57 protein-coding genes, 1 tRNA gene and 1 other RNA gene (1 of these 59 running past the window's edge) are annotated in these 55,663 nt (G+C 59.4%); 42 read left to right on the forward strand and 17 right to left on the reverse strand.

Annotated features, from left to right (window positions below):
* Positions 1 to 287, forward strand: the 3' end of a protein-coding gene (nadA, locus tag GH975_RS05205) for a quinolinate synthase NadA (RefSeq protein WP_153713512.1). 763 nt of this gene lie to the left of the window's left edge; 287 of the gene's 1,050 nt are visible here — the last part of the coding sequence; its start codon lies beyond the left edge, outside the window; its stop codon occupies positions 285 to 287.
* Here nadA and GH975_RS05210 read toward each other — a convergent pair.
* The gene (locus tag GH975_RS05210; protein WP_170272549.1) at positions 255 to 1,463 is read right to left on the reverse strand and encodes a M48 family metalloprotease; all 1,209 of its coding nucleotides are present in this window, start codon (positions 1,461 to 1,463) and stop codon (positions 255 to 257) included. The genes nadA and GH975_RS05210 overlap by 33 nt on opposite strands.
* Before the next feature lie 39 nt (positions 1,464 to 1,502).
* Here GH975_RS05210 and GH975_RS05215 point away from each other — a divergent pair, with 39 nt between their 5' ends.
* On the forward strand, positions 1,503 to 1,730 hold the full coding sequence (locus GH975_RS05215; RefSeq protein ID WP_211365844.1) for a sulfurtransferase TusA family protein: 228 nt from the start codon (positions 1,503 to 1,505) through the stop codon (positions 1,728 to 1,730).
* On the forward strand, positions 1,727 to 2,803 hold the full coding sequence (locus GH975_RS05220) for an AI-2E family transporter (protein WP_153713514.1): 1,077 nt from the start codon (positions 1,727 to 1,729) through the stop codon (positions 2,801 to 2,803). The genes GH975_RS05215 and GH975_RS05220 overlap by 4 nt, the downstream gene beginning before the upstream one ends.
* On the opposite strand, the gene GH975_RS05225 is transcribed toward GH975_RS05220, so the two are convergent.
* Entirely contained in the window at positions 2,791 to 3,252 is a 462-nt protein-coding gene (locus GH975_RS05225; RefSeq protein ID WP_153713515.1) for a peroxiredoxin, read from the reverse strand. The two genes, GH975_RS05220 and GH975_RS05225, sit on opposite strands and share 13 nt — an antisense overlap.
* A gap of 128 nt (positions 3,253 to 3,380) precedes the next feature.
* On the opposite strand from GH975_RS05225, the gene dapA reads away from it, so the two are divergent.
* The 11 genes from dapA to GH975_RS05280 all read left to right on the forward strand — a co-directional run bounded on the left by dapA (position 3,381) and on the right by GH975_RS05280 (position 11,823).
* Positions 3,381 to 4,259 carry a 4-hydroxy-tetrahydrodipicolinate synthase gene (dapA, locus tag GH975_RS05230; RefSeq protein WP_153713516.1) on the forward strand — a complete coding sequence of 293 codons (879 nt, stop codon included), beginning with the start codon at positions 3,381 to 3,383 and terminating at the stop codon, positions 4,257 to 4,259.
* Positions 4,259 to 5,335 (forward strand): outer membrane protein assembly factor BamC, encoded by a 1,077-nt coding sequence (locus tag GH975_RS05235; RefSeq protein WP_153713517.1) that lies wholly within the window; start codon positions 4,259 to 4,261, stop codon positions 5,333 to 5,335. The genes dapA and GH975_RS05235 overlap by 1 nt, the downstream gene beginning before the upstream one ends.
* Entirely contained in the window at positions 5,335 to 6,099 is a 765-nt protein-coding gene (locus tag GH975_RS05240) for an MBL fold metallo-hydrolase (RefSeq protein ID WP_153713518.1), read from the forward strand. Before GH975_RS05235 ends, GH975_RS05240 begins: the two co-directional genes overlap by 1 nt.
* Positions 6,092 to 6,805 carry a phosphoribosylaminoimidazolesuccinocarboxamide synthase gene (purC, locus tag GH975_RS05245; RefSeq protein WP_153713519.1) on the forward strand — a complete coding sequence of 238 codons (714 nt, stop codon included), beginning with the start codon at positions 6,092 to 6,094 and terminating at the stop codon, positions 6,803 to 6,805. Before GH975_RS05240 ends, purC begins: the two co-directional genes overlap by 8 nt.
* 44 nt (positions 6,806 to 6,849) lie before the next feature.
* Positions 6,850 to 7,581 (forward strand): TSUP family transporter, encoded by a 732-nt coding sequence (locus GH975_RS05250; protein WP_170272550.1) that lies wholly within the window; start codon positions 6,850 to 6,852, stop codon positions 7,579 to 7,581.
* Positions 7,582 to 7,619: 38 nt separating this feature from the next.
* Positions 7,620 to 7,716, forward strand: an RNA gene (ffs, locus tag GH975_RS05255) — signal recognition particle sRNA small type.
* Positions 7,717 to 7,743: 27 nt separating this feature from the next.
* Positions 7,744 to 9,540 (forward strand): DNA polymerase III subunit gamma/tau, encoded by a 1,797-nt coding sequence (dnaX, locus tag GH975_RS05260; protein WP_246164765.1) that lies wholly within the window; start codon positions 7,744 to 7,746, stop codon positions 9,538 to 9,540.
* Positions 9,541 to 9,855: a YbaB/EbfC family nucleoid-associated protein gene (locus tag GH975_RS05265; RefSeq protein WP_153713521.1), complete on the forward strand. Its 315-nt coding sequence runs from the start codon at positions 9,541 to 9,543 to the stop codon at positions 9,853 to 9,855.
* Complete coding sequence (gene recR, locus GH975_RS05270; RefSeq protein ID WP_153713522.1) at positions 9,852 to 10,445, forward strand: recombination mediator RecR; 594 nt, start codon at positions 9,852 to 9,854, stop codon at positions 10,443 to 10,445. The genes GH975_RS05265 and recR overlap by 4 nt, the downstream gene beginning before the upstream one ends.
* A complete protein-coding gene (locus GH975_RS05275) occupies positions 10,442 to 11,500 on the forward strand; it encodes a ribonuclease D (protein WP_153713523.1) in 1,059 nt (352 codons plus the stop codon). Before recR ends, GH975_RS05275 begins: the two co-directional genes overlap by 4 nt.
* Positions 11,497 to 11,823, forward strand: coding sequence for a YcgL domain-containing protein (locus GH975_RS05280; protein WP_153713524.1), 327 nt, complete (start codon positions 11,497 to 11,499; stop codon positions 11,821 to 11,823). The genes GH975_RS05275 and GH975_RS05280 overlap by 4 nt, the downstream gene beginning before the upstream one ends.
* On the opposite strand, the gene GH975_RS05285 is transcribed toward GH975_RS05280, so the two are convergent.
* Positions 11,780 to 12,937, reverse strand: a complete 1,158-nt coding sequence (locus tag GH975_RS05285; protein WP_153713525.1) for an acyl-[ACP]--phospholipid O-acyltransferase — start codon at positions 12,935 to 12,937, stop codon at positions 11,780 to 11,782. The genes GH975_RS05280 and GH975_RS05285 overlap by 44 nt on opposite strands.
* Positions 12,938 to 12,984: 47 nt before the next feature.
* Between GH975_RS05285 and GH975_RS05290 the strand changes: the two genes are divergently transcribed.
* Complete coding sequence (locus tag GH975_RS05290; RefSeq protein ID WP_153713526.1) at positions 12,985 to 13,602, forward strand: response regulator transcription factor; 618 nt, start codon at positions 12,985 to 12,987, stop codon at positions 13,600 to 13,602.
* Here GH975_RS05290 and GH975_RS05295 read toward each other — a convergent pair.
* Positions 13,595 to 14,290, reverse strand: coding sequence for a Crp/Fnr family transcriptional regulator (locus GH975_RS05295; protein ID WP_153713527.1), 696 nt, complete (start codon positions 14,288 to 14,290; stop codon positions 13,595 to 13,597). The genes GH975_RS05290 and GH975_RS05295 overlap by 8 nt on opposite strands.
* A 172-nt stretch (positions 14,291 to 14,462) precedes the next feature.
* Between GH975_RS05295 and GH975_RS05300 the strand changes: the two genes are divergently transcribed.
* The 4 genes from GH975_RS05300 (at position 14,463) to GH975_RS05315 (ending at position 20,544) form a co-directional block, all read left to right on the forward strand.
* Positions 14,463 to 15,080, forward strand: a complete 618-nt coding sequence (locus tag GH975_RS05300; protein WP_153713528.1) for a hypothetical protein — start codon at positions 14,463 to 14,465, stop codon at positions 15,078 to 15,080.
* A gap of 153 nt (positions 15,081 to 15,233) precedes the next feature.
* Positions 15,234 to 16,586, forward strand: coding sequence for a glutathione-disulfide reductase (gene gorA / locus GH975_RS05305; RefSeq protein WP_153713529.1), 1,353 nt, complete (start codon positions 15,234 to 15,236; stop codon positions 16,584 to 16,586).
* Positions 16,587 to 18,614 (forward strand): FAD-dependent oxidoreductase, encoded by a 2,028-nt coding sequence (locus GH975_RS05310; protein WP_153713530.1) that lies wholly within the window; start codon positions 16,587 to 16,589, stop codon positions 18,612 to 18,614. It begins immediately after the preceding gene.
* Positions 18,615 to 18,672: 58 nt separating this feature from the next.
* Entirely contained in the window at positions 18,673 to 20,544 is a 1,872-nt protein-coding gene (locus GH975_RS05315) for a propionyl-CoA synthetase (RefSeq protein ID WP_153713531.1), read from the forward strand.
* Here the strand turns inward: GH975_RS05315 and mnmH are convergent.
* From mnmH to GH975_RS05330, 3 genes are all read right to left on the reverse strand, one after another.
* On the reverse strand, positions 20,537 to 21,571 hold the full coding sequence (mnmH, locus tag GH975_RS05320; RefSeq protein ID WP_153713532.1) for a tRNA 2-selenouridine(34) synthase MnmH: 1,035 nt from the start codon (positions 21,569 to 21,571) through the stop codon (positions 20,537 to 20,539). The two genes, GH975_RS05315 and mnmH, sit on opposite strands and share 8 nt — an antisense overlap.
* Before the next feature lie 9 nt (positions 21,572 to 21,580).
* On the reverse strand, positions 21,581 to 21,895 hold the full coding sequence (locus GH975_RS05325) for a hypothetical protein (protein ID WP_153713533.1): 315 nt from the start codon (positions 21,893 to 21,895) through the stop codon (positions 21,581 to 21,583).
* Between the two features lie 66 nt (positions 21,896 to 21,961).
* Entirely contained in the window at positions 21,962 to 22,426 is a 465-nt protein-coding gene (locus GH975_RS05330; RefSeq protein WP_153713534.1) for a GNAT family N-acetyltransferase, read from the reverse strand.
* Between the two features lie 138 nt (positions 22,427 to 22,564).
* Here GH975_RS05330 and GH975_RS05335 point away from each other — a divergent pair.
* Positions 22,565 to 22,640 (forward strand) — tRNA-Thr (locus tag GH975_RS05335).
* Positions 22,641 to 22,824: 184 nt separating this feature from the next.
* Positions 22,825 to 24,744: an EAL domain-containing protein gene (locus GH975_RS05340; protein ID WP_153713535.1), complete on the forward strand. Its 1,920-nt coding sequence runs from the start codon at positions 22,825 to 22,827 to the stop codon at positions 24,742 to 24,744.
* Here the strand turns inward: GH975_RS05340 and GH975_RS05345 are convergent.
* Positions 24,733 to 25,008: an EscU/YscU/HrcU family type III secretion system export apparatus switch protein gene (locus GH975_RS05345; protein WP_153713536.1), complete on the reverse strand. Its 276-nt coding sequence runs from the start codon at positions 25,006 to 25,008 to the stop codon at positions 24,733 to 24,735. The two genes, GH975_RS05340 and GH975_RS05345, sit on opposite strands and share 12 nt — an antisense overlap.
* The gene (locus GH975_RS05350; protein WP_153713537.1) at positions 25,005 to 25,967 is read right to left on the reverse strand and encodes a hypothetical protein; all 963 of its coding nucleotides are present in this window, start codon (positions 25,965 to 25,967) and stop codon (positions 25,005 to 25,007) included. Before GH975_RS05350 ends, GH975_RS05345 begins: the two co-directional genes overlap by 4 nt.
* A gap of 20 nt (positions 25,968 to 25,987) precedes the next feature.
* Between GH975_RS05350 and ccmA the strand changes: the two genes are divergently transcribed.
* The 12 genes from ccmA (at position 25,988) to GH975_RS05410 (ending at position 36,333) form a co-directional block, all read left to right on the forward strand.
* The gene (ccmA, locus tag GH975_RS05355; RefSeq protein ID WP_153713538.1) at positions 25,988 to 26,599 is read left to right on the forward strand and encodes a heme ABC exporter ATP-binding protein CcmA; all 612 of its coding nucleotides are present in this window, start codon (positions 25,988 to 25,990) and stop codon (positions 26,597 to 26,599) included.
* Positions 26,596 to 27,264 (forward strand): heme exporter protein CcmB, encoded by a 669-nt coding sequence (gene ccmB, locus GH975_RS05360; RefSeq protein WP_153713539.1) that lies wholly within the window; start codon positions 26,596 to 26,598, stop codon positions 27,262 to 27,264. The genes ccmA and ccmB overlap by 4 nt, the downstream gene beginning before the upstream one ends.
* Positions 27,265 to 28,017, forward strand: a complete 753-nt coding sequence (ccmC, locus tag GH975_RS05365) for a heme ABC transporter permease CcmC (RefSeq protein WP_153713540.1) — start codon at positions 27,265 to 27,267, stop codon at positions 28,015 to 28,017. It begins immediately after the preceding gene.
* The gene (ccmD, locus tag GH975_RS05370; RefSeq protein WP_153713541.1) at positions 28,007 to 28,180 is read left to right on the forward strand and encodes a heme exporter protein CcmD; all 174 of its coding nucleotides are present in this window, start codon (positions 28,007 to 28,009) and stop codon (positions 28,178 to 28,180) included. Before ccmC ends, ccmD begins: the two co-directional genes overlap by 11 nt.
* Positions 28,177 to 28,617, forward strand: a complete 441-nt coding sequence (gene ccmE / locus GH975_RS05375) for a cytochrome c maturation protein CcmE (protein WP_153713542.1) — start codon at positions 28,177 to 28,179, stop codon at positions 28,615 to 28,617. Before ccmD ends, ccmE begins: the two co-directional genes overlap by 4 nt.
* Entirely contained in the window at positions 28,617 to 30,578 is a 1,962-nt protein-coding gene (locus GH975_RS05380; RefSeq protein WP_153713543.1) for a heme lyase CcmF/NrfE family subunit, read from the forward strand. The genes ccmE and GH975_RS05380 overlap by 1 nt, the downstream gene beginning before the upstream one ends.
* Entirely contained in the window at positions 30,575 to 31,078 is a 504-nt protein-coding gene (locus GH975_RS05385) for a DsbE family thiol:disulfide interchange protein (protein ID WP_153713544.1), read from the forward strand. The genes GH975_RS05380 and GH975_RS05385 overlap by 4 nt, the downstream gene beginning before the upstream one ends.
* Positions 31,062 to 31,499, forward strand: coding sequence for a cytochrome c-type biogenesis protein (locus GH975_RS05390; RefSeq protein WP_211365846.1), 438 nt, complete (start codon positions 31,062 to 31,064; stop codon positions 31,497 to 31,499). Before GH975_RS05385 ends, GH975_RS05390 begins: the two co-directional genes overlap by 17 nt.
* Positions 31,496 to 32,680, forward strand: a complete 1,185-nt coding sequence (locus tag GH975_RS05395; RefSeq protein ID WP_153713545.1) for a tetratricopeptide repeat protein — start codon at positions 31,496 to 31,498, stop codon at positions 32,678 to 32,680. Before GH975_RS05390 ends, GH975_RS05395 begins: the two co-directional genes overlap by 4 nt.
* 133 nt (positions 32,681 to 32,813) lie before the next feature.
* The gene (locus GH975_RS05400; RefSeq protein ID WP_153713546.1) at positions 32,814 to 33,719 is read left to right on the forward strand and encodes a cell division protein ZipA; all 906 of its coding nucleotides are present in this window, start codon (positions 32,814 to 32,816) and stop codon (positions 33,717 to 33,719) included.
* Between the two features lie 2 nt (positions 33,720 to 33,721).
* Positions 33,722 to 35,740 (forward strand): NAD-dependent DNA ligase LigA, encoded by a 2,019-nt coding sequence (ligA, locus tag GH975_RS05405; RefSeq protein ID WP_153713547.1) that lies wholly within the window; start codon positions 33,722 to 33,724, stop codon positions 35,738 to 35,740.
* Complete coding sequence (locus tag GH975_RS05410; protein WP_246164766.1) at positions 35,737 to 36,333, forward strand: transglycosylase SLT domain-containing protein; 597 nt, start codon at positions 35,737 to 35,739, stop codon at positions 36,331 to 36,333. Before ligA ends, GH975_RS05410 begins: the two co-directional genes overlap by 4 nt.
* On the opposite strand, the gene mnmC is transcribed toward GH975_RS05410, so the two are convergent.
* From mnmC to GH975_RS05430, 4 genes are read right to left on the reverse strand one after another with little or no spacing between them, the layout of a single operon-like run.
* A complete protein-coding gene (mnmC, locus tag GH975_RS05415; protein WP_170272551.1) occupies positions 36,330 to 37,895 on the reverse strand; it encodes an FAD-dependent 5-carboxymethylaminomethyl-2-thiouridine(34) oxidoreductase MnmC in 1,566 nt (521 codons plus the stop codon). The genes GH975_RS05410 and mnmC overlap by 4 nt on opposite strands.
* Positions 37,892 to 38,563 carry a TIGR04211 family SH3 domain-containing protein gene (locus GH975_RS05420; protein WP_153713549.1) on the reverse strand — a complete coding sequence of 224 codons (672 nt, stop codon included), beginning with the start codon at positions 38,561 to 38,563 and terminating at the stop codon, positions 37,892 to 37,894. The genes mnmC and GH975_RS05420 overlap by 4 nt, the downstream gene beginning before the upstream one ends.
* The gene (locus GH975_RS05425) at positions 38,563 to 38,862 is read right to left on the reverse strand and encodes a YciI family protein (protein WP_153713550.1); all 300 of its coding nucleotides are present in this window, start codon (positions 38,860 to 38,862) and stop codon (positions 38,563 to 38,565) included. The genes GH975_RS05420 and GH975_RS05425 overlap by 1 nt, the downstream gene beginning before the upstream one ends.
* 2 nt (positions 38,863 to 38,864) lie before the next feature.
* Positions 38,865 to 39,413, reverse strand: coding sequence for a septation protein A (locus GH975_RS05430; protein WP_153713551.1), 549 nt, complete (start codon positions 39,411 to 39,413; stop codon positions 38,865 to 38,867).
* Between the two features lie 61 nt (positions 39,414 to 39,474).
* Between GH975_RS05430 and GH975_RS05435 the strand changes: the two genes are divergently transcribed.
* From GH975_RS05435 to rluB, 3 genes are all read left to right on the forward strand, one after another.
* The gene (locus GH975_RS05435) at positions 39,475 to 40,095 is read left to right on the forward strand and encodes an L-threonylcarbamoyladenylate synthase (RefSeq protein ID WP_153713552.1); all 621 of its coding nucleotides are present in this window, start codon (positions 39,475 to 39,477) and stop codon (positions 40,093 to 40,095) included.
* A 17-nt stretch (positions 40,096 to 40,112) separates the two neighbouring features.
* Complete coding sequence (locus GH975_RS05440) at positions 40,113 to 41,330, forward strand: tryptophan--tRNA ligase (RefSeq protein ID WP_211365847.1); 1,218 nt, start codon at positions 40,113 to 40,115, stop codon at positions 41,328 to 41,330.
* Positions 41,331 to 41,473: 143 nt separating this feature from the next.
* Entirely contained in the window at positions 41,474 to 42,298 is an 825-nt protein-coding gene (rluB, locus tag GH975_RS05445) for a 23S rRNA pseudouridine(2605) synthase RluB (protein WP_211365848.1), read from the forward strand.
* Here the strand turns inward: rluB and GH975_RS05450 are convergent.
* The 4 genes from GH975_RS05450 to GH975_RS05465 all read right to left on the reverse strand — a co-directional run bounded on the left by GH975_RS05450 (position 42,288) and on the right by GH975_RS05465 (position 46,059).
* The gene (locus GH975_RS05450) at positions 42,288 to 43,073 is read right to left on the reverse strand and encodes a GGDEF domain-containing protein (RefSeq protein WP_170272552.1); all 786 of its coding nucleotides are present in this window, start codon (positions 43,071 to 43,073) and stop codon (positions 42,288 to 42,290) included. The two genes, rluB and GH975_RS05450, sit on opposite strands and share 11 nt — an antisense overlap.
* Before the next feature lie 189 nt (positions 43,074 to 43,262).
* On the reverse strand, positions 43,263 to 44,024 hold the full coding sequence (locus GH975_RS05455; protein ID WP_246164767.1) for a YciK family oxidoreductase: 762 nt from the start codon (positions 44,022 to 44,024) through the stop codon (positions 43,263 to 43,265).
* Positions 44,021 to 44,734 carry a bifunctional 2-polyprenyl-6-hydroxyphenol methylase/3-demethylubiquinol 3-O-methyltransferase UbiG gene (gene ubiG / locus GH975_RS05460; RefSeq protein WP_153713555.1) on the reverse strand — a complete coding sequence of 238 codons (714 nt, stop codon included), beginning with the start codon at positions 44,732 to 44,734 and terminating at the stop codon, positions 44,021 to 44,023. Before ubiG ends, GH975_RS05455 begins: the two co-directional genes overlap by 4 nt.
* A complete protein-coding gene (locus tag GH975_RS05465; protein WP_153713556.1) occupies positions 44,731 to 46,059 on the reverse strand; it encodes a TRZ/ATZ family hydrolase in 1,329 nt (442 codons plus the stop codon). Before GH975_RS05465 ends, ubiG begins: the two co-directional genes overlap by 4 nt.
* Positions 46,060 to 46,176: 117 nt before the next feature.
* On the opposite strand from GH975_RS05465, the gene gyrA reads away from it, so the two are divergent.
* The 6 genes from gyrA (at position 46,177) to rpsA (ending at position 55,613) form a co-directional block, all read left to right on the forward strand.
* Positions 46,177 to 48,813 carry a DNA gyrase subunit A gene (gyrA, locus tag GH975_RS05470; RefSeq protein ID WP_153713557.1) on the forward strand — a complete coding sequence of 879 codons (2,637 nt, stop codon included), beginning with the start codon at positions 46,177 to 46,179 and terminating at the stop codon, positions 48,811 to 48,813.
* Positions 48,800 to 49,849, forward strand: a complete 1,050-nt coding sequence (serC, locus tag GH975_RS05475) for a 3-phosphoserine/phosphohydroxythreonine transaminase (protein ID WP_153713558.1) — start codon at positions 48,800 to 48,802, stop codon at positions 49,847 to 49,849. The genes gyrA and serC overlap by 14 nt, the downstream gene beginning before the upstream one ends.
* The gene (gene pheA, locus GH975_RS05480; protein WP_153713559.1) at positions 49,846 to 50,940 is read left to right on the forward strand and encodes a prephenate dehydratase; all 1,095 of its coding nucleotides are present in this window, start codon (positions 49,846 to 49,848) and stop codon (positions 50,938 to 50,940) included. Before serC ends, pheA begins: the two co-directional genes overlap by 4 nt.
* A complete protein-coding gene (locus GH975_RS05485; protein WP_211365850.1) occupies positions 50,937 to 53,132 on the forward strand; it encodes a bifunctional prephenate dehydrogenase/3-phosphoshikimate 1-carboxyvinyltransferase in 2,196 nt (731 codons plus the stop codon). Before pheA ends, GH975_RS05485 begins: the two co-directional genes overlap by 4 nt.
* Positions 53,129 to 53,812, forward strand: coding sequence for a (d)CMP kinase (gene cmk / locus GH975_RS05490; RefSeq protein ID WP_153713560.1), 684 nt, complete (start codon positions 53,129 to 53,131; stop codon positions 53,810 to 53,812). The genes GH975_RS05485 and cmk overlap by 4 nt, the downstream gene beginning before the upstream one ends.
* 115 nt (positions 53,813 to 53,927) lie before the next feature.
* Positions 53,928 to 55,613, forward strand: a complete 1,686-nt coding sequence (rpsA, locus tag GH975_RS05495) for a 30S ribosomal protein S1 (protein ID WP_153713561.1) — start codon at positions 53,928 to 53,930, stop codon at positions 55,611 to 55,613.
* Positions 55,614 to 55,663 lie beyond the last annotated feature (50 nt).

Genomic DNA, 55,663 nt, shown 5'->3' on the forward strand with positions numbered 1-55,663 from the left:
CGCGCCGTTTGCCGCATAGCCATTTAATTGTCGCCACGGACAAGGGTATTTTTTACAAGATGCGCCAGGCGGTGCCGGACAAAGTGCTATTAGAAGCGCCAACTCGCGGCGTCGGTGGCGACTGTGTTAGTTGCGCTCATTGCCCGTGGATGGCCATGAACAGCCTAGAGCGTCTGGTGAACTGTTTGCACAGTGACGGCGTCGGCCACAGCATCGAGGTGGATGAGGCCACGCGTATTGGCGCCTTGCGTTCATTAACGCGAATGGTTGAATTCCAGCGCGCGTAACTGGGCCTTAGCGCGGGCGGCGATGGCGCCACCTTGGCTGGCGGCGCTGTTAAAAAAACGCTGGGCCTCGTCCGAGTCGCCTTGGCGAATGGCGGCCATGCCCGCATAAAAGTTGAATTCCGGTGTCCAGCCACGCAAACGCGCCATATCACGGGCCCAGACATAAGGTTGGGCCAGGGCGCGATGGTGCTGGCTCAGGGCTTCTAATCGGGCCAACGCGTCGGCGGTCCGGTCGAGCCGATCCAGTGCCTGTGCTTCCCATACCCCGATTGCCAGATCATTCGGAAAACTAAAGCGCGCATCCGAGGCGATGGCGACGACGCCGTCCCAGTCCTGTGCGGTCAGTGCAGCCTCGATCGCTTGTTGGTAGCCGACCCGATCGCCACCGCTTTGGGTGGCTGATGGCGTGCCAATGCGGCTGAGCCAGTAGCTGAATTCGGCATCGCCGCCCTCGGCACCGGTTTTGCCGGTGCGCGCCTGGGTGTCGGCGATGCGCTCGACGCTGACCGGGTGGGTGCTCAGGTACGGCAGCGGTTGTGAGCTAAGGCGTTGTTGATCCTGCATGCGCTTGAACATGCCGACCATAGCGGCGGGGTCGTGGCCGGCCTTGGCCAGTAGTTCCAGTCCCAGCTGGTCGGCTTCGCGCTCGTGGGCCCGGGAAAATGACAACACTTGGTCGATGGTCGCCGCTTGGGTCGCGCTCAGGGTGGCGGTTCCCAGCGTCGGGTCGCCGCCCAAACCGGCGGCCAAAGCGACCAAGGTTCCGGCTAGGTAGGCGGCTTGCAGACGTTTGCTGTCCTCTTGGCGGCGGCCAAAGTGGCGCTGGGTCAGGTGGGCAATTTCATGCGCCAGCACCGACGCCACTTGGTCGCTCTGGCGAGCGGCACTGAATAGCCCAGTGTGGACACCAATGACGCCGCCTGGGGCGGCAAAGGCGTTCAGTTCCGGGTTGTCGATTAGGATGAGGTACAGCGGTTCGTCGCGCCATTCACTGGCTTGGATCAGTGGTAACGTCAGGCGGCTGAGGGCGCCGAGCAACACCGGGTCCGTTTCAATGTCGGCGCTTTGGTAGAGTTGGCGAGCGAAGTCACGACCAATGTCGCGCTCTTCTCGAGTGCTGGCACCGGAGGTGGCGACATTCAGGCTTAACAATAGGGCAAGGATGCGTAGAATCATGGCGATAGCATAGCGCGTCATCCAAGGAAAATAAGTGCCGTGTCAGACACTACACTGATCGATTGTCGCGGACTGGCCTGCCCAATGCCGCTGTTAAAGGCTAAGCTCGGTTACTCGACCTTGGCGCCGGGTGGGTCGCTGACGTTGTTGGCGGACGATCCGGGTGCCGATCGCGACATCCCGACCTGGGCGGCGCGGGTGGGTGCTGCCTGCCGTGTCGACCATGGCGATCAACTTTTGACCTTCACTATTGGGAAACCATTTTGATAAACGTAATTCGCGGCTGGATGGATCGTTACTTTTCAGACGAGGAAGCGATTCTGTTCTCGGTGCTGCTGATCGCTTGTTTTGGCATCATTATTTGGTTGGGCCGGCCATTGGCGCCGGTCCTGACCGCGCTGGTGCTTGCGTTCATGATGCAGGGCGGCGTCAATCGATTGCAGTCGGTTGGCATCGGCCACACCGCGGCGGTGTTGGTGGTATTTTTGGCCGCCGTTTCGGGGTTTATCGGCTTTGTGGTTGGCGTCGTGCCGGCCATTTTGGCCCAGGTGGAAAGCTTCATTACGGAGTTGCCGCGTCTGGTCGCCGGCGTTCAAAGCCAATTGTTGGTATTGACCGAACGCTATCCGGACTACTTTAGCGCCGAGCAGATCAATTTGCTGGTGAACCAGGTCGGCCAACAGGTGTCGAGCATTGGCCAATGGCTGCTGTCATTTTCACTGGAAAGCCTACCGAACTTGCTGGGCGTGCTGATTTACTTGGTGTTGGTGCCGATTTTGGTATTTTTCTTTATGAAAGACGGGGATTTGCTGCTGGCTGCGATTGGACGCGCGTTGCCGGATCGTCGCCCAATCATGGCCCAGGTGTGGGCGGAAATGCAGCACCAGGTGTCCAACTACGTACGTGGCAAAGCACTCGAAATAGCGATTGTCGGTGCGGTCACCTTTTTGGCCTTTGTCATGCTGGACCTGCGCTACGCTGCGTTGCTGGCATTGTTGGTCGGGCTGAGTGTGATCGTGCCGTACATTGGCGCAGCGGTGGTGACGGTGCCGGTGGCCGCGGTTGCCTTTATCCAGTTTGGGTGGGGCAGCGACTTTTTCTGGGTGTTGGGTGTGTACGCCCTGATCCAAGCCCTGGACGGTAACGTCTTGGTACCCTTGTTGTTTTCTGAGGTGGTCAATTTGCACCCGGTGGCGATCATCATCGCGGTGCTATTGTTTGGTGGGATTTGGGGCTTTTGGGGGGTCTTCTTCGCCATTCCATTGGCCACTTTGGCCAAGGCTGTGGTGTCAGCCTGGCCAGTGGTCCAGCGCAAAGCCGAGTTAGTTCACAGCGACTGAGCGGCCTGCAGCACGGCTTCAGGGTGGCCGTCGACTTTGACCTTCGGCCATGACTCAACCAGCACGCCGTTGGCGTTGAACAAAAATGTTGAGCGGGTCACGCCCATGTAGGTCTTGCCGTACATGGATTTTTCTTGCCAGACGCCGAATTGCTCACACACATCGCTTTCGTCGTCGGCAATCAGCTCAACGGTCAGGCTGTGCTTGTCCCGAAACTTGCCCTGCTTGGCGACTGGGTCCTTGGACGCGCCCAGTACACGCACGCCAAGGGCATCGAACTGGGGTTTCAGCGCACTGAACGCGATGCTTTCCTTGGTGCATCCGGGGGTGTCCGCTCGGGGGTAGAAAAACACCGCAAAAGGGCGTCCCAGCAGTTGGTCTGTAGTGAGGCTGTCGCCGTTATCCAGGGTGGTTGAAAACTGAGGGCAGGGCTGGCCGACTTCGAGCATCATGCGTCCTTTGAACTTAACTATGAGTGTGTTTAAACAGTGCGGCCGTGTGGCAGTTAAACAAGGTATGTATTGAGCAAAAAACCCGTGGCAGGTAGCATCGCGGCCACGGAAAAAAGGAGTTAGTAATGCTTCAAGGCAGTATGGTGGCGCTGGTCACCCCCTTCGATGCAGCCGGTCAGGTCGACTACGACGCGCTTGATCGTTTGATTGAATTTCACATCGAGGCCGGGACACACGCAATCGTGGCCGTCGGTACCACCGGTGAGTCCGCCACGCTGAGCCACGCCGAGCACAACGCCGTCACCGCTCACACCGTCAAACGCGTCAACAAGCGCGTGCCGGTGATTGCCGGAACGGGTTCAAATTCGACTGCCGAGGCGATCGAAACGACCATTGCGGCAGAGCAAGCCGGGGCCGATATCAGCCTGTCGGTGGTGCCGTACTACAACAAACCCTGCCAACGCGGCATTTACGCCCACTTCAAAGCCATTGCTGAAAATACTGGGCTGCCGATGTTGCTGTACAACGTGCCGGGACGAACCGTGGCCGATCTTGACGGTGACACCGCGCTGGCCTTGGGGCGTGACTTTGACCGCATTATCGGCATCAAGGACGCCACCGGCGACCTCGCCCGTGGCCGCTATCTCTTGGATAACTGCCCGGACGATTTTTTGGTCATCTCGGGTGACGACAACACGGCCGTCGAACTGACGTTGATGGGCGGGCAGGGCAACATCAGCGTGACCGCCAACGTCGCCCCCAGTTTGATGAGTCAGGCCATGGAATGCGCGTTGGCCGGCGATGCGGTCGGTGCACGAGCGGCCAACGAGAAGATGCTGGGGCTGAACACGGGCCTGTTCATCGAATCGTCACCGTCGCCGGCCAAGTATTGCCTTGCGCAATTGGGCATGATCGGCAACCACGTGCGCTTACCGTTGGTTGAGACGGATCCTAAACATTACCCCATGCTGCAGGCCGCAATGCGCCAGGCGGAGCTAATTTAATGCGAATTTCGCTGTCTTTGATTGCCCTGGCGTTGGCCGGTTGTGTCGGCCCGATGAAGAACACCTTTGAGGACCGTGCGGCGGACTATCAAAAAGCCTACGTGTTGGCCCCGATCGAACTGCCCAGTGAATACGATTTGGCGGCGCCACAAGAAGCTTTTCCGATTCCCGGCGTTGACGCGCCGGTCAAAGGCGCCGGCAACACCGGGTTCGTGATCCCCGAGGCCCCGGTGGTCGATCCCAGCCTTCAGACCAGCGCCATTCAGCGCGTCGAGAGTGATACAACCGCCTATTTGCGGGTCGATGCGCTGCCCGAAGAAGTCTGGCCCGAATTGACCGCTTTTTTTGAAACCAATGGCGTCGGGATCGTACCGAATCGGAACCAAGCCCGCATTCAGTCCGGCTGGTTGAGCGGGGTCGCCAGTGGCCGTTCCGACAGCGACTTGATTCGATACTTGCCCGGTGCCGCGGACGGGTGGCGTCGCGTGATCGTCGATGTGGCGCCGGGCTTAGCCGTTGATTCGACCGAAATTCGCGCCCAGATGGTGGTCGCAAGCGCGGCCACGCGTCCGGCACCGTCGGCCACGGGTGATACCTTTGACAGCGCCACCATGGCGCTGTGGTTGGACGAATTTGGGGTCTGGTTGGCAGACGCCAAACAGTCGGGTCGCCGGGTCTCGGCGGTCGGATTAGGGCGTGGCGCACAGCCCCGAGTCGAGCGTTTGGAACGAGACGACGGCAGCTTGGCGATCGCGGTCCGGATTGCGCCGGAGCGCACCTGGGACAGCTTGCTAAACGCCCTTAGCGACAGTGGTTTCGTGCTTGAATTTGAGGACCAAGGCGGCGCCCGTATTCAAGGCCGCTACCTTTCCGATAGTGACCGTCGCCGCTTGGACGAGCTGAACCTGCTGACCCGGGCCTTTGTCTCGGTGACCGAGGATTTGGAGGCGCTGTATCAAGTCAATCTGAGCTTTGAAGGTGAGCGTGCATTGATCGACGTCCAAGACCTTGGCCAGGGCGGCACGCTGTCCGGCGCCGAAGAACTGTTATTGAAGATCGCCGAGCAATTGATTTAATGCAGGCGATCTCGCTCGGATCCGGTAGCAAGGGTAACTGCACGCTGATCCGAACGGAGTCGACTGCGCTGCTGTTGGATGCTGGATTCAGCATCAAAGAAACGGCCAGTCGGTTGGATGCGATTGGGGTCAGCAAAGACCGCATTGACGCGGTCGTGATCACCCACGAACACGGCGACCATGCCCAGGCCGCGCGGCGCATGGGCCAGGCGTGGCAAGTCCCGGTGCATGCCTCTGAGGGCACTGCGCATGGCGCCAAGATCGAACCCTTTGTGCGTCTGCGTGACGGCCACCAGTTTGTGGTTGGGGACATCAAGATAACCCCGGTGTTGGTGCCGCATGATGCTCGCGAACCGACCCAGTTTGTGTTCGAGTGGAACCAAAAGCGTCTGGGCGTGTGTACCGACCTTGGCAGTATTAGCCGCCACGTGGTCAATGCCTTTCAAGAGTTGGACGCGGTGTTACTGGAAGCTAACTACGACCCACAGATGCTTCAAAACGGGCCGTACCCGCCGAAATTGCGGGCCCGAGTCGGCGGTGATTTTGGGCATCTAAGCAACCAGCAGTCAGCTCAGTTGCTGGAACAGATCGCCGGTCCGCGCTTGAAGCGGGTGGTGGCCTGTCATCTGAGCGAAAAAAACAACCATTGCGATTTGGTCCACCAAGCCCTGAACCCGGTGGTGCCAAGCCACACCCATTTTGAAATAGCCAGCCAAACTGACGGCTGCACCTGGATAGATCTGACGGAGTTAGCACATGGATAAGCTCAAGGCCCTTTACGAAGGTAAAGCCAAAACGGCGTGGGAAACTGCGGATCCGAATTACGTGGTAATGGAGTTTCGCAACGACACCAGCGCGTTTGATGGTGGCAAGACTGCGTCTCTGGCGCGCAAGGGATTGGTCAACAGCGCGGTTGATGAGCATGTGATGACGGCTTTGAGTGCGGCCGGTATCGAGACGCATTTCGAACGCCGGATTGATGCCAACAATGTGTTGGTTAAGCGTTTGCAAATGTTGCCGGTCGAATGTGTGGTGCGTAACCGCGCATCCGGCTCGATCGTGCGCCGCTTAGGGGTCGAGGACGGCGCGACCTTGGCGCCGCCGGTGTTTGAGCTGTTTCTGAAGAACGATGAGCTGCATGATCCGATGATTAACGCCAGTCACTGTGTGACGTTCGGCTGGGCCAGCGCTGAGCAGTTGGCCGAAATGGAGGCCCTGACCCTTCAAGTTAACGCGGTTTTGGCGCCAATGTTTTTGGCCGCCGGAATGATTTTGGTCGATTACAAACTGGAATTTGGTTTGTTTGAAGGGCGCATGGTGCTGGGTGATGAATTTAGTCCTGACGGCTGCCGTTTGTGGGACGCGACTACCTTGCGCAAGTTGGACAAGGACGTGTTCCGCCAAGACCTGGGTGACCTGGTCGAAAGCTACCAGGAAGTGGCCACCCGTTTGGGCGTCGTACTGCCCTGATTGAACTTGCGTTTGAACTGACGCCCAGCTTTGCGCTGGGCTTGGTGTTGCTGGCGTTGGCCGCCGGTACTTTGGATACCCTCGCCGGCGGCGGTGGATTGATCGTCATTCCCGGTCAGATTTTTTTTGGCGTACCCGCTGTCGCATCGATTGCCAACAATAAGTGCTCGGCGTTTGCCGGCACGCTGATGGCCAGTTGGCGACTGTGGCGGCGTGGGTTGCTGGTCTGGCACGAGGTGCGTTACCCGGTGCTGGCAGCCTTTGTCGGTAGCCTGGTCGGGGCATCCATTCTCAAAGGCCTGGACCCGGCCTTTATTGAACGGGTGATCCCGTATGCGTTACTTGCCATTGCCAGCTATTTTGCGCTGGCGTCGCGGTTGGATCTGCCGCGCTTCGCCTGTCCGCCAGCGCTGGTGATTTTGAGCATGGGCCTGGCCGGCGCCTACGACGGTTTTTTGGGGCCGGGCACGGGCTCGATCATGCTGGCGCTGCTGATGGTGGTGACTCAGGCCTCGATGACCCAGGCCACGGTCATGGTCAAGGCGTGCAACGGCGCCAGTAATGTAGCGGCACTGATCGTTTTTGCGCCCAGTGCGCTGGTGCTCTGGCCGGTTGTGGTGTGTTTGCTGGTTGGGCAGTTGGCTGGCGGTTGGATTGGGGCCCTGCTGGTCGAGCGTCACGCCGAGCGCGTGGCGCGCCCGCTGGTGATCGTGGTGTCCCTGGTGATGGCCCTTAGATTGTTGTGGATGAACCTTGCGTCTGGCGCTGGTATCTAGCACAATTCGCACCCCCAGAAAGGGTCAATGGTGACCCCCGTCGGTCCCCTCGCGGTGATCGCTTGTAAACTCCGCCAGGCCCGGAAGGGAGCAACGGTAGCAAGTTGATTGTGCGCCGGGGTGTGGCTGACGGGGGGAGCCTCCATTAAAGGCGAGGGTATTTTGTCTCAAGTACTGGCCCGGAAATACCGTCCACGTAATTTTCAACAGCTCGTCGGACAAGACCACGTCTCTCAAGCGCTGACCAACGCGCTCACCAATGACCGATTGCACCATGCTTATTTGTTTGTTGGCACCCGCGGTGTCGGCAAGACCAGTATCGCCCGAATTTTAGCCCGCTGTTTAAACTGTGAAACCGGCGTCACCGCCACACCCTGTTTGACCTGTGGCACTTGTCAGTCGATTGAGGCCGGGCGTTTCATCGATCTGATCGAGGTCGACGCGGCCAGTCGAACCAAAGTCGAAGACACCCGCGAGTTGCTGGAAAACGTGCAGTACGCACCCAGCGAAGGCCGCTTTAAGGTCTATCTGATCGACGAAGTCCACATGCTCTCGGCCAGCTCGTTTAATGCGCTGCTGAAAACTCTCGAAGAGCCTCCGGCTCACGTAAAGTTTTTGCTCGCGACCACGGATCCGCAAAAAGTCCCGATGACGGTGTTAAGCCGCTGCTTGCAGTTCCGGCTGCGCGATCTGCCGGCGGACGATATTGCCGCGCATTTGGCTAACGTGTTGACCCAAGAAGCGATCGAGCACGACGGCGAGGCGCTGAACGCGATCGGACGCGCAGCGCGTGGCAGTATCCGTGATGCCATGACCCTGACCGACCAAGCCATCGCGTTTAGCAACGGCAGTGTCACCGCAGCGCCGGTGCGCGATATGTTGGGGATTCATGGTCAAGACTCGATCCCGGACTTGATTCGTTTGGTTAGTGTGGGCGATGCCGCCGGCGTAATCAGTTGGATTGCCGAGACCGCACAGGTAGCACCCCAGTGGGGCGGGCTGATTGAAGCCTTGCAGCGAGCGTTGCACGCCGAGGCGGTCGCCCTGACCTTGGGCAAGCCGTCAGTGTTGGCACCGGAAGAAGCCCAACTGTATTACCAGATAGCGACGCAAGCCTACCAAGACTTGGCGTTTGCGCCGGAAGAGCGAATCGGGTTTGAAATGATGGCCATGCGGTTGTTGGCGTTTCGCCCGGCGCGGCAAACCGAGTATCCGGTGGCCTCGGCAACGCCTGTGGCAGCGCCCGAGCCGGTGGCAACGCCCGAGCCGGTGGCAGCGCCCGAGCCGGTGGCAACGCCCGAGCCTGTGGCAGCGCCCGAGCCTGTGGCAGCGCCCGAGCCTGTGGCAGCGCCCGAGCCTGTGGCAGCGCCCGAGCCTGTGGCAGCGCCCGAGCCTGTGGCAGCGCCTGAGCCTGTGGCAGCGCCCGAGCCTGTGGCAGCGCCCGAGCCTGTGGCAGCGCCTGAGCCGGTGGCCGCGCCTGAGTCTGCGGTGGATTTGCCCTGGGGTGATTCCGCGCCCACGGCCGCTCTCACGGCCGCGCCGGTGGCGGTTAATGCCAGCGCTGAGCTGTCGCCGGAGCAATGGACCGACTTGCTAGCCGAGCTCGGTATCGCCGGGTTTGGTGAGTCGATGTTGCGTGCCAGCGAATGGTTGGGCATTTCGGGTAATCAGGCGCGGCTGCGGATTCCCGAGGACGCTCGAGAGTTATTCAGCGAGCCCTTTCAAAAGCGTGCCGCGACCTTACTGACGGCACGTTTGGGTCAGCAAATTTCCGGTTTGGACATTGAGTGGACCGAACCTGTGTTGGCCACGCCGGCACAAGTATTAGAGCAGCGGGCTGCGGCGCGCTTGGCCCAAGCCAAGGTGGATTTCGCTCGCGAGCCCACCGTAAAGTGGTTGTCCGAGACCTTCGATGCACAGATCGACGAGTCCAGCGTGACCCCGAAAGGAGATAAGTAGATGTTTAACATGGGTGACCTGATGGGCCAGATGAAAGACATGCAGTCCAAAATTCAAGAGCAGCAGGCCGAGATGCTAAAGCTTGAGGTCCTGGGCGAGGCTGGCGCCGGTTTGGTTAGCGTGCGCTTGAACGGTGGTCGTGACGTGCTGGCCGTGCAAATTGATGACAGCCTGATGGGCGATGACAAAGGTGTACTGCAGGACTTGTTGGCCGCAGCCATTAACGACGCCAATCAAAAACTCGAAAAGCTGATGCAAAGCAAGATGATGGGCATGATGCCCGGTATGGGTGGCATGGGCCCGGGCGGCGCGTGAAGTCGTTCAGTCCGCTGTTTGACGAGCTGCAGCGATCGCTGCAGGTGTTGCCGGGGGTGGGGCCACGTAGTGCGCAGCGCATGGCCCTCAACCTGATTGAGCGGACGCCGTCTGAGGCCAGCAAACTGGCGACCGTATTGGCCCAAGCCCTTCGGGATATCAGCCATTGCCATACCTGTTACGTGCTGTCCGAATCCGAGACTTGTCAAATCTGTGCCGACCCCAAACGCGACGCCCACCGCTTGATGGTGGTCGAGTCGCCGGGTCAGTTGATGGCCTTTGAACGGGCCGGCTTGCACGACGGTCACTATTTTGTGCTCAACGGTTTGATCTCACCGTTGGACGGTATCAGCCCGGACCAGGTGCGCATCCCGCAATTATTGAAGCGCGTGGGTGACGGTGTCACCGAGGTGGTATTAGCCCTGACCAGTAGCGTCGAGGGCGAGGCAACCGCGCATTACATCAAAGCCCAGTGCCCAGGCGTGACGCTGACCCGGCTAGCCCGGGGCATCCCGATGGGGGGCGATATCGAGTCGCTTGACCCGAACACGCTGGAATTGGCGTTGGGCGCCCGCGAGTCGTGGTCATGAAGTGGCAGTGGGTCGCCGACCAACCCGGCCTTGAACAGGCACTGAGCCAGCCCGATAGTTTTATCGGCGTCGACACCGAGTTTGTTCGCGAGGACACCTTTTGGCCAAAGCCTGGCCTGATCCAAATTGGCAATGCCGAACAGGTATTCTTGGTTGATCCGCTGGTTGAACTGGATTTTTCGCCGTTCCAGCGATGGATGAAAAACCCCGACCAGATCAAGGTTACCCATGCCGGGTTCGAGGACCTGGAATTGTTCGCTCACCATTTCGCCACGCAGCCATCGCCGTGGTTCGACACGCAGTTAGCGTGGGCGGTGTTGGGCGGTCCGATTTCGATCGGACTTGACGGATTGGTCCAGGCCTTTGGCCATGCGCCGCTGGATAAGTCGAAAAGCCGTAATGACTGGACTCGCCGACCGCTGGCCCGCGATTTGCTCGATTACGCGGCCCAAGACGTGGTCCATTTGCCGTCGATTGCTGCGGATCTTCGTCAGCAACTGATCGATAAAGACCGCCTCGGCTGGCTGATGGAAGAGCAGGGCGCCGCCATGGACCGTATTCGGGGCGTGATGGCGAATGCATTTGATCCGATGGACCGGGTCAAAGGGTTGCACAGCCTAAGCGGACAGGGCATGGCGTGCATGCGCGCCATGGTCAATTGGCGTGATCAAACCGCGCGGGCGAATAACCTGGCGCGCTCTCGGGTTATCCGCGATGAACTATTGCTGGTATTGGCGGACTGTGAGCGCTGGCCTGATCTGGCCAAGCTGCCTGGCTACCGTGGTGGTGCGACACGGCGCTACGCGGACGAACTGAAACAGCACTACGATGCCGGTCGTGCGGCGCCGGCGGAGGCTGCGTTGGACAAACCGACGCGGCCGTCGCCACAACAGAAAAAAGCCAATCAGGCGCTTAAGGCTGCAGTCACCGCCTGCGCCGAGCGCCACGGACTGGCGCCGGAGTTTTTGGCCCGCCGTAAAGACATCGAAGCCTGGGCCGCGGCCAAAAGCCAGCCCCAGGGCTGGCGTGCAACCCTATTGAAGGAATGGTTATGAAGCATTTGATCCAGGTATTTAAAAGCGCCAATAAAGACGAGATGTACCTGTACGTCGAAAAAAGTGACGGCCTCAAGCGTGTGCCTGATGCCTTGATGGAGCGCTTTGGCAAGGCCACGTCGGTGATGCTGCTGCCGCTAACGGATCAGCGAAAACTGGCCCGGGCGGACGCCACTGAAGTGCTGAAACAGATCGATGCCCAGGGCTTTTATTTGCAGATGCCGCCGGCCAAGGATGACGTCATGGACGAAACTGCAAAGTTGTACGAGGAGTACTGCTCTAAGTTTGATCAGGATCCGGAATTGGGCGGTCAAAGCGCATAACTGTCGGTGCCATGACCAGGCTGGCACTGGCCAGCACCCAAAAGTAGTCGCGTGCTGAGAGCCCAAGTACGCTCAGTAGTCCAATCCCGGCGACCGCCGATGCAATCATGTAAACCGCGTTAAGCCGGTTGTTAAGGGCAATGGCTTGCGGTAAGTCGTCGTCCGATAACCGTGTCTGAAGACGCACGTACAGCGGCACTACGTAAAGTCCGCCAGCAATCCCCAACCCCGCCAACGCGATCAAGCCCGCGCTCATCCCGCTGGCACCGGCGACTGGCAGCCACAGACCCATAATCATCAGCCCGATCCAGCCCGCGCGGTGGCTGTGGCGCACGCGCGCGGACAGTGGGCTGCCGATTGCTACGCCGATGGCGAACGCGGCTAGGCAGTAGCTGACGTGCTGGGGACCAAGGCCCATGAGTTCGCGAGCCAATAAACCGAGTTGGGTCAGGTAACTGGCGCCAAGAAACCAGAACCAACTGATCAATCGTCGGCAGCGGCGGGTTTCGGCACCGTCATGATAAGGGGCCGGTGTCGGGTTGCGTGGCGGCATCGGTGTCAGCCGCGTTGCCATCCATAGGCCCGCGACGGCCAGCGTCAACACCAAGGCCACCAGCAGTGCAGGTCGCGTTACTAAGGCGCCGCCGACTAACGAGCCGGCCAAGATCGCGACAAAGGTCAAGGCCTCGATCATGCCGGTTACCTTGGGCAGTTGTCTCGGCGCCACAGCACGTGCTGGCCAGGAAAATTTTACCGGTCCAAAGAACGTACTTTGCGTGCCCAATAGAAATAGAGATAACAGCAGTAATAATGGCTGTTTCAACAGGATTCCAGCGCCGGCGACGATTGCACAGACGATTTCCAGTTGTTTAATTATTACCATGGCGCGGCGGTAGTCTTGGCGCGTACTCCAGCGACCGGCATAGCTCGAAAACAATAGGAATGGCAGGATAAACAGGCCCGAGGCGGCGTTGGTCCAAAGGCTGGAGTCCCCGACCAGGGGGATTAAACCGAAGCTGAATAACACCAAAGCGGCTTGTTTGACGAGGTTGTCATTTGCGGCACCGAGGGCTTGTACCCCCAGGAACAAGAACGTATCCGTGGGCTTATGCATTCGTATTATAATCCTGGTTCGCCTTTTACCATTGAGTACTCTCTACTATGCCGGAAGCAACGCCGATCGTTTACGTTGTTGATGATGATCCAGATGTGGCACCTGCAATCGCCGCCGCATTAGCCCCGTTGAACTTAAATGTTCGTTCGTACCTGAGTGGCGAATCTTTTCTCGCTGAATACGATGGTACCGCACTTGGTGTGGTGTTGTTGGACATGCGTATGCCGACGATGTCGGGCTTGGATGTTCAGGATGCTCTGCGCAGCCGCGGGTTCGTGCAACCGGTGATTTTCACCACGGCCTTTGAGGATGTCGAGTCGGCCGTTCAAGCCATGCGTCATGGTGCCATGGACTACTTGCTGAAGCCGATCGAAGACGAGGAACTGCGTACCCGCATCAAAAGCGCGATCGAGGAAGCCGCGACAACGGTCAAAGAAAGCTTGGAGTCAGCCGAGGCCCGTCGCCGATTCGAGCGGTTGACACCGCGTGAAATTGAGGTGTTGGCGTTGATGGTCGAAGGCAAGGCAAACAAAATCATGAGTATCGATTTGGGCGTCAGCCAACGCACGGTTGAAATTCACCGCGCTCGAGTCATGGAAAAAATGGAAGCGCGGTCGTTGGCCGATCTATTCCGGCTGTCGCTGTATCTCGACCTGCCTAACTAATCAATTGCGGGTCGGGGTAGGCCAGCGCGCGAACCCCGGTTTCGTCTAAAATGTCGATGGTTTTACCGTTGACCGCAATCAAACCCTGGGTCTGTAACTTTTTCAGCGTTCGACTAACCGTTTCCAGTGCCATCACCAGGTAATTCGCCAGTTCCGTTCGGTTCAGCGGCAGCGTCAGGCGCTGACGGCTAAGTCCGCGGCGCTCGTTGTTATCGGCCAACTTTAGAAACCACTGCCCCATTCGCGCCGGCGCTTCGTACATCCCCAGTGACTGGTGCCAGCGCGACGATTCGAGTTCGCGTCGGAGCAGTTGAATGGCCTGGCGCGGGTTGTCATTCAGGCGCTCATGGTCCAGCAAACAGATGCGGCTGCGGCTGACCGCGGTCGCCGCGACCGGACTGGCGTGTTGAAACAAACGCGACAAGCCAACGTAGTCTCCGGGAAGGGCGACATTAATGATCTGGCGGTCCCCCGTGGGTGTGGTCTGAGTCAGCTTGAACGCACCGCTCTGGACCACCGCTACTTGTATGTCGGACTGATCCCGAACGAATAGATCCTGGCCGCTATCGACGGTCTGGTGAGCGCTAATAAAAGCTTTGAATGCTTCGGGCACCGCCGCTTCGTGAAAACAGTGTTTGTCCATTGCGCAGTGCGAACAGCGGCTGTCGGGGTCCAATGGCAGTTGCATGAGGCAGTCCCTTGTCCTAAGTCAAATCAACTACACCAGTCTCCAATGTTGTGGTGGGAATAGCGAATTTAGTATTACTACTCAAGTGCAATTAGGTATGTTGCATTGCAACAAGCGTGATGTTATTTTGCGTTGCACAATTACTCAATAGTCCACCAAAGAGGGCGGGATCATGTTTAAAGAAGTTCAAACCATCGCATCACAGTCGTTGGCATGGAGCATGATGCCGCTTGAACAATGGGCTAAATGGACGGATGACAGCCATCGTTCGCTGCAGGCCTTGATCGAACAGTCCAAAGCCAGTCAGGACAAACTGTTCAAAGACGCGCTGGACGAAGTGCGCTTTTTCGAAGGCCAGGCTAAAACCGTTTGGCAATCCTCAGAGACTGTGTGGCAACAGACCACCGAAGTGTTCGACGTCGCCGCCGAAGCGCCCGCGATCGAGTCCCCTAAGGTAGTGGTAGCCGAGGCGCCGAAAACCGCTACCAAAGCTAAAACCAAAGCTAAAACCAAGGCTCAAAAGCTGGCGGTACCGGTTGAAGTGCTGGAGGCCGTTATCGAGCCCGAACGCCACTCAACTGGCAAAGATGACTTGACCCGTATTTCGGGTGTGGGTCCTGCTTTGGAAAAAAAGCTGAATGCGGCGGGCTTCACGCGCTTCGACCAGATCGCCTCGTTGTCCGCAGCGGACATCGAAAATCTCGAAAGCACCGTCATTCGTTTCACCGGCCGTATCGAGCGGGATGATTGGAAAGGTCAGGCAGCGTCCCTCGCCGCCAACGCCAGCTAACATCGCCGCATCAAAAGCCCCTTTTTTATGAGGGGCTTTTTTTTGCCTGCGATTTGTCGATGCTATGGGGTCGATCGGCGGATTGATCTTGGGGTGGCCGGCCAACCCCGTTATGCTCTGGGCCATTGATCGATTCGACCGTTTGGAGATTGCATGCAACATTTTGACTTATTCGTAATTGGCGCCGGTTCAGGCGGAGTTCGTGCTGCTCGAACCGCTGCCGCCACGGGCGCCCGAGTTGCGATTGCCGAAGACCGCTACATGGGCGGTACCTGTGTCAATGTCGGCTGTGTGCCGAAAAAGCTGTATGTCTATGCGAGTGAATACGCGCACCAGTTTCAGGACGCCGAAGGTTTTGGCTGGAGCTTGGGCCCCGCGCGTCATGACTGGTCAAAATTGGTCGACGCCAAGAAAGCCGAGATTGCTCGCCTTAATGGGATTTATGACGGTTTGCTGAGCCGCGTCGATGTCACCGTGTTTAATGCGCGCGCCCGTGTCACCGGACCGACTACGGTCGAAGTGGACGGTGAAACTATCAGTGCGGATCGGATTTTGATCGCAACGGGTGGTTGGCCACGAATGCCGGACCTGCCGGGCATCGAGCACTGTGTGTCCAGCAACGAAATCTTTGACATGCCTGAGTTCCCGCAGCGAATTTTGGTGGTGGGTGCCGGTTACGTCGCGGTCGAGTTCGCCGGAATTTTCAATGGCTTAGGCTCCGAGGTCACGCTGTCGTATCGCGGGCCCCGCATTTTGCGTAATTTCGACCCTGAAATCGTCGATGCCCTAAGCGCCGAGATGGAAAAAACTGGCATCAAAATCGCCTTAAACGACAGCCCCAGGGCAATCGTGCGTCAAGACGACGGCAGTTTGCGGGTCGAGTTTGCAGACCGCGAACCTCAGGTGGTCGACTGTGTGTTAATGGCCGCTGGCCGCGTGGCCAATACCACCGGTTTAGGCTTGGAAAACGCCGGCGTCGAGACGCGTGACGACGGCTCGATTCCGGTTGATAGTGGTTACCAAACCAATGTCCCCAGCGTTTTTGCGCTCGGTGACGTGGTCGGTGGTCAATACCAACTAACACCGGTGGCCACCAGCGAAGCCATGGTCTTCGTGCGCCGCCAGTTCGGTGATGAAAGCGGTGCCAGCATGGATTACCGTGATATCCCAACCGCCGTGTTCAGCCAACCCAACATCGGTACGGTCGGCTTGACCGAGCAAGAAGCGCGCGACGCCGGGCACGATATACAGGTGTTTAAGTCCGGTTTTCGGGCCATGCGCCACACCCTGTCCGGGCGTGATGAGCGGACATTAATGAAATTGATCGTTGATGCCCCAAGCCAGCGCGTGATCGGTTGCCAAATGTTGGGCCCGGACGCCGGCGAGATCGTTCAAGGCCTAGCGGTGGCAATCAAAGCCGGTGCAACCAAACAACACTTTGACGACACGGTCGGGATTCACCCGACGGCGGCTGAAGAGTTCGTGACCATGCGCACCGCCAGTTAAATGAATAGCGTTCCTGCCGACCGTGACCTGGTGTTGGTCGGCGGTGGCCATGCCCATGTCGGTGTTATTCGCGCGCTCGCGATGGCGCCGATAGCGGGCGTGCGCGTCAGCCTAATAAACAGCCAATCCGAGACCCCGTATTCGGGGATGCTGCCGGGTTTTTTGGCCGGTCAATACAGTCTCGACGAATGCCATATCGACCTGCATGCACTGTGCCAGTGGGCGGGTGTGCGACTGATTCGAGCACGCGTGGTCGGCGTCGATGCGGCCGCCAAACGGATTCACCTGATTGATGCGGCCAGCGGTTTGCAGCGTCCAGATCTGGACTATGACCTGCTCAGCTTGAACGCCGGTGCGACGCCGGACCTGTCGGTGGCGGGGGCCTCAACCCACGCCATCCCGGTCAAACCCATTTCCCATTTCGTCAGTCATTGGCAGCGCATTCGCCAGCGCGCTGCCGGCCAACCGGGCTTGCGCGTGGCGGTGGTAGGGGGCGGTGTTGGCGCCGTCGAAATCGCCTTGGCTGGACGTGCGGGGCTGGCGTCAGGTACACAGCTTGCGCTGGTGACCGGGGCCGGCGGGGTGTTGCCGGGTGCGCCGGCGCGGGTCCGCCGCGCGGTGATGCTGGCGTTGGCGGCGGCCAAGGTGCGCGTGCGGGTGGGCCCGGTGACCTCGGTTGGGTCGGACCGAATTTACATCGGCGACGACGAATTGGCGTTTGATGCCTGCCTGTGGAATACCCAAGCGGCGGCCCCCAGGTGGCTCGCCAGTTCAGGTTTTGAGGTCGATCAGGCAGGGTTCGCGTGCATCGAGGCGACGCTGCAGCTCAAAGGTCAGCCGGATATATTTGCAGCGGGTGACATGGTGTCTCTGGCACGCCCAAAAGCCGGTGTGTTTGCGGTCCGTGCAGGCCCGGTACTGGCGGCTAATTTGCGCGCACGGCTGGTCGGTGGACGCTTGCGCCGTTGGCGCGTTCAACGCCGGTGGCTGGCGCTGATTAACCTGTGTGATGGCCGTGCGATTGGGCTGCGCGGGAGATTGTCGGCCCAGGGCCGTTGGCTGTGGCGGCTGAAAGACCGCATCGACCGCGATTTTATGCGCAAATTTGCGCCGCCGTTTGCGCCGATGCCAACACCCCCGACGACCGAGTCGGTGGCGCCTTTGTGCATGGGCTGCGGCGGCAAAGTCGCGCGTCAGGCGCTGGGCGCGGTTGACAGCGGGCGCGATGCGGCCTCGTTTACAGCCATCGGCCGACAGCTCGTCACGGTCGATACGCTGACCGATTTCATTGGCGACCCTTACAGCTTCGCGCGCATTGCCGGGCTGCATGCGTTGGGCGATTTGAGTGTGGCCGGTGCCAGCGCGGATGGTTACCTAAGCTCGGTTGGACTGGCGCAGCACGCGGACCGACTGCAAGCCCGCGACCTGGCCCAGATTAGCGGCGGTTTGAGCAGCTTAGGGCTGGGTCAGGATCTGGGCGGGCACACCTGGATTAGTCAGCCGCCCAGCCTTAGCCTGACGGTGTTTGGTGCCGCCGGTGCGAAACCGGGGCAGCCGCAGCCTGGTGATCGGGTGTGGCTGTCGCGGCCGCTGGGTAGCGGATTGTTGCTGCGTGGGTTGATGGACTCGAGTGTGCGAGGCGGCGCGTTTGATCATTGGCTGGCCCATGCCATCCCGCTCTCGGTTGATTTGACCGGGGTCAAATCACCGCATGCTATGACCGACTTGACCGGCTTCGGTTTGGCCCAACACCTGCGCTCGATATGTGCGGATTTGGTCATTGAATGGCACGGCGACTGGCGGGTATGGCCCGGCGTGGACGCGGTCTTGGCCGGCTCTGAGCGGGCTACGTTGGCGCCATCAAACCTGGCCGCGGCCTGGGCTGACGTTCAAGACTTGGATCCGCGGCGCCAGGCTTTGGCGGTCGATCCTCAGACCCTAGGGGGTGTTATTGCGGTGTGGCCGGCGGACTACCAGCCACCGCCGGTTTGGCAGTGCGTGGCGCGATTGACTTCGCCTATTGGCTAACTGTGCCGCGCCCAGACCTCGGGTACAGTCACCGGACAACAAAATCCCGAGGTTTGGAATGTACTACGCACCGCTACACGACCGCTCTGTAAACGACCCTGAAGCCTATTGGATGGAACAAGCCGAGAGCTTGGCGTGGGCTAAAAAACCGACCCAAGCCTTGGGCAAAGACGCCAACGGCAGCGACCGCTGGTTTGTCGATGGCGAGCTCAATACCTGCTATCTAGCCGTCGACGTCCATGTCGAGAACGGCCGCGGTGCGCAGGCCGCGATTATTTATGACTCGCCGGTGACCGGCACCAAACGCACCATTACCTACGCCCAATTGCAGGCCGACGTGGCCCAGTTGGCGGGTGCGTTGCGCGCCCAAGGGGTGGGTCGCGGCGATCGCGTCGTGATCTACATGCCGATGGTCTACGAGGCGGTGCTGGGGATGCTGGCGAGTGCGCGCTTGGGTGCCGTTCATTCGGTGGTGTTTGGCGGTTTTGCGGCGTCGGAATTGACCACGCGTATCGACGATGCCCAGCCCAAGGTGTTGCTAACGGCGACCTGCGGAATTGAGCCGTCACGGGTGATCGAGTACATGCCGATCGTCAATGATGCGCTTGGCATGGCCTCGCATCAGGTCGACCGGGTTCTGGTGTTGGCGCGCGAACAGGCGGGCTATGCAATCGATGGTGTGACTCAATTGGATTGGGCTCAAGCCTGCGCCGCGGCCGAGCCCGCCGACTGCGTCAACGTGCTGGCGACCGACCCGCTATACATCCTTTACACCTCCGGCACCACCGGCAAGCCCAAGGGCGTTGTGCGTGACAACGGTGGCCACGCGGTGGCCATGCGTCATTCGATGGACGTGGTCTATGACGTCCAGCCGGGTGACGTTTTCTGGGCCGCCAGCGACGTCGGCTGGGTGGTTGGCCACAGCTACATTGTTTATGCCCCATTGCTGACCGGGTGCACGACGCTGGTGTATGAGGGTAAGCCGGTGCGAACGCCGGATGCCGGTGCGTTTTGGCGAGTGGTCGAGGAATACCGCGTCAAGATTTTGTTCGCGGCGCCGACGGCGTTCCGCGCGATCCGCAAAGAAGACCCCGAGGGCGCGCTGTACCGCGACTATGACCTGTCAAGCCTGGCGGCACTTTATTTGGCCGGTGAACGTTTGGATCCACCGACCCAGACCTGGTTGGATGAGCTAACCGGGCTGCCGGTGATCGATCATTGGTGGCAAACCGAAACTGGGTGGGCGATTGCCGCCAATCCACGGGGTGTTGAAACCTTGCCAATAAAACAGGGCAGTGCAACCCGTCCGGCGCCCGGTTTTGACGTCCATATTTTGGACGATGACGGTGTCGAGCTGAGCGCCGGCGAACAAGGCAATATCGTCATCAAGCGGCCGTTGCCACCGAGTTGTTTTCCGACCGTATGGGGGGATCACGCACGCTACCAAAGCAGTTACATGGACGCCTTTCCCGGTTACTACCAGTCCGGCGACGGCGGCTATATCGATGCGGACGGTTACCTGTTTGTGATGGGGCGTACGGATGACGTGATCAACGTCGCCGGGCACCGGCTAAGCACGGGCGAGATGGAGGAGGTCGTTGCGGCTCACCCGGCCGTTGCCGAGTGTGCGGTGATCGGGGTTGAAGACGCCCTCAAAGGCCAGTTGCCGGTCGGCTTGGTGATCCTCAAAGACGGCGTCACCGAGTCCGATGACGAGGTCGTTCAGGCGTTGGTGCGCGACGTGCGCGCCAAGATTGGGCCGATCGCGTGTTTTCAAACCGCCCACATTGTGGCGCGTTTGCCAAAGACTCGCTCGGGCAAAATTTTGCGTGCGATTCTGCGCAAAATTGCCAACGGCCAGGATTACCAAGTGCCCTCGACGATCGAGGACCCGGCGGCCTTAACCGAGGTCGCTGAACTATTTAACTAGCCAGCTGCAGCAAGCGCTCGACGCACGCCTGGGGCGTCAAGCCGCTGCGGTTGACTACCTGTTTGGCGTGCGAACTCAGGCGCTTTTGACCGTGCGCGTAGGTTGGATCGTAGTGTTCGTGCAGCAAGCTGGCGACCAGCGCCGACCAGTCGCCGCGGTCAATGCTGTCGAACCAGCCTTGGATCGTGTCATTGGCATAGCGACCACGCAGTCGGCTCAGTTGGCCTTTGAGGTCGGTCTGACCGCCGCAGTAATGCGCGTAATCCCCAAGCAAGCGCTGGACCCGCTCGTCAATACTGTCAATGACTTCGACTTGGGGGGCGCTTTGAATGGCGCGCATCAAGGGTTCGGGAACCGTCAGTTGACCGATCCGGGCGGACTCGGATTCGACCCATACCTGGGCCCCAGCCGGCAGGTGTTTGAGTGCCCAGTACAGTTGGGTTTCAAAGCCGCGCTGGGACGGTTGTGGGTCCAGGTGACCGAGTAGGCTGCCGCGATGGTTGGCCATCCCTTCCAAATCCAGAATGGGTTGACCCTGGGCCTGTAATTGATGCAGCAAAGCCGTTTTGCCGGTCCCGGTCGCGCCGGACAGCACGCGCCAATCAAGGTCAGCAATGGCGCCGGGCAGCTCAGCGATGACCTGGTTGCGCCAGTGCTTGTAGCCGCCGTTGATCAAGGTCGGTTTAAAGCCAATTTCGTTCAGCACCAGCGCCAGTGAGCCGCTGCGTTGACCGCCGCGCCAGCAATACACCCACATCGGATGATTCGGCGGCCAGTCCAGTGCATACCGCTCAATGTAATCGGCGATGTTGCGGTTGGCGTAGGCGGCGCCTTTGAGGCGTGCCTGAAAGGGGTTCACCTGGGTGTAGAGCGTGCCCACTTCGTGGCGTTGCTGATCATCCAAGGTCGGCAAGTTGATGGCCCCTGGGATGTGATCGATGGCAAATTCCGCCGGCGATCGCGCATCCAAAATTAGGCCGTGGGGTAGTTCGCCGTCGAGTTTGCGGCGCTGTATTTGTCGTTGCATGAACCCAGTTTACTGCGAGTCTTGCTCCAATAGGTCAGTTTCTTCTGCGTCTTCATTTTTATGGTGCGGGGGACGTACCAGTCGCAAACGTTCGGTCACCTCGTCCGCGTTCAGCGCAACCGCATACCAACAGGCTCGGCCTTGTTGACTCGGAAACGCCAGCCCAAGCCGCCCCAGTTCACGGCAATACCATTCGGCATCGCGTGTCGAGGCGACCAATTGGGTCTGCCGATAAACCTCATAGGGTGACAGTCCTTCGCCTTCCTGAATGATGGTGAGGACGCGCTTGGCCGGTGTGGCCCGTTCGCCGAGTGTAAAGATCATGGCTAGTCCCTCCTGACTACCCAATCACTTTAGTTCGCGCTCGGCGGTGCAACACCTGCTCGGGTGCTAGTCCTCAGACCGAAGAACAGTCTCAAACATGTCGTAGTGGCTGTGCTGCATACCGAGCTGACGGTAGGTCGCCTGTGCCGGTTGGTTTTGGCGTTCAACGTACAGACGCAGGTCGCGCACGCCCTGGGTCTGGGCCTCGGTTGCGACGTGCTGATAAAGGGCGCTGAACACGCCGCGGCGACGCAGGCTTGGGACCACGTAGACGCTTTGAAACCACCACATGGGCTGGTTGCGCCAATCCGACCATTCGGTCGTGATCATGCACTGGCCGGCAAAGGTTTGACCGCAAAATGCGAGCCAGTAGTGGCCCAGTTCGGGGTGTTCAATCAGGTGGCCGACACCGGCACTAACGCGCACCGGGTCCAGGCTGAGACCCTCGGTTTCCTGGGCCATATTAATGTTGCCGGCAACGACGGCTGCCAGGTCGTCGTGGTTGGCGCGACGAATGTGAATAGCGGGCATGGGAGTCCTAACGCGGTTTTTGGCATTTTTACACAGCGCCTGCGTCAGGTCAGGTCGAATTTAAAATCGCTTGGGATGCGCGCTAGCGGTTGACAGCACCGAACTTGCCGGTATGATTCGCGCCCATCGCACTGCGACGCTCACGTAGCTCAGTAGGTAGAGCACCCCCTTGGTAAGGGGGAGGTCGGAGGTTCAAATCCTCTCGTGAGCACCAGCTTCCAGAATCCCCCGGTCTGTTTTCAGGCCGGGGGATTCTTCGTTTATAGGTTTTGAACGGGTGCGCATTGGTACACAGTGCCGTTGCATTAAGTAGGGTTCATCACATTCAAAATGTGACAGGCGCCACGGCTGAGTAGTGAGTGATTTGCCAAACTACTTGACGTAACCGGGAGGGTGCCGTGCAAGTTTACGAACTGATTCGCCTAAACGAAGGATCCCCAGCACCCATGGTTTTGATGGACGGAGACTTGCTCTTGGACATCAATTTACCGATGCGTCAACTGATCTTCCCGCACGCCGACGACATTAAAATCAGCTTATCGCAACTGGCTCAAAACCTTCCCGAACTGCGCTCGGCGATGCGCTCTGGCGAAAACTATTGGCAATGCAAAACCGCCATCAATGGCACTTACTGGGGTATGAACCTGGTGCATTTTCAAAAAACCAATGGCCAACCCGGTGACCTGTCGGTGATTTCTTTGTTGCCGCTGCTGTGGCGCGGGGCGCCGATGGGTGTCAGTGGGCATTGGCTGATCCAAGAACCGGGCGGCCACCAAATCGGCCGTTACCCCATGCTGATTAACGCCGAGTCCATGCGAGTGTCGGCACCGCCGACCAGCCTGGAAGCCCTGGGCCTGGATCACGACATCACCGTGGCAGAACTTGTTGATCAGCTGCGTGGGCACGATCGTGAAAGCTTTAGCGGGACGCTGGATGCGATTCGGACCGAAAGCTGGCGCGAAAGTGAACTGCTGGATTTGCAGTTGTTCAACCCACAGCGCGAAGAGTGGGTGCGCTTCGAGGTGCGCTTGGTGCGGTTGCCACGCGCCGCGAACGAGCGCTGGATTGCAATTCAGTTTCACCCGGTCAGCGACGACCCGGTCAACTCCCAAGGCCAGCAAACGGCGATCCGCGGTCGCGTTGGCAGCGGCAGCCTAGTGGTGGCTGAAATACTGCGCTATCAGGATTTTTTGGACGTTCATGGCAGCGAAAAAGCCGAGGCGTTGCAGAGCCAGATCCGTGCCATATTTAACCGCAACCTTGGTGAAAAAGACCGCATGTGGCTGGGCGCAGGCAACCAATTTGTGGTTTGGTTTGCGGGGGATACGCGCGGCCGGCGCAGCGAGGAATTTTGGGTCGGTGTTCAGCGCGAATTGGAGCGGTCGTTGGTGTTTCGTGACATCAATCAGCGCTTTCGCATCCGCGGTGGCTATGCCCGGGCGGTCAACCCCGAGTCACGCGCCGAGCACCTGATTGAGCGTGCTCAGACCGGGTTGTTCAACGCCGCCGCCGGGGAGCTATCACGTGCGGATGCGGGCTCATCGCGCAGCAAAGATGACGCCAAAAACGTACGCCGCCGCCAGGCACAGCTTTTTAGCGACTTTGATGAAGGGCGCTACAGCATGATTTACCAGCCCATCTCGCATCCGCATGACCTGAAAGACCCGGTTGGCATCGAGGCCCTATCGCGCTCGGTGTCCAAAAGCGGAGAACAATTTAACGGAGGCGAGATCGTTGATGCCGCAGTCCGCCATGACTTTGTTAAAGAATGGACGCTATGGGGCTTGGATCGCTTGCAGGCTGATGTTAGCGACTGGTTGATGGCGCGCCATGACCGCTTCGTAACTTTCAACGTGATGCCGGCCATTGTGGTCGACCAGCGCAACTCAAGCTGGTTTTTGGAGCGCCTAGCGGGTATGCCGGAACGCTTTCGTGCGCGCCTGAATCTAGAGATTACCGAACAGGCCATTGGCCATGTCATCAATGGCGACATGATCAGCAAAATTCGTGACTTGGGCGTTGCCATTTATCTGGACGACTTTGGCGCCGGCGAGTCCAACCTCTATCGCCTGATCGACATTAAGCCCGAAGCAATCAAACTGGATCGGTTTTTGATTGAGTTAATGTCCGAGCAGTACCAGCAACAAGACGTGCTTAAACAGGTGATTCAGCTCGCACGCAGCGTTTCACCTCGTATCATTGCGGAGGGCATCGAAACCCAGGCCCAATTAGACATGGTTACGGACATGGGCGTGGACTTGGTGCAAGGCTACTTTGTCGGCCGCCAAATGGACCTGACGATACCGTTAAGTTCGTGATGTGCGTGGGTCGGCTCGGCCCTCTAGCTGGTAAACCAAGACCAGTATTTCGGCAATGATCAGGTACAGAGATTCGGGTATTTCGTCGCTGACCTGTAGCGGATCCAGAGCCTGAGCCAAACTGGGGTGTTTCAGTATCGGAATCGACTGCTCCCGGGCCTCGGCGATAATGCGCCGGGCCTCGGCTTTTTGGCCACTCAGTGTCACGGTTGGTGCGCCGGTGCCGTCATAGCGAAGCCCGGTCGCGGTTAGGTGGTCACTCATACGCGTATATCCAAGGTGCTGCCGGGATCGTCCGCTGGTTTGATGGCGGATGCCCGAATCCAGGGCGCCAACGTGATCGGTTGCATCGGTAACCCCATGTGGCGCAGGCGTGCCGTCATGGATTCAGTCAATTCGCCCAGCCGGCGTAGCACTCCGGGACGCTCGGCCCGAAATCGGGTGTCAATTGCGTGTGGCGCCAGGCACACGCGGACGTCAACGCGCCCGGACTTGGGTAACTCAAATTCCAGCTGAAACTCCCAGACATTACCCTGTGGTCCGCGCCGTTGCAGCGTGGCCCGGCCGTCTATCCAGCGATTACCCAGCTGAATCGGGATGTCAAAACGCCAGGTCGGCAGTCCTTGACGCAGGTCCTCTTGGCCGGCGATGGCGCGTTGCTCTTGCTGGTGTAGGTAGGGTTCGCCGCGCTCCGGTATGGCGTCCGCCAGTTTGCTGAGCATGGCCTCGAATTGGCGGCTGTCGCCGATCCAGCGCTTGGCAAAGTTCGGTGACGTTAGCTGGGCCAGCAGCGCCGCCCAGCCGGCCATCGCCGGGTCGGCCAGGGTTACCTGTAGCAGTGCCGCGGTCGCCGCCGGCGGGCTGCCCAACGCACTCAACAAGGTTGCCAGGTGTGGCTGGGCGGGAGGCGGCTGGATATTACTGCGCTGCCAACCAAGGGTAGCGACCTGAACCGCGCCATTTAGCGTGTATAGCTGAATTGGGTTGCCCGGTGGGCTTGGGGCGGGAACGGTTAGCGTTTGCCCGTTTAACGACAAGGTCACCTGAAAACCGCCCTGGGCGTGTGGCTGAACGTGGGTGACCTGAGCGCTGACCGCCGTGGCCGGACTGTGAGCGCCGAGCTGCCCCAGCGTGCCCACTAACGCGGCCATGCCGGCGCGACCACTGGCTGGACGTGGGGCCGCCGGTTGTGCGGCGGCGATGCCTCGGACATCGGCTGTCAACTCTGTATACTCCGGCCTCAATGAATGTACCGATTCTTAGTATAAACCAGCTAACCGTCAGTCGTGACGACCGCTGCCTATTTCGCGACCTCAGCTTTGTGGTCGGCGCCGGTCAGTTGATCCAAATCGAAGGCCCGAATGGGGCCGGCAAATCATCGTTAATTCGCGCAATCGCGGGGCTACTCGATACTGGCGCCGGCAGCATTGCCATCCAGGGCCAGCACGATGCCGACGCGCGACGCGACCAGGTGCTGCTGTGGACGGCGCTACCAGGCGTGAAAATGCGCCTGGATGCGCGCACCAACTTGGCCTGGCTGCTGAATCAGCGTAACGAATCGGCGGACCCGGATGGGTTGCTGGCGAAGGTCGGTTTGGCGGGGTGGGAGGACGTGCCGCTGGGGCAGATGTCGACCGGCCAGGTACGCCGTGTTGGCATGGCCGCATTGCTGGCCAGTAAAAAGCCCCTGTGGCTGCTCGACGAGCCATACAACGCCTTGGACATCGATGCCCAAACCCAACTCAGCTCGGTCATCCAAGGGCGCCTGGATCAGGGCGGCAGTGTGGTGTTGGCCAGTCACCATGCGGCGCCGGGTTTGAGCGCCGATCAGCAACTGCGATTGGGCCAGCCATGAGCCGCTTATTACAATGTGTCGGGCGCGACCTCAAATTGATGTGGGCGGACGCGGGTCAGTCGCTGCGCCCGGTGATGTTTTTTGCGCTGGTCGGCGTCAGCTTCCCGCTCGGGCTGGGTGCCAACAATGCTTTATTGGCCTCAATTGCGCCGGGACTGGTCTGGGTCGCGGCGTTACTGGCGGTGCTGCTGGCATTGGACGGGCTGTTTCGCGAGGACTTGGATGACGGAACCTTAGAGCAGTGGCTGTTGTCGGATTTGGCGCTGCCGTTGACGGTGTTGTTGCGGGTGCTGACCTTGTGGCTGGGTGCGGTCGCCCCGATTGTAGTGTTGGGGCCGCTGGTCGCATTGGCATTTGGGCTCGGCGCCGACGCGGCTGGGGTGCTCGGATTGACCTTGCTGGTCGGCACACCGACCTGTTTGCTGCTCGGCTCGCTGGGCGCCGCGCTATTGGCGGCGGCCCGCGGGGGCGGTAGCCTATTGGGATTGTTGGTGCTGCCATTGTTTGTGCCGGTGTTGGTGTTCGGAGCTGGCGCCAGCACTGCGTTTGCCGGCGGCGTTGATGTCACGGGCCAGCTGGCATTGATGGGCGCGATGTTGGCCGCAAGCGTCGCGTTGGTGCCAATTGCGGTGGCTGCCGCGTTAAGAATTGTTACAGGGGGATAAATGGCCAGACGTTGGCAATGGTTTCATCGGTGGGGTTCATCGCCTTACGTCTATCAACAGGGTGCGCGTTGGCAGGCCGGTTTCGGTTTCGCCGGTTTGTTATTGCTGACGGTGGGCTGGGTCTGGGGATTGGCCTATGCGCCGATCGATTACCAGCAAGGCAACAGCTACCGCATTATTTTCTTGCACGTACCGGTCGCCTTCCTGGCCCAGTCGCTGTACGTCGGTTTTGCCGCTGCCGGGCTGGTGTTGCTGGTGTGGAAAATGAAGCTGGCGGATGCCGCCATCGAAGCCGGTTTGGTGGTCGGTGCCTGGGTCACGTTTTTGGCGCTGGTAACCGGCGCGATCTGGGGCAAGCCAACCTGGGGAACCTACTGGGTGTGGGATGCACGGCTGACCTCGATGCTGATCTTGCTGTTTTTGTACCTCGGGGCGATGGCGCTGCGCGGTGCGTTGCCGCGCGATGCGGCCGGCAAAGCCGTGGCGCTGTTGTTGGTGGTTGGCGTGATTAACATTCCGATCATCAAATATTCGGTCGAGTGGTGGAACACCTTGCACCAGGGAGCGACCTTAAAATTGACCGAACGACCGGCCATGCCGGCCTCGATGTGGATGCCCTTGGTGATTTCGATTTTGGCCATGTACAGCCTGGCTGGGTATTGGGTGCTGCGTCGTTTGCGCACCCAATTGCTGATACGTGAACATTCAACAACGTGGGCCCAAGCGGCACTGGAGCGTGAACATGGCCTTTGAATCGATTGCTGAATTTATTGCCATGGGCCGACACGGTCCCTACGTCTGGTCTTGCTACGGCTTCGCCGCCGCCTGTTTTGCTTATTTAGGCCTGGAAGACCGCTGGCGCCGCGCCGCGCTGGTTAAACAGATTCAACGTCAACGCCGTCGAGGGCAAGTATGAAGCCACAACGTAAGCGCAAGCTGGCACAAATTGGCTTGGTCGTGATCGGCCTGGGTACCGCCGTGGGCTTGGGCCTGTACGCGCTCTCGACCAACATCAACCTGTTTTACCCGCCGGCCAAAGTGGTCGCCGGCGACGCCCCGATTGGCACCACCATTCGGGTCGGCGGCATGGTGGTCGAAGACAGCGTGGTCCGCGCGGGCGACAGCCTCAAGGTCAGTTTTGCGGTGACCGACTACGCCGAGCGCGTGACCATTCGCTACGAGGGCATCTTGCCGGACCTGTTCCGCGAGGGTCAGGGCATCGTCGCCGAGGGCCAGTTGAACGGCGCACGTGAACTGGTGGCGACTCAAGTGCTGGCCAAGCATGACGAACAATACATGCCGCCAGAAATAGCAGAATCACTGCAAAATCAAGAAGCTAATAAGGTTTATTGATGTTAATTCCTGAAATTGGCCACCTGGCCATGTGGTTTGCTTTTGGTATGGCGTTGGCGTTGGCGGTGATCCCGCAGGTTGGTTCTTACGCCGGCTGGCGTAGTTGGATGTCCGCCTCTATTGGCCTCAGTCACGGGGTCTTTTTGACCTCGGCGCTGGCCTTTGGCGTGTTGGTCTACGGCTTTGTGATGGACGATTTTTCAGTCGCCTACATTGCCAAGCAATCGAACAGTGCGATGCCCTGGTACTTCAAAGTCTCGGCCTTGTGGGGCGGTCACGAAGGCTCGCTGCTGCTTTGGATCTTGGTGCTGGCGCTTTGGATTTCCTTGGTCGCGGGCCTCAGTCAGCATTTGCCGCTGATTTTGCGCGCCCGGATTCTGTCGGTGTTGGGCATGATCTCGATCGGCTTCCTGGCGTTCACCGGCATCACCAGTAACCCGTTTGAGCGCACCTTGCCGAATGTGCCGCTGGATGGCGCTGATCTGAACCCGCTGTTACAGGATGTCGGATTGATCTTCCACCCGCCGTTGCTGTATGTCGGCTATGTCGGTTTTTCGGTGGCCTTCGCGTTTGCGGTTGCGGCTCTGCAGGGTGGACGTTTAGATGCCGCCTGGGCGCGTTGGACACGGCCATGGACAACGGCGGCCTGGGTGTTTATGACACTGGGTATCGCGTTGGGCTCGTGGTGGGCCTATTACGAGCTTGGATGGGGCGGCTGGTGGTTTTGGGACCCGGTCGAGAACGCCAGCCTGATGCCGTGGCTGGCTGGCACGGCCTTGGTCCATTCGTTGGCCGTGACTGAAAAGCGTGGCGGTTTCCGCGCTTGGACCGTGTTGCTGGCGATTTCGGCGTTTTGCCTGTCGTTGCTGGGGACCTTTTTGGTCCGCAGCGGTGTCTTGACCAGCGTTCACTCGTTCGCGTCGGACCCTGAACGTGGTCGCTTTATTTTGTACTTTTTGGCCATCGTTATCGGCGGCAGCCTGACATTGTATGCGGCCCGCGCCGGCCGTCTGAAAAGCGTTGGTGCGCCGCACTGGTTTAGCCGCGAAGGGTTTTTGCTGAGCAACAACCTGTTGTTGGTGGTGGCCGCGCTAATGGTGTTGCTGGGAACGCTGTACCCCTTGGTCATTGATGCCCTTGGGATGGGGCGTATTTCGGTCGGGCCGCCGTACTTCAATACCTTGTTCGCGCCCTTAGCGGTGGTTTTGTTTGGGTTGATGGCGATTGGGCCGATGGCGCCATGGTCACGTCCGGACAGTGCCTGGATTTGGCGCTCAATGCGCTGGGTGTTGTTGGCCACGGCAATTTTGACGGTACTGGTGGGGCTTGGCTCGGGTGAATTTAAGTTATGGTCCAGCCTGGGTGTCGCAGCGGCGTTTTGGGTCGCTCTGGGCACATTGACCGATGTGTGGATGCGGGTGCGCGGGGATCATCCGCTTGCCCGTCTGAAGCGCCTCGGTGCCGGCTATCACGGCATGGTCGTGGCCCACCTGGGCGTCGCTGTGCTGACGTTCGGCGTTGCCATGGTCAGTGGCTTCAACCAAGAGCGTGATCTGCGGATGCAGGTCGGCGATTCAGCCGAGTTGGGTGGCTACCGATTTGAATTCGAACGACTGGAAACGGTGGCCGGGCCGAATTGGGATGCGGATCAGGCGGTGATTAATATTTACCGCAGTGACCGCCTAATGCGTCAAGTCACCCCGCAAAAGCGGCGCTATCGCGTGAGTGGTCAGGTGATGACCGAGGCCGGCATTTACAATCGCTGGGATTCGGATCTTTTTGTTGCCATGGGTGAGCCGCTGGACGATGCCTGGGCGATTCGGTTGCGTGTTAAGCCCTTTATCAATTTCCTCTGGCTGGGTTCGTTCATCATGGCCGTGGGCGGGGCGATCGCAATGCTGGACCGTCGCTACCGGGTACGTTTAACGGCGCGTGCTGCGGTTGACGGAGTGCGCGCATGAAACGGCTGTGGTTTGCGCTGCCGGTGGTGCTTGCGCTGGCGCTGGGGCTGTTGTTTGAGCGCGGCCTTGACCTGGACCCCCAGGCGATGCCGACGGCGTTGGTCAGTCAGCCGTTACCCGACCTGGCGGTGGCGGTACTGGGAACGGATGGCATGGCCAGCCCATCCACCATTCAAGGGCCGGCGCTGATCAATGTTTGGGCGACCTGGTGCATTGCCTGCGTGGTCGAGCATCCCTACCTCAACTTTTTGGCCAAGTCCGTGCCGATTTATGGCCTTAATTATAAAGACGATAACGACAAAGCGCTGCAGTGGTTGCGCGATAAGGGCAACCCGTATCGGTTCAATTTTGCCGATAAAGACGGCCAGCTCGGACTTGAATTTGGCGTTACCGGGGCGCCTGAAACCTATTTAATTGACGCCAATGGTGACATCGTTTTACGCCATCAGGGCGTCATGGATGCCAAGGTCTGGGAGCGAAAATTTGCTGCGTATTTTTAGTCTGTTGGGTTTGATGATGTGGGGCGCCGCGAACGCCTCCGTTGACCCTTTACCCTTTGCCGATGCCGGCCAGGAAGCCCGTTTCAAGGCGCTGGTCCAAGAGCTGCGGTGCCCGAAATGCCAAAATCAGGCGATTGGTTCGTCCGACGCCCCGATCGCCCAGGACATGCGCCGCAAGGTTCACGCCTTGATGGTGGCCGGTGAAACCGATGAGGGCATTATCGGTTGGCTCGAGGCACGCTACGGCAGCTTCATTCGATACACCCCACAGTTTGGCGGCGCGACCTTGTGGTTGTGGCTGATACCGCCGCTATTGCTGTTGGTTGGCGGCTTGATCGGGCTGCGGTTTTTGCGCTCAAAACAGGTGCTGACGGATGACGACCGGCGTGCTGCCGACCATTTGCTGGACGCTGACGCATGATTGAGTGGGGATTGTTGGGTGCCTTGACGGTGCTGGTGTTTTGGACGGTGTGGCGGGCTCATTTTACGACCCTTGGCGCGGATGACGTCAGTTCGATGGCGGCGGCCCGCGTGATCTGGCAAAACCGGCTGGCGGACTTGAAGCAACGTCGGGACGAGTTGACGCCGCGCCGCTATGCGCTGGAGCTGGATCGGATTCGTGCTGGCGTGCTGGCGGATTCTGGTGACGGCGAACGTGTCGACGCTCAGGGCCCCAAAGTGGTGGCCTTGGCACTGTCGTTGGTGGCAGTGTTTGGGGCGACCTTGTGGGGTTACCAGCAGTTCGGTGGTATGAACCAAGTGCGTTACACCTTGGATGGCCAAGCGCTGCAAGGTGAATTGGACCGCGCCGAGAGCTTAGAGCAGGCGATTGGGCTTGTTGAAGACAGCCTGAATCGGTTTGATTCGCCGGAACGTTACTTTTTATTGGGCCAGTTGCACGAGCAGGGCGGCGCGTTGGCGGACGCCCATCGGCAGTTTTCGCGGGCGCGCGAGTTGGCCGAATTGGATGTCCAGTATGAGCCCGTGCTAAGTGAGTTTTTGGCCTGGGAAGCGCAGACATTGTTGTTCTCGGATCGGGACCAAGTCGAACGCGTGGCGGCGCTGGCTGAACGCGCGCTGACCCTGAATGCCGAGGAAACGGTCGCGCTGGGTGTGATGGGTGTGCTGGGGTTCGAGCTGCGCGATTTTGAAATGGCGGCCGAGTATTGGCAGCGGTTATTAGCGCTGACGCCGGCGGATTCGCCGGATCGCGCGGTCATCGCCCAGGGTTTGGCGGCGGCGCGTGAAGCGCTCGGTCAAGGCGGACCCTCGCTAAAACTGGTGATTGAACGGCAGCCGGAATTGGTCGTGGACCCGAATACACCGGTCTTTGTGTATGCCCGGATGGCACCGGATCAGCCGGCGCCGTTGGTTGTGGCGCGCGTTCGCTTCGGCGACTTGCCAACTCGTTTGGTATTGACTGACGAGATGCGCATGGGACCGATGGGCGGGCTGGCGGGTAACGACCGCGTTGAGGTCGTCGCACGCGTTGCGCTGGGCGGCACAGTTGCGCCCCAGGCCGGGGATTGGCAGGGCTCTGTGGCGGATGTCGAGATTGCGGCGGACACCGTCACCCGGGTCGTAATCGATACGCCGCTGTAAGTTAATTGCACCGGAATTTGCCAGTCCGGGTAACACAGCGGCGGTTTTGACGGTGATGGGTGTTACTATCAACACGCTATCGAACCGGCGGTTTGGTTCGTGACAATGGTGGCGCGGGACTAGGAGACAGGCGTTGGAATTCGGATTACGAGAGTGGGCCATACTGTTTGGCTTTATTGCGATCGGTTTTGTGTTGTGGGACGGCGTGCGTCGGTCTCGCTCGGCATCGAAGTACAAACTGCCGTTCAAAATGACACCGCAAGAAAAAACGTCCGACGTCTTGATGACTCCGGAACCGGTCCAGCAAGATATCTTCCACGAAGAACTGGTCGATGTCGCCGGCGGCAAAATGCAACCGATGGACTTGGATTTTGGGTTGGATGATGAGATCGGTGCTGTGCGCGACAAATCGCACAGCGAACCGACCGAGCCGGGCTTGGACCTCGATGTGGATGAACGTCCGCCGGCACCCGTTTCGACACCTGCGCCGGCAGCGGCCGTCGAGAAGCCGGCCGACGAGGTAAAACCCGACGCCAACGGTGAATGGGTCAGCGAACCGCGGGTAAAACCGCGTGCGCCGGTCCAGGAGTCTACGTCGGCGAGCGTTATATCTGACGAGTTGGTGACCCTATTTGTGACCCCTAAACAGGGCGTCTTCAAAGGTGTCGACCTGCGCAACGCGCTGGTCTCGATGGGCCTTTCGTTGGGCGATCGTGACCTATATCACCGCCATAGCGGCAGTGGCCGCGAGGTCCTCTACAGCGTCGCTAACGCAACGCCCGAAGGCGTGTTTCCCCAGGGCGCGATGGAAGGTTTTACCAGCCCCGGCGTGATTTTGCTGATGGAGCTGAACGGCCACAGCGACCCGGAGCATGGGTTCGAGGAAATGGTATCTAGCGCCCGTCAAATGTCGCGCCGTTTAAAAGCCGATGTGCTCGACAGCCACCAACACCCGCTGCAGCTTGAATTCATCAACGCGGCTAAAACCCAAGTCAAAGCCTACGCCAAGAAAATTCGCCAAGGGGGCGTGGCGGGCTAGGCATGCACGATCGGAGCAGTTACCTAGAAGCGGTGTCACGGCTTCGCACCTACGACTATCATTATCATGTGTTGGATGAGCCGCTGGTCGGCGACAGCCAGTACGACGACGAGCTGGCACGCCTTAAGGCCAGCGAAAAGGCCCATCCGGAGTGGCTGGTCAGTCACAGTCCAACCCAAACCGTGGGTTTTTCAGCACTTGCGCAGTTCGACAAAAGCACCCACCACCAGCCGATGCTCAGCTTGGACAATGCCTTTGACGCGGCATCGCTGGTGGCGTGGTATGAACGCGGTCTGACGCGGCTGCGCAAGGACCATCACTTGGCGTCGCCGCCGCGCATTAACTGTGAGCCGAAACTGGACGGTGTTGCCATCAACCTGCGCTACGAGGCCGGGGTTTTGGTCCAAGCCGCGACCCGAGGGGACGGCAGCACGGGCGAAGACATCACCCTCAATGCAAAGACCCTACGTGCGTTGCCGCATCAGCTACAAAACGGCCCGTGGCCCGCGTCGATAGAGATTCGTGGCGAAGTGTTCATGCCACGCAAAGGTTTTGATGCGATGAACCGGCGCTTGGCCGCGACCGGCCTTAAGACCTTTGTTAACCCGCGCAACGCCGCCGCAGGTAGCCTGCGTCAGCTGGACCCTAAGGTGACCGCCAGTCGGCCCCTGGATTTGTACGTGTATGGCGCCGGCGCCGTGGTTGGCGATTTGGACGCCGCTACCCACAGCGAAACCTTGGCCCAGTTCGAGCGATGGGGCTTGCCGGTCAATCCGGAAACCCGCTGTGTTGATTCGATCGAGGCCGCCGAGGCTTACTACGAGTACCTCAGTCGGCGTCGCGCCGAGCTTAGCTACGAAATTGACGGCATTGTTTACAAAGTCGACGAGCATCAATGGCAGCGTGAGCTAGGCGCGGTGGCAAAGTCACCACGCTGGGCCATTGCGCGCAAATTTCCAGCCCAAGAAGCCGCCACTCAATTGCAAGCGATTGACTGGCAAGTGGGTCGCACCGGTGCCGTCACTCCCGTTGCGCGTTTGCAGCCGGTGTTTGTTGGTGGCGTCACGGTCAGCAACGCGACGCTGCACAACGTCGATGAAATCGCCCGTCTTGGGGTCCGGATTGGCGATCAGGTCATGATTCGTCGCGCCGGTGACGTTATCCCTCAGATCGTTCGGGTGATTGACGCGCAACGCGCCGATCGCCAACCCGCCCTGGTTTTGCCGACCCAGTGTCCGGTCTGTGACAGCCCGTTGGAGCGTCAAGCCGACGAAGCGGTGCTGCGTTGCACCGCAGGCTGGGTGTGTAAGGCTCAGCGATTGACCGCACTGGCGCACTTTGTGTCGCGCAAAGCAATGGACGTGGATGGCGTCGGCAGCAAGCTGCTGCAGGCCTTGGTCGATCAGCAGCTGATCCAGCGTCCGGCGGACCTGTACCGGTTGCAACCGGCAACCCTGATGCAGCTTGAGCGCATGGGCGAAAAAAGTGCCGCCAAGGTGGTTGAATCGTTAGCCCGCAGCAAAGTGACTACCTTTGCCCGTTTCCTGTTTGCCCTGGGCATTCGAGAAGTCGGCGAGCGCACCGCGCAAACCCTAGCCGGACAGTTTGATTTGGCCGGTTTACGGGCCGCGAGCGTTGAGCGCCTGATCGAGGTCGACGACGTCGGCCCGGTAGTGGCCCAGCACCTGGTCGATTTTTTCCACAACCCGGCGCAACAGCAGTGGGTCGATGATCTACTGAGCTGCGGCGTTGAGTGGCCGCTTGAGGATGGACCAATATCGGACGTGCTGGCGGGCCAGACCTGGGTCTTGACCGGCTCGCTGGAGTCGCTGACCCGAGACCAGGCGGGCGAGCGGCTGCGGGCGCTGGGGGCCAAGGTGGCAGGCAGTGTGTCTAAAAATACCTCGCAGTTGGTCGCCGGTCCCGGCGCGGGCTCGAAACTGAGCAAGGCAGAATCGCTGGGAGTGCCGGTGATGGACGAGGCTGAGCTGATTGCTAAATTGAAGGGGTGGGAAGCGTGAAGGTAGTGCCGTTGATGACCTTGATGGTGTTGTTGGTGGGGTGTGCGAACACCGCTCCGCCGCGCAATCAGTCAAATGCCTGCGATATTTTCAAAAGCAAAGACGGTTGGTATGACGCGACCGCCGATGCGACTAAAAAATGGGGCATTAGCGAGGGCACGATTTTGGCCTTTATGCGCCAAGAGTCCTCGTTTGTTCACAATGCACGACCCCCGCGCAAAAAAATCCTATGGGTGATTCCGGGCCCGCGCGCCAGCAACGCTTTTGGCTACGCCCAAGCCAAGACGGGTACCTGGGCTGAGTATAAAAAAGAGGCCAACTGGGGCGCTGACCGTGACAATTTTCGAGATGCAGCGGACTTCATCGGCTGGTACAACGCGCGCAGCGCGCGCAGCGTGGGCATTAGCCGGCGTAACGCCAAGCACCTTTACTACGCCTATCACGAGGGCATGGGCGGCTATAAGCGTGGCACCTATAAGAAAAAACGCTGGCTGCAAAACGTCGCGTCCAGCGTTGCGTCGCGCGCCCAGACTTACGACCGTCAATTGGCCGGTTGCCGGGATTCGCTAAAACGTAGCTTTTGGCCGTTTTAGAGCTGGTTGCGTTTCAACGCACGGATTAAAAACCGCGCCGGCGTCAGGTGCTCAAATAGACCCTTGGCAATTGGCAACGGCTCTCCGGTCAGGTCTGCCGCCACCAGGTCGGCACACAAGGGCGTACTGGTCAGCCCACGACTGCCGTGACCCACATTGACTGCAATGCGTCGCCACCCCTGCATCGGGTGCGGCGGTCGCCACTTGGCGTCGGTGCGTAATTTAGCCAACCCTTGAATCCAATCATCGTCCGGCAAACGGCCAACGATCGGCAGGTAATCCGGGCTGGCACAGCGAACCGATGCGCGTGAGGCTCCGGGCTTGCCAGGGTCGCCTAACTCAACCAGTTCGCGCACCCGCCGATCATTGTCGGCATCGTCTTCGGCGCGCAAATCTGTGCCGTCATCCTTGGGGTTGAAGCTGGCGCCAAAGCTCATGTAGCCATCCGCCGCAGCCGGGGTCAGGTAGCCCTCGCCGCAAACGGCACTGGTGACCGCCTGGTCAGCCCGGCGTCGACTGATTTGACCGCGCACAGCTTGGACCCGCAGCCAGTCCGGCGCGAATTGCCGGACTGCGGTGGCATTCGCCAGTACAACGGCGTCGACCGAGTAATCGCCCCCGTCAGTGGTGATTACGATGCCGTCGTCGTGCTCGCGGATGTCCAGTGCCGTGAGTGCCTGGCAGTCCAGTCGAGCGGCCTCGGATTTGACCCGTTCGGCGACTTCCATCCAGCCGGATTGCGGCCAAAACAAACCGCCTAATCGAGCGCGTTGACCGAGCTGAACGCTGGCCTGGTCGGCGTCCATAAAACGGACCTGCTCGGGCGGCCGTTTGATGGCGGCCATTAAGGTCTGTAATTTAGGGATTTGATCCGCGTGCTCGGCCATGCAAAACAGGCCGCTGGGATGGAAATGCGGGCATTCACGATAGCTACGCAGGGCGTGTTCAAAGGCCTGTAGCCAAAACAACGAGGCGGGTGTCGGTTCGCGTTGTGGCGCGATATACAACATGCCCTGGGCGTTGCCGCTGGCGCCGCTGGCCGGCGCCGGGTCCATTAGCACGACCTGGGCACCGCGCCGGCGCAAGGCATCGGCGGTTTGCGTGCCACTGAGGCCGGCGCCGATCACGGCCACACGCTGGGCGCCGTGGGCTAACGGACGGGTAAAATGTCGCAGCGGTTGAATAACCTCAGGTTGCGGCCCCCACCAGCCGTCGACATAACCGTCGAAGCTGTGCCAGGGCTGCTGGATAATTAGGTGTAGCTCGACCACGCCGATGATGATTCGGTGATGCCCGGGGCTGGGATAGGGGAAGTCACTCAGCAAGTGCGCCAGTGCCGGATACGCGGCTTGGAGGGCCTGGCGTGTGGGGCAGTGGTCGCTGCGGCTGACGACAATCAGTCGGCGCGACGGTGGCGCGGCTAGCAGGGCCAGCCATTCAGCGCCGTCGCCAAAATCCGCTAGGCCCAAACAATCGATGCCGTACAGGTCCGGCGGCGTAATCCGAGTCAGGTCCGCGGCGTCAACGACAGCGCGTACCTGAGGGTCGGGGTAGGGCGTCAAAACCAGTTGCTGGACTGGCGTTTGCGCCGCAGTGAGGGCAGTAGCAGCCCCAGCAAGATACCGGCAAAGACCAAGCCGGCGCCGAGCAACATGAAGGTTTTGTCCTTGTCGTCACGCAGCGTTAAGTTCTCGCTTTGCAGCAGCGATGACTCGTCTTCCAGTTGCTGGACGCGCTCACGCAAGTCGGTGTTGGCGCTGTTGATGGCGATGACATTGGACGACACCCGGGTCAACTCACTCAGTTCCGCCGACACTGACGCCAGCTCTTGCTGGGCGGCGTTGCGCTCAGCGGTCACCGATTCCAGTGATTCGCGCAGATCAGCAATCCGTTTGGAGCCGTTTTGGGCGTCGTTCAAGACTTGGGTGAGTTGGGTCTGGACTTCGACTAAGCGCTTGGAGGCAGTAGGCTCGGACTCTAGGTAACGCGAGAGTATGTAACCCTCGCGGCCTTGACCGTCACGAATGAGGCTGTAACCGGACGCGGCGTTGCGGCTGCGGACGTCAATTTCGGATCCGGAATCCAAGAACCGTAGGATGCGATATTCGTTGCTTTCGCCACTGCGAATAGGCACTTCGAGTTTATCCGTAACCCAGCGGGTTTCTGCCTGCGCGATGGATGGCACGGCCAGCGCGGTGATTACCGCAAACGAACGGCATAAGCTGCGCATTAGGGCAGAACCTTGCGGTAGGGCTTGACCACCACGTTGGCGTAGACGCCTCCGTCGACGTACGGGTCCGAATCCGCCCACGCTTGGGCGTCGGCCAGGGTTTCGAACTCAGCAATTACCACGGAGCCCGTGAAGCCAGCTTCGCCCGGGTCATCCGACTCGATCGCGGGGTTCGGACCGGCTAACACCAGTCGACCTTCGTTGTTGAGGGTCTGAAGACGCGCGACGTGCGCGGGGCGGGCGGCTTTTCGGCCTTCGAGTGAATTCGGGTGGTCGGTGCCGACAATAGAAAACAACATGGTTAATCCTTGTTAAATGATTCAGGCGCAACGCGGGACATCCACACGCCTTGGAGCACGATAAATACGAGGGTCAAGCCGAGCATCCCGAACAACTTGAAGTTAACCCAGGTGTCTTCGGAAAACTGGTACGCGACTACCAAATTGGTCGCGCCAGATAGGATAAAAAACATTACCCAGGCACGGTTAAGTTTGATCCATAGGGCATCGGGTAGCGTCATTGCGGATCCCATCAGGCGTTTAACCACCGGAATCCCACCCATAACGAATTCACTGGCGACAAAGGCGATAGCAAATAAGCCGTTGACCAATGTTGGCTTCCAAATGATGAAAATCGGGTCGTTGAGGTAGACCGTGGCGCCACCTAGTACCACTACCAATCCGAGTGTGACCAGCGGCATGGGTTCTAGGGTGCGCGTTTTAAAGTAACCAAAGGCGACCTGGGCGATGGTGGCGGGGATCAGCACCAAGGTTGCGGTGATTAAATCGCCGGTCCATTTGTAGGTCGCAAAGAAAAGAACAATCGGCAAAAAATCGAGCAACAGTTTCACAACGCATCCGCTTTGGTTTAGGAGTGTGGCATCATAACGGTTAGTAGACGTCGAGGTAAGTTTGACTCAATTTTTTCACATACACCCTGACAATCCGCAGAGCCGGCTTGTCAAGCAAGCGGCTGAGCGATTGCGTGACGGCGGGGTTGCCGTGGTCCCGACGGATTCGGCCTACGCCTTGGCCTGTGCGCTGGAAAACAAGACTGGCGTAGAGCGTGTGCGCCAAATTCGTCGCCTCGATGACAAACACAACTTCACCCTGTTGTGTCGCGACCTGTCCGAGATATCGACCTTTGCGCGAATCACCAACGTTGAATTCCGGTTGCTCAAAAATCACACGCCCGGGCCTTACACCTTTATTTTGAATGCCAGTCGCGAAGTGCCTCGGCGACTGATGCACCCCAAGCGTCGGACCATCGGCATTCGTGTGCCGGAGGACAAGGTGCTGCGCGCGCTGCTGGATGAGTTGGGCGAGCCACTGATGAGCTCGAGCCTAATTCTGCCGGGTGAAACGCTACCGATGACGGACCCGTGGGAAATTGAATCGACCATTGGTCATGCAGTCGACTTGATACTGGATGGCGGCTTCCGCGGGCTCGAACCGACCACCGTAATTGATCTGACTGGCGAGGCGGCCGAAATCGTCCGCCAGGGTGCTGGCGACGCCAGCGTTTTTGAATAAATGAAAAGGAACCACTTTTGAGCAGGGTTGAAACCGATCACCGTGTGCTATCGGGCATGCGTCCCACTGGGCGTTTACATTTGGGCCATTACCACGGTGTATTAAAGAACTGGACTCGACTTCAGCACGAATACGATTGCTTCTTTTTCGTCGCCGACTGGCACGCCTTGACCACCCACTACGAAGACCCACGCGTCATTAAGGATGCGACCTTCAACATGGTCGTGGATTGGTTGGCGGCCGGCGTTAGTCCGTCCAGCGCCACGCTGTTTGTCCAGTCGCGTGTGCCCGAGCACGCCGAGTTGCATTTGCTGCTGTCGATGATTACGCCGCTGGGGTGGCTCGAACGGGTGCCGACCTATAAAGACCAGCAAGAAAAACTGAAAGAAAAAGACCTCGCCACCTATGGCTTCTTGGGCTATCCGTTGCTGCAAAGCGCGGACATTTTGATGTACCGAGCCGGCCACGTGCCGGTCGGTGCCGACCAGGTCGCTCACATCGAGATTACCCGCGAGGTCGCTCGCCGATTTAACCACCTGTACGGCCGTGAACCCGATTTCGAGGCCTTGGCCGAGGCGGCGATCAGCAAAATGGGCAAAAAGCCGGGCAAGCTGTACCGTAACTTGCGCAAGGCCTACCTGGAAACCGGCGACACCGAAGCGGTCGAAACCGCCAAGGCGCTGCTTAAAGAGCAGCAAAACATCAGTTTGGCGGATCGCGAGCGTCTGTTTGGTTACCTCGAGGGCACCGGCAAGGTGATTTTGCCGGAGCCGCAGGCGCTGCTGACCGAAGAAGCTAAAATGCCGGGCATCGACGGCCAAAAAATGTCTAAAAGCTACAATAACTTTATTGAGCTGCGCGAAGATCCGGATAGCGTGTCGATGAAGATCCGCAAAATGCCGACCGACACCAACCGGGTCCGGCTGACCGATGTCGGCGACCCGAATAAATGCCCGGTGTTTGAACTGCATAAGGTTTACAGCGACGACGACCGCCTAAAGTGGGTGGTGGATGGCTGCACCAGTGCCGGCATTGGCTGTTTGGATTGTAAGAAGCCGGTGATTGACGCGATCATTGCTGAGCAAGCCCCCTTCATCGAACGTGGCGCTCAGTACGAATCGGACCCGGATTTGGTCAAGGGCGTGATTGCCGAGGGTTGTGAACGCGCCCAGGAAGCCGCCCGCGCGACCTTAGAAGAAGTTCGCGAAGCCATGGGAATAAGTTGGCGCAGTTGAAAGCCGGCCGCGCAGCGGCGGGCTGATTCTGGCATGATGCTCGGCGCTCAGTGGAGTGCTGACGCAACCGGCGGCTGTTTGCCGCCACCTTTTTAAACGCCACCCAGGGTGGCATGGCCGTGTCACGGCCAGCACGGAGTCCAATGAAGGAACGAATTCATAAAGTTTTAGCGCGCGCAGGTGTTGGCTCGCGTCGCGGTATTGAACAGCTAATCAAAGAAAACCGCGTCAAGGTTAACGGTAAAGCGGCGACCATCGGGGACAGCCTGGAGCGCGGTGATACCGTGCGCATCGACGGCAAACCGGTCAAGGTTGAAACGGCCTTTACCCAATTCCGCCGCGTTATTGCCTACCACAAGCCCGAAGGTGAAGTGTGCACCGCGTCGGACCCGGAAGGGCGCCCGACGGTGTTCGATCGACTGCCCGATCCAGGCCAAGGCCGCTGGATCATGGTCGGACGTTTGGACGTCAACACCTGTGGTTTGTTGTTATTTACCACCGACGGTGATTTGGCCCATAAGCTAATGCACCCCTCAAGTCAGGTTGACCGTGAATACGCGGTTCGTGTGCGCGGTCACGTCGGTGACGAAATGATTAACCGCCTCAAAACTGGCGTCGAACTCGAAGATGGACCGGCCAAGTTTACCGACATTCAGCCCTCGCTGGAGGACGGCGACGGTCAGAACCACTGGTACTACTGTGTTCTGATGGAAGGGCGGCACCGTGAAGCTCGGCGCCTGTGGGACAGCCAGGGCGTCACTGTGTCGCGCCTGCGTCGCGTGCGTTACGGTTGCATCTTCTTGCCCAAACGCCTGCGCTCGGGTCGTTGGGAAGAGTTGGACCAGCGTAGCTGCAACGACCTCGCCGATTCGGTTGGCGTCGAACGGGCCGCCGTGCCGCAAAAGACCCCGGATCAGCTGATCAAAGAACGCCGCGTCAGCAAAAAACGCGTCCGCATCAAGCGATAAAGGCCTGGCAGGTCTGGTTGCGGCCGCGATCTTTGGCCGCATACAGGGCTTTGTCAGCCTGATCGATCAAGGCGCTCAGGTCGCAGTCGCCATAAGCGACGCCGGCACTGGCGCTGATTGCGCAGCGGATCCCGGCCAGCCCGAGGGTGCCGCTAATCTGGCCGCGTAACCGCTCGGCAATGGCCATCACGTCATCCCCGGCGTGCACGCTCATCACCACCAAAAACTCCTCACCACCCCAGCGATAGGCACAGTCACCGGCGCGCAAATGCCGTTGCAGGCGCTTGGCGACGTGGACCAAAACTTTGTCGCCTGCGCAATGGCCATAGCGGTCGTTGACCTGTTTGAAGTGGTCCAAATCCAGCAGCATGGCGACCCGAAAGTCACCACGATGGGTGTGTTGGTGAAAGGCGCGGCGGTTTGCCAGGCCCGTTAAAGGATCGATGTTGGCGGCATGCTCGGCGCGTGCCAACCGCACCGTGTAGGCAATCGCCATGGATACCGTCTCACCCAGCCGTGCCAGCGCGCTACCCGTGCCGGGGCCGTAAAGGATCAGTTCAGCGATGTCTTCGCCTTGCCAGGTGATAGGCAGGCAGTCGCGGCGTAGCCGTCGGTCGCCGACATGCCAGCTGGGCAGGTCGCGGGTCCGCAAGCTGGCCCCAACGTAGCCGTCGCCGGCGCACAGTTCTAACACACGCGTCAGCAGCGACTGCGGCTCCAGTGTTTCCAGTAGGTACATCTGTGCGTTCTGTGTGCGGGGTTGTAACGAGTGCATGGTGAATCCTCTGCGGTGCGTCAGATTCACACAGCAATGGCTGTGCCAAGGCCGGGTTCGCCGGCCGTACAATGAGTGATTAGGGTCATTATTGTGATCTGGTTTGCGTTTCGCCGGCGGCTTGGCGTGGGTTGGCGGTGGTTGGCAGCATCGTTTGCGGCCAACCATTGCCGCCGTGTCAGAAAAGCGTCAGCGGTCCAGTCGTGCTTTGATGCGTTGGCCGCGCTGGGGTTGGCTGTCCATGCTTAATAGCCAGTGATAGAAGGGCATTAGCTGCGCCGGCTCGGGGTGATCCATCGGGTCCTCGCCCGGGTAGGCGGCCGCGCGCATTGACGTTCGCGTGGCGCCAGGGTCAATGCAGAAAACGCGCGTGCTCGAGGTGTTCTCGAGTTCGTCCGCCAGCAACTGGGCCAACCCTTCGATGGCGAATTTGCTGACCGCATACGCGCCCCAGTAGGCACGCGCTTTGGCACCGACCCCACTGGACGTCAACACCAAGGTGGCGTTTTCGGTGGCGTCCAGCAGCGGCAGCAGGCCCTGGGTTAGGTAAAGGACCGCGTCGACATTGACGCGCTGCACACGTTCCCACTCTTTGCTTTTGATGCTGGCGACGGGGGTGCGTGAGCCCAGTAGTGCGGCGTTGTGGATAACGCCGTTGAGTTTACCAAAGTGCGTTTCGATCATGCCGGCGAGTTCTTCGGCGGCGTCCAGCGTTAGGGTTTCCAGATCCAGCGGGATGATCACCGGTTCCGGCAGCGACTCGGCCATCAGCCCGTCGTAAAGGGTTTCGAGGGCGGCCTCGTCGCGACCCAGCATCAACACTGTGGCGCCGGCGCGCGCCAAGCTCCAGCACAGGGCTTCGCCGATACCGCGGGTGGCCCCGGTGACCAGGTGAATCTGGCCTTGCAGCTGCTGGTCGATCGGGTAGTCGGCATGCAGAATCTGGCTCACAAAGGCTTCCTTACACTCATGAAGTAGTTGACCGCTAAATCGTTCTGGGTCAGTTCGAACGGCTGTGGCTGCAGCGCACGCAGCGGATTCAAGCGTACGCCGGTTACGGCCTTGATTTCGAGCCCGTGGCGGCGGCACATCTCGGCAAGCTCGCTCGGTTTGATGAATTTTCGGTAGGTGTGGGTGCCCGGTTCGACCCATTTAAGCAGGTACTCGGCCGCGACAATGCCCAGCAAAAAACCGCGAGCCGTCCGGTTGAGGGTACTCAGCACCGCGGTGCCGCCGGGCGCCAGTGCGTGGCTGATGGCGGCAATCACGGATTCTGGGTCCGGTACGTGCTCGAGCATTTCCAAGCAGGTCACCAACTCGTAGCGGCCGGGATTGGCGGCGGCCCAGTCCTCGGCCATGCCCAGTTGGTAGTCAACCTGGATCTGGTGGTCGTCAGCGTGCAGCTGGGCGGCTTTTAACAGTTTGTCGGCGCCGTCCAAACCGGTCACCACAGCCCCGCGGGCGGCCATGGCTTCGGCCGCCAGTCCGCCACCGCAACCGATGTCCAGCACCTCGGCGTCGACCAAGCTGCCGTATTGGTTTTCGATCCAATCGATACGCAGCGGATTCAGCATGTGCAGCGGTTTCATCGGGCCTTTGGGGTCCCAGAAATCGCGCGCCAGTGCGTTGAAGCGCGCCAATTCGGCGTCGTCTTTGTTCATGACTTCTCCATGGTTTTGCGCATGCGCTGAACATCGCGGGCCAGGGCATTGACGTCGACGCCGGCGGGGCGCCCTTGCTCAGCCTTAAGGCGGCCGTCAATCCAGACCTGATCGACACAGGCGCGGGCGGTGTAAAACACCGCAGCCAGCGGGTCGGTCAGCGGCTTCAAAAAGGGGTCGGACAGGTTGATCGCGACCATGTCAGCGGCCTTACCAATTTCCAGGCTACCGATTTCGTCGTCCAAGCCCAGGGCGCGGGCGCCATTCAGGGTCATGACTTGCAGGGTTTGCTGCAGCGTCATAGCGGTCGCATCGCCGCTACCGCCCTTGGCCAGCAAAGTCGCATTGCGGGCTTCGCTTAACAGGTCCTGATCGTTGTTGCTGGCAGCGCCGTCGGTGCCAATGCACAGGTTGACGCCGGCGGCCAACAAATCGCGTGTCCGGGCTAGTCCACTGGCGAGTTTCAAATTCGAGTCCGGGCAGGTCACCGCGGTGGAGTTGGTTTCGGCCAGCAACGCAATGTCGTCGTCGTTCAGCGCGACCACGTGGACCGCTTGAAAATCAGGGCCTAGCAAACCCAGTCGATGCAAGCGCTGGAGCGGACGTTCACCGCCAGCTTTGATAGCGTCGTCGACCTCGGACTGGGTTTCCTGAACGTGGCATTGGATACGCAGGTTAAGTTGGTCGGCCAGGGTTCTTAACTTGGTGAAGGTTTCGTCACTGACGGTATAGGGCGCGTGCGGCCCCAGCGCGATAGTGACGCGGCTGTGGTGCTTGTATTGGTCGTGCAGCGCCAGCGTTTTAGAAATGCCGTCGGCGGCATCCGTGGCCCAGGCGGTGGGGAAGTCGATAATCGGCGTCGCCAGTTGGCAGCGCAGGCCCATTTCCAACGCCGCTTCGGCGACTGCATCCGGGTAGAAATACATGTCACTAAAGGTCGTGGTGCCGCCGGTCAGCATTTCGGCAATCGACCAGCGCGCGCCCAACGACACCATCTCGTACGAGACCTGGGCATTTTCCATCGGCCAGATCGCGTCTTCGAGCCATTGTTGCAGTGGTAAATCGCTGCCGACGCCGCGCATCAAAGTCATCGCGGCGTGGTTGTGCAGATTAATGAACCCAGGCGTGACGATGGATTCCCCCAGCTGGTGGTGTTGCTTGGCTTGGTACTGTAAGCGGGCGCGCGCGGTTGGGCACAGGTCGATGATTCGGCCCTTATCCACGATCAAGCTGTGGTGCTCTAGAACCTTTGCTGGGACAACGGGTGCGATCCAACGTGCATCTATTTGTAAGTCAACGGATTTCAATCTCGGGCCTCTGCTCAACGGCGATTGGCTATGGTACTCTTTCTGGCCAAATTTGGGAGTCGCGCGCCGGGCGGATTTGTCGCTGAATAACCGCCGCGGGCACTCCCACTAACCTGACCCAGTGTAAGGATTGCGATGAGCACGGACTCCCGCGAAATTCAGCCGATTAACATTGAAGACGAGCTGAAACAGAGCTATTTGGACTACGCCATGTCGGTCATTGTCGGCCGCGCATTGCCCGACGCCAGGGATGGCCTAAAGCCGGTCCACCGGCGCGTGCTGTTCGCGATGGACGTGCTCAGCAACGACTGGAACCGTGCCTATAAAAAATCCGCGCGTATTGTCGGTGACGTGATTGGTAAGTATCACCCCCACGGTGATACCGCGGTTTATGACACCATCGTTCGGATGGCGCAGGACTTTAGCCTGCGCTACCCCTTGGTCGACGGCCAAGGCAACTTCGGTTCGATTGACGGTGACCGCGCGGCGGCCATGCGTTACACCGAAATCCGGATGCGCCGCATCGCCCATGAAATGTTGGGTGACCTGGACAAAGACACGGTCGACTATGTGCCGAACTACGACGGCACCGAAAAAATCCCCGACGTGTTGCCGACTCGAATCCCGAACTTGTTGGTCAACGGTAGCGCCGGTATTGCGGTGGGCATGGCGACCAACATTCCGCCGCATAACCTGCGTGAAATTTTAGATGCTTGCTTTGTGTTGCTCGACAAGCCCGAGGCCGACGTAGAAGAGTTGATGGAGCACGTGCGTGCGCCGGACTTCCCGACGGGTGGATTCGTTAATGGCCTGGCGGGCGTGCGTGATGCCTACCGAACCGGGCGTGGCAAATGCTACATCCGCGCCAAGCACATCATCGAAGAAAAGGACAATGGCAAGGTTGCGATTGTCTTCACCGAAATGCCCTACCAGGTCAACAAAGCCAAGTTGACCGAAAAGATCGCCGAATTGGTCAAAGAAAAACGCATCGAAGGTATTTCCGAGCTGCGTGACGAATCGGACAAAGACGGCATTCGCTTAGTGGTCGAGCTGCGCCGTGGCGAACCCTGGGAAGTGATCCTGAACCAGCTGTTTAAAGACACGGCATTGGAAACCAGCTTTGGCATCAACATGGTCGCCTTGGTCGGTAACCAGCCGCGGATTTTGAACCTCAAGGACCTGTTAGAAGAGTTCCTGACGCACCGCCGTGAAGTGGTCACCCGGCGCTCGATTTTCGAGCTTAAGGAAGCGCGCCGTAAAGGCCACGTGTTAGAAGGGCAAGCGGTCGCATTGGCCAACATTGACCCGATCATCGAGTTGATTAAGTCCAGCACCAACAGCGGCGAAGCGAAAGACAAGTTGGTCGCACGCGGGTGGGCGCCGGGCAACGTTATGGCGATGTTGGAACGTGCCGGCGAAGGCGGCGTCAAGCCCGAGGACCTGCCGGATGGCTATGGTTTGGTCGGCACGGACTACCACATGAGCCCGGCCCAAGCGCAAGCGATTTTGGACCTGCGATTGCACCGTTTGACCGGTCTTGAGCAAGACAAAATCATGGAGGATTACAATGAAATCCTCGAAATCATTATTAAGCTGAAGCTGATTTTGGGCGATGCGGCTGAACTCAAGCGGGTCATTCGCGAAGAGTTTGAGGACATTCGTGCGCGCTACGGCGATGACCGCCGCAGCGTGATTATCGAAAACCGCCTGTCGTTGACAACTGAAGACCTGATCGCCCCCGAAGAAATGGTCGTGACGTTGTCGCGCGATGGGTGGGCCAAGTGCCAACCTATTTCTGCTTACCGCGCCCAGCGCCGCGGCGGTAAAGGTAAAATCGCGACCGGTCTGAAAGAAGAGGACGTGGTCGAGCACCTGTTGATCGCCAACACCCACGATACGGTCTTGATGTTCACCGATAAGGGCCGTCTGTTTTGGCTCAAAGTCTACGAAATACCCCAGGCCAGCCGGATTGCCCGTGGCCGGCCTCTGATCAATATGCTCGAAGGGTTGGGTGACGAAAAAGTCACTGCGATTTTGCCCTTGGCCAAGGACGAGGCCGGCGAAGACCGCAATGTGTGCATGGCGACCGCCAGTGGCGTGATCAAGAAAGTACCGCTGGTCGCGTTTGCGCGTCCGCGTGCCGCCGGCATCATTGCGATTGGTTTGGATGAGGGTGACCGATTGATCAGCGTGGCGCTGACGGATGGTCGTCAAACCATCATGTTGATGACCTCGTCAGGCAAGGCCTTGCGATTCGAAGAAAGCCTGGTCCGCTCCATGGGCCGTCAGGCGCGCGGCGTCACCGGCATTAAATTCCGCGACCCCAGCGCCGAGTCTGTGATCTCAATGATTATTCCGGGCGAGGGCACCTCGGTGTTGCTGGCCAGCGAACACGGGTTTGGCAAGCGCGTTGCGATTGATGAATTTCCGCTCAAAGGGCGGGCCGGTTTGGGCGTAATCGCGATTAACTGTTCTGACCGTAACGGTCAGCTGGTGGGTGCCGTACAGGTCGCCCCCGAAGACGACGTTATTTTGATCTCGAACCGCGGCACTATGGTGCGCACGCCAGTCGAGCAGATCAGCGAGTTGGGCCGTGCCGCGCAGGGCGTGACATTGCTCAAAGTCGCCAAGGGCGAACAGCTGGTTAGCGTCGCCGGCGTTCCGGACACCGGTGAAGACGACGGCGTCGAGGACATGGACGCGGTAGAGGCCGCGGTGGAACTCGATCGCGAGTCCAGCGAGCCGGGCCAGGGTGACGATGCGGACGTTTAATTTCAGTGCCGGTCCCGCCGGCCTACCGCTGTCGGTGCTCGAATCGGCCCAGGCTGAACTGCTAGATTGGCAGGGGCTGGGGACTTCGGTGATGGAAATCAGTCACCGAGACCCGCGTGTCATCGCCGTCTTTGAGTCGGCCCAGCGTCAGATCCGCGAGCTGCTGGCGGTGCCGGATGATTACGCCGTGATCTTTGCCCAGGGCGGCGCCAGCGCTATGTTTGACTTGATTCCACAGAACCTCTCGCCGGCTTCGGTTCATGTGCTGAACACCGGTGCCTGGTCGGAAAAAGCAATCAAGGGTGCCCAGCGCCACGCAGCGGTCACCGTGACCGGCGCGGCGCCTTACGTCGACGTGCCGGCTCTGTCCCCAGTGAGCGGCGTTGATTATCTGCACTACTGTCACAACGAAACGATCCACGGGGTTCGGGTGGCGGACATTGGCACCCACCAGGTTCCGGTGGTGTGCGACGCCAGCTCCAGCATTTTTTCCGAGGCGATTGACTGGTCCCGGCATGACCTGGTGTATGCCGGTGCCCAAAAAAACCTCGGCCCGAGCGGTGTTTGTTTGGTGATCGCCAAACGCAGCCTGTTAAACGCTGATGCGGCGTTGGCGCCGGTGTTCAATTTTGCCAAGCTGGATGCCGAGGGCTCGATGGTCAATACGCCGCCCGTTTTTGCGGTCTATTTGATCGAAAAAGTGTTGGCGTGGATCACGCAGCGCGGCGGCGTCAGTGCCATGAAAGCGGCCGCCCAGCGCCGCAGCACGTCACTGTATGCGGCGATCGACCAGAGCGACTTTTACAGCAATCCGGTGGCGCCGGCGGCGCGGTCGTGGATGAATGTGCCATTTTTGCTGGCCAACCCGGATTTGGACGCTGAATTTGTCCGCCAAAGCGAAGCGCAGGGCTTGATGTTCCTCAAAGGCCATCGCAGCGTCGGCGGTATGCGCGCGTCGCTGTACAACGCTTTGCCGGATGCTGCGGTGCCGGCATTGATTCAGTTTATGCAACATTTCGAGGCGACCCGCGCATGAACCTTGACCAATTAAGGCAGGGGATTGACGACGTCGACCTGCAGATCCAGCGGTTGATTGAACGCCGTGCGGAACTGGCACAACAGGTCGGCCGGGTTAAAAAGGCCGACTCGAACGATCAGCCCGTGGTGTTTTATCGTCCAGACCGCGAGGCCTTGGTCTTGCGTGAGGTGATTGACCGGGCCCAAGGTGACTTGCCGCCGAAACGCATCGCACGCATTTTTCGCGAAATTATGAGTGCCTGCTTGGCCTTGGAAGAGCCCACGCGGATCGCCTTTTTGGGCCCCGAGGGGACCTTTACCGAAGCCGCCGCGCAAAAGCACTTTGGCAGCGCCGGTCGACCGGCGCCTCAAACCACTATCCGTGACGTTTTTCGCGAAGTCGAAGCCGGCAGTGCGCATTACGGCGTCGTGCCGGTGGAAAACTCGACCGAGGGCGTGGTCAGCCACACCTTGGACTGCTTCATCAATTCGCCGCTTAAAATTTGCGGTGAAGTAGAGATGCCGATTCACCACAACCTGATGGCCGCCGGCGCGATTGATGTGCGTGCCATTACCCAGGTCTTTAGTCACCAGCAGTCACTGGCCCAGTGTCGCCAATGGCTGGATGCCAACATCCCGCAGGCCACGCGCACCGCGGTCACTTCGAACGCCGAGGCGGCACGTATGATTGCGGAGGACATGCCGGCCGGCGAAGTTTGGGTCGCGATTGGTGGTGATATGGCCGCGGCACGCTACGATTTGGAGTTTGTCGCCCGTCGCATCGAGGACGAGCCGGACAACTCGACCCGATTTTTGGTCATCGGCAGCATCGAACCCGGCCCGACTGGGGACGACAAAACCTCGATTATTGTCAGCCTGGAAAATCAGCCTGGCGCGCTTTATGGCCTGTTGGAACCCTTCAAAGATCGCAACATAGACATGACCCGGTTAGAGTCCCGCCCGGCGCGGATGGCGACCTGGGCTTATGTGTTCTACCTCGACTTTAATGGGCATCAACAGGACCCTGAAGTTGCCGCCTTGTTGGACGATTTACGCGAGCAGTGCCTGGAGCTGCAAATACTGGGGTCCTATCCCCGCGCTGTGCTGTGAGTTTGCGCCACCTTAGTATTGTGGGATTCGGTTTGATCGGCGGCTCTTTGGCCGCCGCTTTGCGGGCGCGCCAACCGGATTTGGTGGTGACTGGATTCGCGCGCTCGGCGGAAACTCGCCGTCAGGCGCTGGAGTTGGGGTTGGCGGACGCCATGCCCGACACTTTGGCCGAAGCCATTGAGGGCGCTGACATCATTTTGTTGGCGACGCCAGTGCTGTCATTTGAAACGGTGCTGGCCGCGATTCGTCCGCACTTGACGCCGTCGCAGATTATTACCGACGCCGGTAGCGTTAAAGGCAGCGTGGTCGATGCGGCCTGCCGGGTGTTTGGCGAATTGCCGCCGCGCTTTGTGCTCGGTCACCCGATTGCCGGCAGTGAAAACAGTGGCGTCACAGCCGCCCGTGCCGACCTGTATCAGGGGCGTCGGGTGTTACTGACGCCGGATCAACACACCGACCCCGATGCCCAGGCGAGCGTCGCCCAAATGTGGCGGGACGCCGGTGCCCAGGTCGAGTGGCTGGGCGTTGAAGAACACGACCAGATTCTAGCGGCGACCAGCCACCTGCCGCATTTGTTGGCCTTCAGCTTGGTTGATACGCTGGCCCACGAAGACCGGCACCTTGACATCTTTCGCTACGCCGCTGGCGGCTTTCGCGATTTTACCCGCATTGCCGCGTCCGATCCGGTCATGTGGCGCGATATTTTTATCGCCAATCGGACCGCCATGCTGACCCAGATCGACGCCTTTGCAGATGGCCTAGCGGCATTGCGTGCCGAGGTTGATCGCGCCGATGGCCGTGCCATGCAGACCCGCTTTGCCCGCGCTAAAAGCGCACGTGACTTTTTTACCCAATTGCAGGAACCACAGACTATGAGTAAACACTGGCAGGTAACCGCCGGCGCCACCATGCAAGGCACCATCCGCGTCCCCGGCGACAAATCCATGTCGCACCGATCTATCATGTTGGGCGCTATCGCCGAAGGCACGACTGAGGTCTCTGGCTTTCTGGAAGGCGAGGATGCCCTTGCGACGCTCCAGTGTTTTCGCGATATGGGCGTCCAAATTGACGGGCCTGTGGATGGCCGCGTGACCATTCATGGGGTTGGGATGCACGGCTTGCGCGCGCCCAAAGACCGCTTGTGGATGGGCAATTCGGGCACCAGCATTCGGTTGTTGTCCGGGTTACTGGCCGGCCAATCGTTTGACGTCACCCTGCAGGGCGACGATTCTTTGGCCAAGCGCCCGATGAAGCGGGTGTCGGATCCGTTGGCTCGCATGGGGGCGGTCATCGAAACGGCCGAGGGCGGTACGCCTCCTTTGACCTTGCGTGGCGGCGCGCCGTTAAAAGGCATCCACTACGACATGCCGATGGCCAGTGCCCAGGTCAAGAGCGCGGTGCTGTTGGCGGGTTTGTTTGCCGACGGCGAGACCTCGGTGACCGAGCCGGCGCCGACTCGTGACCACACAGAAAATATGTTGAACGGTTTTGGCTATAAGGTTGAGCGCGACGGCGCGACCGCGCGCTTGGTCGGCGGTGGTAGGTTGACGGCGTGCGATATTGAAGTGCCTGCGGATATTTCATCGGCTGCATTTTTCTTGGTGGCCGCCAGTATCACCCCCGGCGCCGATCTGACTCTGACCCACGTTGGGGTCAATCCGACGCGCACCGGCATCATTGATATTCTGCTGCTGATGGGCGCCAACATCGAGCGCCTGAACGAGCATACGGTCGGTGGTGAACCGGTGGCCGATTTGCGTGTGCGCTATGCGCCATTAAAGGGTATTCACATCCCTGAGGCGTTGGTGCCTCTGGCTATTGATGAACTGCCGGTGACCATGATTGCGGCGGCCTGTGCCGAGGGCGATACCTTGATTACCGGCGCCGAGGAGCTGCGGGTCAAAGAAAGCGACCGGATTCAGGCCATGGTCGATGGGCTGAATGCACTGGGGGTTGCAGCCGAGGCACGGGATGACGGCGCCCTGATACCCGGGTCACTGGACCGGGTGTTTGCTGACGCTGCCATCCAAACTCACATGGACCATCGTATCGCCATGAGTTTTGTGATCGCGGCAACACGCGCGTCCGGCACGGTCGTGGTGCGTGACATCGAGCACGTCGCAACTTCGTTTCCGAACTTTAAAGCCCTATGCATGGGGCTTGGCGTTAAATTGTCTGAGACGTCGCATTGATTGTTCCGATCATTGCGATTGATGGGCCGTCCGGTGTTGGCAAGGGCACGGCTTGTGGTCACCTGAGTACACGTTTGGGTTTTCGACTGCTGGATTCCGGCAGCCTTTACCGTTTGGTGGGCCTGGCCTGCGAGTGGGACGGTGTCAGTTTGGATGACGAGGTCGGTTGCACGGCGGTGGCGGCGGCCTTGGATGCCAGCTTCGAGCATGCCCAAGGGCGCCTTCGGGTTTGGATGAATGCGCGTGAAGTCAGCGCCGCGATCCGAACCGAAAAAGCCGGCCAAGACGCCTCCAAGGTGGCGGTCATTCCAGGCGTGCGCGACGCCTTGTTGGATTGGCAGCGCCACGCCGCTAAATGGCCTGGCTTAGTAGCGGATGGGCGGGACATGGGGACGGTGGTATTCCCTGACGCCGGTCTTAAGATTTTCTTGGACGCCAGTACTGAAGAGCGCGCGCGCCGGCGCCACCAACAGTTGCTTGATGGCGGTCAGAGCGTTACTCTGTCGGCCGTTTTGGACGAGATGCGTGAGCGCGATGTGCGTGACCGGACCCGTGAAGCGGCCCCATTGGAGGCAGCCCAAGACGCTAAAGTACTGGACACCAGCGGCCTGACGCTTGACGCAATGCTAGCCAAGGTTGATGACTGGGCAGATCAATACTTATCGAATTTGGGGAATTAATCCCCGAGGCAGTCAAGGGTATCCCGTCAGTCTTTGGGGACCCGTGGCTTTTTTTGTTTGGACCGCATTGCTGACATTGCGGCTTAGTGGGCACCTTGCCCAAGGTACTTAAAACATGAGCGAAAACTTCGCTGAACTCTTTGAACAATCCCTTAATGACCTGGACATGCGTCCCGGCTCGATCATTGACGCCATTGTCGTCGATATCGATTCTGAAATGGTCACCGTCAACGCTGGCCTGAAGTCTGAAGGTGCGATCCCGCGCGCTCAGTTCTTGGCTGATGACGGCTCGCTAAAAGTTGAAATCGGCGACATCGTCCAGGTTGCCCTGGACGCGGTCGAAGACGGTTTCGGCGCAACACGCCTGAGCCGCGAAAAAGCGAAGCGTCACGAAGCATGGCAAGTTCTGGCTAAGGCTCACGAAGCCAGCGAGATCATCCATGGTGTGATCAACGGTAAAGTTAAAGGCGGCTTCACGGTCGACGTACAGTCTATCCGTGCGTTCTTGCCGGGTTCTTTGGTTGACACCCGTCCGGTTCGCGACGTGGCTCACCTGGAAGGCAAGGAACTGGAATTCAAGGTCATCAAGCTGGACCAGAAGCGCAACAACGTTGTCGTTTCTCGCCGCGCGGTATTGGAAGCTGAAAACAGCGCCGAACGCGAAGAGCTGCTGAAGAACCTGAACGAAGGCATGTCTGCTAAGGGCGTTGTCAAGAACCTGACCGATTACGGCGCGTTCGTAGATCTGGGCGGTGTTGACGGCCTGTTGCACATCACAGACATGGCGTGGAAGCGCATTAAGCATCCGTCTGAAATCGTAGCCGTTGGCGACGAGATCGACGTCAAGGTGTTGAAGTTTGACCGTGAGCGCAACCGCGTGTCACTGGGTCTGAAGCAGCTGGGTGAAGATCCGTGGGTCAACATCAAAGGCCGCTACCCCGAGAACACTCGTGTTAGCGCCAAAGTCACTAACCTGACTGATTACGGTTGCTTCGCTGAAATCGAAGAAGGCGTCGAAGGCCTGATTCACGTGTCTGAAATGGATTGGACCAACAAGAACGTTCACCCCTCGAAGGTTGTAAACCTGGGTGACGAGATTGAAGTGATGATCTTGGACATCGACGAAGAGCGTCGCCGTATCTCGTTGGGTCTGAAGCAGTGCCAGCAGAATCCTTGGGAGCAGTTCGCAGAGAAAGCCGCGAAGGGCGATAAGGTTTCAGGATCGATCAAGTCAATTACCGACTTCGGTGTGTTCATCGGCTTGGAAGGCGGCATTGACGGTTTGATTCACCTGTCCGACATCTCTTGGAACGAAACTGGCGAAGAAGCCGTACGTCGTTACAAGAAGGGCGAAGAAGTCGAAGCGATCATCTTGTCGATTGACCCTGAGCGCGAGCGCATTTCGTTGGGCGTCAAGCAGATGGAACAGGATCCGGTCCAGGACTTCTTGATTGCGCACGAAAAAGGTGACGTCGTTAAAGGTAAGGTCGTCAGTGTTGACGCCCGTGGCGCCGAAGTTGAAGTTTCACCGCTGGTTAACGCCTACCTGCGTGTTTCTGAAATTAGCCAAGACCGTATCGAAGACGCCAGCACTGTGCTGAAAGTCGGCGACGAAGTCGAAGCGCGTCTGACTAACGTCAACCGCAAAGATCGCACGCTGACCATCTCTATCAAAGCGATGGAGTTGGCCGATCAACGTGAAGCGATGAAGAGCGTTAATGAGAGCACGGAAGCGGAGTCAACTGACTTTGGCCCGACTAGCATTGGTGCACTGATCAAGCAGCAGATGGGCGGCGAATAAGCCCCCGCCGGTTGTTTAAAAAGGGCGCTTCGGCGCCCTTTTTTGTGCCT

This window comes from Litorivicinus lipolyticus, assembly GCF_009650135.1.
GTDB classification, from domain to species: domain Bacteria; phylum Pseudomonadota; class Gammaproteobacteria; order Pseudomonadales; family Litorivicinaceae; genus Litorivicinus; species Litorivicinus lipolyticus.

Bases quoted from the DNA above. Each gene is read 5' to 3' on its own strand.
- GH975_RS05210 (WP_170272549.1), bottom strand. From the start codon at position 1,463: ATGATTCTACGCATCCTTGCCCTATTGTTAAGCCTGAATGTCGCCACC.
- GH975_RS05225 (WP_153713515.1), bottom strand. From the start codon at position 3,252: ATGCTCGAAGTCGGCCAGCCCTGCCCTCAGTTTTCAACCACCCTGGAT.
- dapA (WP_153713516.1), top strand. From the start codon at position 3,381: ATGCTTCAAGGCAGTATGGTGGCGCTGGTCACCCCCTTCGATGCAGCC.
- GH975_RS05235 (WP_153713517.1), top strand. From the start codon at position 4,259: ATGCGAATTTCGCTGTCTTTGATTGCCCTGGCGTTGGCCGGTTGTGTC.
- GH975_RS05240 (WP_153713518.1), top strand. From the start codon at position 5,335: ATGCAGGCGATCTCGCTCGGATCCGGTAGCAAGGGTAACTGCACGCTG.
- purC (WP_153713519.1), top strand. From the start codon at position 6,092: ATGGATAAGCTCAAGGCCCTTTACGAAGGTAAAGCCAAAACGGCGTGG.
- GH975_RS05265 (WP_153713521.1), top strand. From the start codon at position 9,541: ATGTTTAACATGGGTGACCTGATGGGCCAGATGAAAGACATGCAGTCC.
- GH975_RS05275 (WP_153713523.1), top strand. From the start codon at position 10,442: ATGAAGTGGCAGTGGGTCGCCGACCAACCCGGCCTTGAACAGGCACTG.
- GH975_RS05280 (WP_153713524.1), top strand. From the start codon at position 11,497: ATGAAGCATTTGATCCAGGTATTTAAAAGCGCCAATAAAGACGAGATG.
- GH975_RS05285 (WP_153713525.1), bottom strand. From the start codon at position 12,937: ATGCATAAGCCCACGGATACGTTCTTGTTCCTGGGGGTACAAGCCCTC.
- GH975_RS05290 (WP_153713526.1), top strand. From the start codon at position 12,985: ATGCCGGAAGCAACGCCGATCGTTTACGTTGTTGATGATGATCCAGAT.
- GH975_RS05295 (WP_153713527.1), bottom strand. From the start codon at position 14,290: ATGCAACTGCCATTGGACCCCGACAGCCGCTGTTCGCACTGCGCAATG.
- GH975_RS05300 (WP_153713528.1), top strand. From the start codon at position 14,463: ATGTTTAAAGAAGTTCAAACCATCGCATCACAGTCGTTGGCATGGAGC.
- gorA (WP_153713529.1), top strand. From the start codon at position 15,234: ATGCAACATTTTGACTTATTCGTAATTGGCGCCGGTTCAGGCGGAGTT.
- GH975_RS05310 (WP_153713530.1), top strand. From the start codon at position 16,587: ATGAATAGCGTTCCTGCCGACCGTGACCTGGTGTTGGTCGGCGGTGGC.
- GH975_RS05315 (WP_153713531.1), top strand. From the start codon at position 18,673: ATGTACTACGCACCGCTACACGACCGCTCTGTAAACGACCCTGAAGCC.
- mnmH (WP_153713532.1), bottom strand. From the start codon at position 21,571: ATGCAACGACAAATACAGCGCCGCAAACTCGACGGCGAACTACCCCAC.
- GH975_RS05325 (WP_153713533.1), bottom strand. From the start codon at position 21,895: ATGATCTTTACACTCGGCGAACGGGCCACACCGGCCAAGCGCGTCCTC.
- GH975_RS05330 (WP_153713534.1), bottom strand. From the start codon at position 22,426: ATGCCCGCTATTCACATTCGTCGCGCCAACCACGACGACCTGGCAGCC.
- GH975_RS05345 (WP_153713536.1), bottom strand. From the start codon at position 25,008: ATGAGTGACCACCTAACCGCGACCGGGCTTCGCTATGACGGCACCGGC.
- ccmA (WP_153713538.1), top strand. From the start codon at position 25,988: ATGAATGTACCGATTCTTAGTATAAACCAGCTAACCGTCAGTCGTGAC.
- ccmB (WP_153713539.1), top strand. From the start codon at position 26,596: ATGAGCCGCTTATTACAATGTGTCGGGCGCGACCTCAAATTGATGTGG.
- ccmC (WP_153713540.1), top strand. From the start codon at position 27,265: ATGGCCAGACGTTGGCAATGGTTTCATCGGTGGGGTTCATCGCCTTAC.
- ccmD (WP_153713541.1), top strand. From the start codon at position 28,007: ATGGCCTTTGAATCGATTGCTGAATTTATTGCCATGGGCCGACACGGT.
- ccmE (WP_153713542.1), top strand. From the start codon at position 28,177: ATGAAGCCACAACGTAAGCGCAAGCTGGCACAAATTGGCTTGGTCGTG.
- GH975_RS05380 (WP_153713543.1), top strand. From the start codon at position 28,617: ATGTTAATTCCTGAAATTGGCCACCTGGCCATGTGGTTTGCTTTTGGT.
- GH975_RS05385 (WP_153713544.1), top strand. From the start codon at position 30,575: ATGAAACGGCTGTGGTTTGCGCTGCCGGTGGTGCTTGCGCTGGCGCTG.
- GH975_RS05395 (WP_153713545.1), top strand. From the start codon at position 31,496: ATGATTGAGTGGGGATTGTTGGGTGCCTTGACGGTGCTGGTGTTTTGG.
- ligA (WP_153713547.1), top strand. From the start codon at position 33,722: ATGCACGATCGGAGCAGTTACCTAGAAGCGGTGTCACGGCTTCGCACC.
- GH975_RS05420 (WP_153713549.1), bottom strand. From the start codon at position 38,563: ATGCGCAGCTTATGCCGTTCGTTTGCGGTAATCACCGCGCTGGCCGTG.
- GH975_RS05425 (WP_153713550.1), bottom strand. From the start codon at position 38,862: ATGTTGTTTTCTATTGTCGGCACCGACCACCCGAATTCACTCGAAGGC.
- rluB (WP_211365848.1), top strand. From the start codon at position 41,474: ATGAAGGAACGAATTCATAAAGTTTTAGCGCGCGCAGGTGTTGGCTCG.
- GH975_RS05450 (WP_170272552.1), bottom strand. From the start codon at position 43,073: ATGCACTCGTTACAACCCCGCACACAGAACGCACAGATGTACCTACTG.
- ubiG (WP_153713555.1), bottom strand. From the start codon at position 44,734: ATGAACAAAGACGACGCCGAATTGGCGCGCTTCAACGCACTGGCGCGC.
- gyrA (WP_153713557.1), top strand. From the start codon at position 46,177: ATGAGCACGGACTCCCGCGAAATTCAGCCGATTAACATTGAAGACGAG.
- serC (WP_153713558.1), top strand. From the start codon at position 48,800: ATGCGGACGTTTAATTTCAGTGCCGGTCCCGCCGGCCTACCGCTGTCG.
- pheA (WP_153713559.1), top strand. From the start codon at position 49,846: ATGAACCTTGACCAATTAAGGCAGGGGATTGACGACGTCGACCTGCAG.
- rpsA (WP_153713561.1), top strand. From the start codon at position 53,928: ATGAGCGAAAACTTCGCTGAACTCTTTGAACAATCCCTTAATGACCTG.